The sequence below is a fragment of the Sphingomonas sp. BK036 genome (assembly GCF_004216825.1).
In the GTDB taxonomy this organism is placed as follows: domain Bacteria; phylum Pseudomonadota; class Alphaproteobacteria; order Sphingomonadales; family Sphingomonadaceae; genus Sphingomonas.
Window position 1 is genome coordinate 622,641 of record NZ_SGXR01000004.1, and the last position, 57,671, is coordinate 680,311.

48 protein-coding genes (2 of these 48 cut by a window edge) are annotated in these 57,671 nt (G+C 67.1%); 24 read left to right on the plus strand and 24 right to left on the minus strand.

Features of this window, described 5'->3' with window-relative positions:
• Positions 1–334, plus strand: partial view of a DUF2336 domain-containing protein gene (locus EV283_RS10015; protein ID WP_130324858.1) — the final stretch only. 761 nt of this gene lie to the left of the window's left edge; the window shows 334 of its 1,095 coding nt (coding positions 762–1,095); the start codon falls outside the window, past its left edge; the stop codon is at positions 332–334.
• The gene (locus EV283_RS10020) at positions 331–1,722 is read left to right on the plus strand and encodes a HAMP domain-containing sensor histidine kinase (RefSeq protein WP_130324860.1); all 1,392 of its coding nucleotides are present in this window, start codon (positions 331–333) and stop codon (positions 1,720–1,722) included. The genes EV283_RS10015 and EV283_RS10020 overlap by 4 nt, the downstream gene beginning before the upstream one ends.
• On the opposite strand, the gene EV283_RS10025 is transcribed toward EV283_RS10020, so the two are convergent.
• The 3 genes from EV283_RS10025 to gltX are packed head-to-tail and all read right to left on the minus strand — an operon-like array spanning position 1,684 to position 4,581.
• Positions 1,684–1,887: a hypothetical protein gene (locus tag EV283_RS10025; protein WP_130324862.1), complete on the minus strand. Its 204-nt coding sequence runs from the start codon at positions 1,885–1,887 to the stop codon at positions 1,684–1,686. The genes EV283_RS10020 and EV283_RS10025 overlap by 39 nt on opposite strands.
• Positions 1,887–3,170 carry a citrate synthase gene (locus EV283_RS10030; protein ID WP_056418127.1) on the minus strand — a complete coding sequence of 428 codons (1,284 nt, stop codon included), beginning with the start codon at positions 3,168–3,170 and terminating at the stop codon, positions 1,887–1,889. Before EV283_RS10030 ends, EV283_RS10025 begins: the two co-directional genes overlap by 1 nt.
• Before the next feature lie 25 nt (positions 3,171–3,195).
• Entirely contained in the window at positions 3,196–4,581 is a 1,386-nt protein-coding gene (gene gltX, locus EV283_RS10035) for a glutamate--tRNA ligase (protein ID WP_242615888.1), read from the minus strand.
• A gap of 142 nt (positions 4,582–4,723) precedes the next feature.
• Here gltX and EV283_RS10040 point away from each other — a divergent pair, with 142 nt between their 5' ends.
• Complete coding sequence (locus tag EV283_RS10040; RefSeq protein WP_207223076.1) at positions 4,724–6,865, plus strand: ComEC/Rec2 family competence protein; 2,142 nt, start codon at positions 4,724–4,726, stop codon at positions 6,863–6,865.
• Here EV283_RS10040 and lexA read toward each other — a convergent pair.
• A complete protein-coding gene (lexA, locus tag EV283_RS10045; RefSeq protein ID WP_056418284.1) occupies positions 6,856–7,539 on the minus strand; it encodes a transcriptional repressor LexA in 684 nt (227 codons plus the stop codon). The two genes, EV283_RS10040 and lexA, sit on opposite strands and share 10 nt — an antisense overlap.
• A 68-nt stretch (positions 7,540–7,607) precedes the next feature.
• Positions 7,608–8,789: a molybdopterin molybdotransferase MoeA gene (locus tag EV283_RS10050; RefSeq protein WP_130324866.1), complete on the minus strand. Its 1,182-nt coding sequence runs from the start codon at positions 8,787–8,789 to the stop codon at positions 7,608–7,610.
• A 419-nt stretch (positions 8,790–9,208) separates the two neighbouring features.
• Here EV283_RS10050 and EV283_RS10055 point away from each other — a divergent pair, with 419 nt between their 5' ends.
• A complete protein-coding gene (locus EV283_RS10055; protein WP_130324867.1) occupies positions 9,209–9,943 on the plus strand; it encodes an energy transducer TonB in 735 nt (244 codons plus the stop codon).
• 76 nt (positions 9,944–10,019) lie between these two features.
• Here the strand turns inward: EV283_RS10055 and moaC are convergent, their stop codons facing one another.
• The 4 genes from moaC to EV283_RS10075 are packed head-to-tail and all read right to left on the minus strand — an operon-like array spanning position 10,020 to position 12,847.
• Entirely contained in the window at positions 10,020–10,487 is a 468-nt protein-coding gene (moaC, locus tag EV283_RS10060; RefSeq protein ID WP_130324869.1) for a cyclic pyranopterin monophosphate synthase MoaC, read from the minus strand.
• A complete protein-coding gene (gene trpC, locus EV283_RS10065; RefSeq protein ID WP_130324871.1) occupies positions 10,484–11,260 on the minus strand; it encodes an indole-3-glycerol phosphate synthase TrpC in 777 nt (258 codons plus the stop codon). Before trpC ends, moaC begins: the two co-directional genes overlap by 4 nt.
• A gap of 1 nt (position 11,261) precedes the next feature.
• Entirely contained in the window at positions 11,262–12,254 is a 993-nt protein-coding gene (trpD, locus tag EV283_RS10070; protein ID WP_130324873.1) for an anthranilate phosphoribosyltransferase, read from the minus strand.
• A complete protein-coding gene (locus EV283_RS10075) occupies positions 12,251–12,847 on the minus strand; it encodes an aminodeoxychorismate/anthranilate synthase component II (RefSeq protein WP_130325116.1) in 597 nt (198 codons plus the stop codon). Before EV283_RS10075 ends, trpD begins: the two co-directional genes overlap by 4 nt.
• 180 nt (positions 12,848–13,027) lie before the next feature.
• Here EV283_RS10075 and EV283_RS10080 point away from each other — a divergent pair, with 180 nt between their 5' ends.
• The gene (locus tag EV283_RS10080; RefSeq protein ID WP_056418303.1) at positions 13,028–13,432 is read left to right on the plus strand and encodes a hypothetical protein; all 405 of its coding nucleotides are present in this window, start codon (positions 13,028–13,030) and stop codon (positions 13,430–13,432) included.
• A gap of 106 nt (positions 13,433–13,538) precedes the next feature.
• Here the strand turns inward: EV283_RS10080 and trpE are convergent, their stop codons facing one another.
• Positions 13,539–15,029 carry an anthranilate synthase component I gene (trpE, locus tag EV283_RS10085; RefSeq protein ID WP_130324875.1) on the minus strand — a complete coding sequence of 497 codons (1,491 nt, stop codon included), beginning with the start codon at positions 15,027–15,029 and terminating at the stop codon, positions 13,539–13,541.
• Positions 15,030–15,036: 7 nt separating this feature from the next.
• Positions 15,037–16,992, minus strand: a complete 1,956-nt coding sequence (locus EV283_RS10090) for a peptidylprolyl isomerase (RefSeq protein ID WP_130324877.1) — start codon at positions 16,990–16,992, stop codon at positions 15,037–15,039.
• A 159-nt stretch (positions 16,993–17,151) separates the two neighbouring features.
• Here EV283_RS10090 and tpiA point away from each other — a divergent pair, with 159 nt between their 5' ends.
• Both tpiA and EV283_RS10100 read left to right on the plus strand, forming a co-directional pair.
• Complete coding sequence (gene tpiA, locus EV283_RS10095) at positions 17,152–17,898, plus strand: triose-phosphate isomerase (protein ID WP_130324880.1); 747 nt, start codon at positions 17,152–17,154, stop codon at positions 17,896–17,898.
• 103 nt (positions 17,899–18,001) lie between these two features.
• Positions 18,002–18,700: a hypothetical protein gene (locus EV283_RS10100; protein ID WP_130324882.1), complete on the plus strand. Its 699-nt coding sequence runs from the start codon at positions 18,002–18,004 to the stop codon at positions 18,698–18,700.
• 119 nt (positions 18,701–18,819) lie between these two features.
• Here EV283_RS10100 and EV283_RS10105 read toward each other — a convergent pair whose 3' ends face one another.
• On the minus strand, positions 18,820–20,202 hold the full coding sequence (locus EV283_RS10105) for a leucyl aminopeptidase family protein (RefSeq protein ID WP_130324884.1): 1,383 nt from the start codon (positions 20,200–20,202) through the stop codon (positions 18,820–18,822).
• Positions 20,199–21,590 carry a serine hydrolase domain-containing protein gene (locus tag EV283_RS10110; RefSeq protein ID WP_130324886.1) on the minus strand — a complete coding sequence of 464 codons (1,392 nt, stop codon included), beginning with the start codon at positions 21,588–21,590 and terminating at the stop codon, positions 20,199–20,201. The genes EV283_RS10105 and EV283_RS10110 overlap by 4 nt, the downstream gene beginning before the upstream one ends.
• A gap of 164 nt (positions 21,591–21,754) precedes the next feature.
• Here EV283_RS10110 and EV283_RS10115 point away from each other — a divergent pair, with 164 nt between their 5' ends.
• Positions 21,755–21,901: a lmo0937 family membrane protein gene (locus EV283_RS10115; protein WP_107957518.1), complete on the plus strand. Its 147-nt coding sequence runs from the start codon at positions 21,755–21,757 to the stop codon at positions 21,899–21,901.
• Between the two features lie 236 nt (positions 21,902–22,137).
• Complete coding sequence (locus tag EV283_RS10120; RefSeq protein ID WP_056418322.1) at positions 22,138–22,422, plus strand: hypothetical protein; 285 nt, start codon at positions 22,138–22,140, stop codon at positions 22,420–22,422.
• Positions 22,423–22,482: 60 nt separating this feature from the next.
• On the opposite strand, the gene rimO is transcribed toward EV283_RS10120, so the two are convergent.
• A complete protein-coding gene (gene rimO, locus EV283_RS10125; protein WP_130324888.1) occupies positions 22,483–23,835 on the minus strand; it encodes a 30S ribosomal protein S12 methylthiotransferase RimO in 1,353 nt (450 codons plus the stop codon).
• Positions 23,836–23,941: 106 nt separating this feature from the next.
• Between rimO and EV283_RS10130 the strand changes: the two genes are divergently transcribed.
• On the plus strand, positions 23,942–25,030 hold the full coding sequence (locus tag EV283_RS10130; protein ID WP_207223078.1) for an anhydro-N-acetylmuramic acid kinase: 1,089 nt from the start codon (positions 23,942–23,944) through the stop codon (positions 25,028–25,030).
• A gap of 302 nt (positions 25,031–25,332) precedes the next feature.
• Here the strand turns inward: EV283_RS10130 and EV283_RS10135 are convergent, their stop codons facing one another.
• The 6 genes from EV283_RS10135 to EV283_RS10160 form a co-directional block, all read right to left on the minus strand.
• Positions 25,333–25,659 carry a hypothetical protein gene (locus tag EV283_RS10135; protein ID WP_130324890.1) on the minus strand — a complete coding sequence of 109 codons (327 nt, stop codon included), beginning with the start codon at positions 25,657–25,659 and terminating at the stop codon, positions 25,333–25,335.
• A 74-nt stretch (positions 25,660–25,733) separates the two neighbouring features.
• Positions 25,734–26,912, minus strand: a complete 1,179-nt coding sequence (locus EV283_RS10140) for a VWA domain-containing protein (protein WP_130324892.1) — start codon at positions 26,910–26,912, stop codon at positions 25,734–25,736.
• 12 nt (positions 26,913–26,924) lie between these two features.
• Complete coding sequence (locus EV283_RS10145) at positions 26,925–28,838, minus strand: CocE/NonD family hydrolase (protein WP_130324894.1); 1,914 nt, start codon at positions 28,836–28,838, stop codon at positions 26,925–26,927.
• Between the two features lie 201 nt (positions 28,839–29,039).
• Entirely contained in the window at positions 29,040–29,606 is a 567-nt protein-coding gene (locus EV283_RS10150) for a CHAP domain-containing protein (protein ID WP_130324896.1), read from the minus strand.
• A 134-nt stretch (positions 29,607–29,740) separates the two neighbouring features.
• Positions 29,741–30,595 carry a MoxR family ATPase gene (locus tag EV283_RS10155; RefSeq protein WP_056418338.1) on the minus strand — a complete coding sequence of 285 codons (855 nt, stop codon included), beginning with the start codon at positions 30,593–30,595 and terminating at the stop codon, positions 29,741–29,743.
• 67 nt (positions 30,596–30,662) lie between these two features.
• Positions 30,663–31,343 (minus strand): hypothetical protein, encoded by a 681-nt coding sequence (locus EV283_RS10160; RefSeq protein ID WP_242615889.1) that lies wholly within the window; start codon positions 31,341–31,343, stop codon positions 30,663–30,665.
• A 237-nt stretch (positions 31,344–31,580) separates the two neighbouring features.
• Here EV283_RS10160 and EV283_RS10165 point away from each other — a divergent pair, with 237 nt between their 5' ends.
• The 6 genes from EV283_RS10165 to EV283_RS10190 all read left to right on the plus strand — a co-directional run bounded on the left by EV283_RS10165 (position 31,581) and on the right by EV283_RS10190 (position 42,724).
• Positions 31,581–33,905 carry a DPP IV N-terminal domain-containing protein gene (locus tag EV283_RS10165; RefSeq protein ID WP_130324898.1) on the plus strand — a complete coding sequence of 775 codons (2,325 nt, stop codon included), beginning with the start codon at positions 31,581–31,583 and terminating at the stop codon, positions 33,903–33,905.
• A gap of 6 nt (positions 33,906–33,911) precedes the next feature.
• Entirely contained in the window at positions 33,912–34,628 is a 717-nt protein-coding gene (locus EV283_RS10170; RefSeq protein WP_130324900.1) for an MgtC/SapB family protein, read from the plus strand.
• Between the two features lie 205 nt (positions 34,629–34,833).
• The gene (locus EV283_RS10175; protein ID WP_056418346.1) at positions 34,834–35,859 is read left to right on the plus strand and encodes an aspartate-semialdehyde dehydrogenase; all 1,026 of its coding nucleotides are present in this window, start codon (positions 34,834–34,836) and stop codon (positions 35,857–35,859) included.
• A 463-nt stretch (positions 35,860–36,322) separates the two neighbouring features.
• A complete protein-coding gene (locus EV283_RS10180; RefSeq protein WP_130324902.1) occupies positions 36,323–39,778 on the plus strand; it encodes a YadA-like family protein in 3,456 nt (1,151 codons plus the stop codon).
• Positions 39,779–39,946: 168 nt separating this feature from the next.
• A complete protein-coding gene (locus EV283_RS10185) occupies positions 39,947–40,654 on the plus strand; it encodes an alpha/beta fold hydrolase (protein WP_242615902.1) in 708 nt (235 codons plus the stop codon).
• A 222-nt stretch (positions 40,655–40,876) separates the two neighbouring features.
• Positions 40,877–42,724, plus strand: a complete 1,848-nt coding sequence (locus EV283_RS10190) for a M2 family metallopeptidase (RefSeq protein WP_130324906.1) — start codon at positions 40,877–40,879, stop codon at positions 42,722–42,724.
• 253 nt (positions 42,725–42,977) lie between these two features.
• Here the strand turns inward: EV283_RS10190 and EV283_RS10195 are convergent, their stop codons facing one another.
• The 3 genes from EV283_RS10195 to EV283_RS10205 form a co-directional block, all read right to left on the minus strand.
• Positions 42,978–43,493, minus strand: coding sequence for a hypothetical protein (locus tag EV283_RS10195; RefSeq protein ID WP_130324908.1), 516 nt, complete (start codon positions 43,491–43,493; stop codon positions 42,978–42,980).
• Between the two features lie 71 nt (positions 43,494–43,564).
• Positions 43,565–45,001: an AMP nucleosidase gene (locus EV283_RS10200; RefSeq protein ID WP_130324910.1), complete on the minus strand. Its 1,437-nt coding sequence runs from the start codon at positions 44,999–45,001 to the stop codon at positions 43,565–43,567.
• Positions 45,002–45,192: 191 nt separating this feature from the next.
• On the minus strand, positions 45,193–45,672 hold the full coding sequence (locus EV283_RS10205) for a peroxiredoxin (RefSeq protein WP_130324912.1): 480 nt from the start codon (positions 45,670–45,672) through the stop codon (positions 45,193–45,195).
• A gap of 109 nt (positions 45,673–45,781) precedes the next feature.
• Here EV283_RS10205 and EV283_RS10210 point away from each other — a divergent pair, with 109 nt between their 5' ends.
• From EV283_RS10210 to EV283_RS10220, 3 genes are all read left to right on the plus strand, one after another.
• The gene (locus tag EV283_RS10210; protein ID WP_130324915.1) at positions 45,782–46,342 is read left to right on the plus strand and encodes a YqgE/AlgH family protein; all 561 of its coding nucleotides are present in this window, start codon (positions 45,782–45,784) and stop codon (positions 46,340–46,342) included.
• Positions 46,343–46,562: 220 nt separating this feature from the next.
• Positions 46,563–47,984 carry an adenosylhomocysteinase gene (ahcY, locus tag EV283_RS10215; RefSeq protein WP_055877589.1) on the plus strand — a complete coding sequence of 474 codons (1,422 nt, stop codon included), beginning with the start codon at positions 46,563–46,565 and terminating at the stop codon, positions 47,982–47,984.
• Between the two features lie 400 nt (positions 47,985–48,384).
• Positions 48,385–48,888, plus strand: a complete 504-nt coding sequence (locus tag EV283_RS10220; RefSeq protein ID WP_130324917.1) for an SRPBCC domain-containing protein — start codon at positions 48,385–48,387, stop codon at positions 48,886–48,888.
• Positions 48,889–48,927: 39 nt separating this feature from the next.
• On the opposite strand, the gene EV283_RS10225 is transcribed toward EV283_RS10220, so the two are convergent.
• Positions 48,928–49,602 carry an acyloxyacyl hydrolase gene (locus tag EV283_RS10225; protein WP_130324919.1) on the minus strand — a complete coding sequence of 225 codons (675 nt, stop codon included), beginning with the start codon at positions 49,600–49,602 and terminating at the stop codon, positions 48,928–48,930.
• Between the two features lie 446 nt (positions 49,603–50,048).
• Between EV283_RS10225 and EV283_RS10230 the strand changes: the two genes are divergently transcribed.
• The 5 genes from EV283_RS10230 to EV283_RS10250 form a co-directional block, all read left to right on the plus strand.
• Positions 50,049–53,174: a TonB-dependent receptor gene (locus EV283_RS10230; RefSeq protein WP_242615890.1), complete on the plus strand. Its 3,126-nt coding sequence runs from the start codon at positions 50,049–50,051 to the stop codon at positions 53,172–53,174.
• Positions 53,175–53,315: 141 nt separating this feature from the next.
• Positions 53,316–55,691, plus strand: coding sequence for a PAS domain-containing sensor histidine kinase (locus tag EV283_RS10235; protein ID WP_130324923.1), 2,376 nt, complete (start codon positions 53,316–53,318; stop codon positions 55,689–55,691).
• Positions 55,692–55,815: 124 nt separating this feature from the next.
• Positions 55,816–56,259: a tRNA (adenosine(37)-N6)-threonylcarbamoyltransferase complex ATPase subunit type 1 TsaE gene (tsaE, locus tag EV283_RS10240; RefSeq protein WP_130324925.1), complete on the plus strand. Its 444-nt coding sequence runs from the start codon at positions 55,816–55,818 to the stop codon at positions 56,257–56,259.
• Complete coding sequence (locus EV283_RS10245) at positions 56,256–57,224, plus strand: phosphotransferase (RefSeq protein WP_207223097.1); 969 nt, start codon at positions 56,256–56,258, stop codon at positions 57,222–57,224. The genes tsaE and EV283_RS10245 overlap by 4 nt, the downstream gene beginning before the upstream one ends.
• Positions 57,221–57,671 carry the 5' portion of a nucleotidyltransferase family protein gene (locus tag EV283_RS10250; protein WP_130324929.1) on the plus strand. The gene runs 305 nt beyond the window's last position, so 451 of the gene's 756 nt are visible here — the first part of the coding sequence; it begins with the start codon at positions 57,221–57,223; its stop codon lies off the right edge, out of view. Before EV283_RS10245 ends, EV283_RS10250 begins: the two co-directional genes overlap by 4 nt.

Here is a 57,671-nt window from a genome sequence, read left to right on the forward strand (position 1 = left end):
GATCGGCGATCGGCGGCTCTCGTTGTTCGTCGCGGTGCTGGCGCATGCGCTGGGCATCGGGTTCGATCAGGCGCGCGCGATCACGCTCGATCCCGAGGGCGACCGGCTCTGGCTCGCGCTGCGCGCGCTCGACATGGATCGACCGACCATCGCCAGGATCGGGCTCGCGCTGTCGGAAGCCGATCCGCGTCGCGATATCGAGGCGTTTGCGGACGCGCTGGACGCGATCGTTTCGATCGGCGTCGAGGACGCGCGGGCGTCCATCGCGCCGCTGGCACTGAACCGCGATTTTCGCATGGCGTTGCGCGCGCTGTCGCGTACGGAACGACGATGAGCGCGTTCGACCCTTCGACCGAAAGCCCGATCGCCCACGCCATCGTCGCGCCCGACGGTTCGCTGTCGTTCGCGGACTCGGCATTGATCGCGTTGAACCAGCGCGCGGGCGGGATGCGCGGGGCGCCGCTGGCGGTGCCGCAACTCGCGACGATCGCGCGGCTCGCGCGGCGGCTCGGCATCGTCGTGTCGCGCGGCGTGGTGGTCGCGGACGACGAAACCGATGTCGATCTTTGGGTGCGTGCGCAACCCGATGGCGAGAATGTCCGGCTGACAGTGAGCGGCTGGCGCGAGATCGCGGCGTGGCGGCCGGTACGCGCCTCGCCCGATACGCAGGACGCGTTTCTCGGCAGCGACACCGACTGGCGGTGGGAAACCGATGCGGCGCTGCGGCTGACGTTCGTCACGCTGGATGCAGGGCCCAAGCATGGCTTCGACGCGTTCGCGCTGCTCGGCCAACCGCTGACGGCGATGTTTTCGCTCGATACCGGATCCGACGGGACGTTGCCGATCCTCGATTCACTGGCAAGGCGCCGGCCGTTGATCGCGCAGCCCGCGCGGCTGCGGAGTTCGGGGCGTGCCGTGACGCTCACGGCGAGCGTCCGCCACGATGCCTCGGGCGATTTCGCCGGGTTCGTCGGCGCGGCGCGGATGGTGGTCGACGATGTCGCACCGCCGGCTGGGACGGAAACGCTGTCGCCGACCTTTACCAGCGGACTCGACAAGGCGTTGCGGATACCACTCGCGCGGATCGTCGCCAATGCCGACAGCATCAACGCGCAGGCCGATGGGCCGGTGCAGGGTGATTACGCCGACTATGCCGCCGATATCGCCAGTGCCGGGCGCCATCTGCTCGAACTGGTCGATGACCTGGTCGATCTCCAGGCGGTCGAGCGGTCCGATTTTACGCTCGTGCCCGAGCCGATCGATCTGGCCGATGTCGCCCGCCGCGCGGCGGGGCTGTTGTCGGTGCGTGCCGCCAATGCCGATGTCACGATCACGCGGCCCGCGGTCGAGGTGCGCGTCGCGGCGCTCGGCGATTTCCGGCGCGTGTTGCAGATCCTCGTCAACCTTGTCGGCAATGCGGTGCGCTATTCACCGCGTGGGGCGCAGGTCGTCGTCACCGCGACGCAGATCGACGGTCACGCAGCCGTCGTGGTCGCGGACACCGGCAAGGGCGTCGCACCCGAGGACCAGGTGCGGATTTTCGAGAAGTTCGAGCGGGTCGATCCATCGGAGGCCGGCGGCAACGGGCTCGGCCTGTACATCGCGCGGCGTCTGGCGCGGGCGATGCGGGGGGATCTCACAATCGAGAGCGCACCCGGTCAAGGCGCGCGATTCGTGTTGACGTTACCGGCGGATCCGGCGCGCCACCAGGATCAGCGCTAAACCGAACGCGGCGAGGAATGCGCCGCGATCCGCCCATGGCCGCTGGTCGAGCATGAAGCTCGATTGCGGCCAATGGACGTATCCGAGCCCCTGGCCGATCCAGAGTAGACCCATCAGTGCGCTAAGCACACCGACGATCATCAGGATCGGCCGGAGCGTCGTCATCAGCGTGCGTCCATCGGGACGTAGTCACGCGCCGTCGGGCCGCTGTAGAGCTGGCGCGGACGGCCGATCTTCTGGTCGGGATCGGTGATCATCTCGTTCCACTGCGCGACCCAGCCGACGGTGCGGGCGAGCGCGAAGAGCACGGTGAACATCGAGGTCGGGAAGCCGATCGCCGACAGGATCACGCCCGAATAGAAGTCGACGTTCGGGAAGAGCTTCTTCTCGATGAAGTACGGATCGTTGAGCGCAAGACGCTCGAGCTCGATCGCGACGTCGAACACCGGATCGGTCACGCCCAGCTCGCCGAGCACTTCCTTGACAGTCGTCTGCATGACGGCCGCGCGCGGATCGTAGTTCTTGTAGACGCGGTGGCCGAAGCCCATCAGGCGGAACGGATCGTTCTTGTCCTTTGCGCGGGCGATGAACTCGGGGATCCGGTCGACCGTGCCGATCTCGTGCAGCATGTTGAGCGCGGCTTCGTTCGCGCCGCCATGCGCGGGGCCCCACAGGCAGGCAATGCCGGCCGCGATGCACGCGAACGGGTTGGCGCCCGACGACCCGGCGAGACGGACGGTCGAGGTCGACGCGTTCTGCTCGTGATCGGCGTGGAGGATGAAGATGCGGTCCATCGCCTTTTCGACGATCGGGTTAACGACATACTTCTCGGCGGGCACGCCGAACGTCATCTTCAGGAAGTTGCCGGTGTAGCTCAGCGTGTTGTCCGGATAGACGAACGGCTGGCCGACGCTGTACTTGTACGCCATCGCGGCGATCGTCGGCATCTTGGCGATCAGGCGGTGCGACGCGATGACGCGCTGTGCCGGATCGTGGATGTCGGTCGAGTCGTGATAGAAGGCCGACAGAGCGCCGACGACGCCGCACAGGATCGCCATCGGATGCGCGTCGCGACGGAAGCCGCGGAAGAACTGCGCGAGCTGCTCGTGCACCATCGTGTGGCGCGTGATCGTGTTCGAGAAGTTGGCCAGCTCGTCCTTGCTCGGCAGTTCCCCGTTGAGCAGCAGATAGGCGACTTCCATGAAGTTCGACTGCTCGGCCAGCTCGCCGATCGTGTAGCCGCGGTGCAGCAGCGTGCCCGCGTCACCGTCGATATAGGTCAGCTTCGACTGGCATGACGCCGTCGAGGTGAAGCCCGGATCATAGGTGAAATTGTCCGTCTGCGCGTACAGCTTGCGGATATCGATGACATCGGGGCCGACCGTTCCGGACATCACCGGATAATCGAATTCCTTGCCGTCGACCTTGAGGTTTGCGGTCTCGCTCATGCTTGTATCCTTCCTCGAAATCTTATCAGCTCGCCATCCGGTCGGCGATCCGTCCCAGGCTCTCGTCGCGCCCGAGCAGGTCGAGCACATCGAAGATCCCCGGCGACGTCTTGCGTCCCGTCAACGCGGCGCGAAGCGGCTGTGCGACCTGGCCGAGCTTTACGCCCCGGGCTTCGGCCACGCGCCGTACCGCGCCTTCGAGCGCCTCCGTATCCCACTTGTCGAGCGCGTCAAGTTCGGCATGGGCATTGACCAAAATTGCGCTCGCTTCGCCCTGTAAAAGGCTCGCCGCAGCGTCATCCATCGCCAATGGGCGCTGACTGAACAGAAAATTCGAACCCTCGGCCAGCTCGTTCAGGTTCGCTGCACGCGGCTTCAGGACCGGCATTGCGCGAGTCAGAAGATCGAGTCCGCCGGTCGGGAGGTCGTGGCCGAGACGTGCGGCAGCTAGTTCCGCCAGCCGTGCATCGTCGGCTTCGCGAATGTAATGACCGTTGAGGTTTTCGAGCTTCTTGAGATCGAAGCGCGAGGGCGACTTGCCGACGCCCGACAGGTCGAACCATTCGACGGCCTGCTTGCGGCTGATGATCTCGTCATCGCCGTGGCCCCAGCCGAGCCGGAGCAGATAGTTGTCGAACGCCTCGGGCAGGATTCCCATCTCGTCGCGATACGCTTCGATACCGACCGCGCCGTGGCGCTTCGACAGCTTGGCGCCGTCGGGGCCGTGGATCAGCGGAATGTGCGCGTAGATCGGCTCGGGCCAGCCCATTGCGCGATAGATCGGCAACTGGCGGAACGCGTTGTTGAGGTGATCGTCGCCGCGGATGACGTGCGTGACGCCCATGTCGTGATCGTCGACGACGACCGCGAGCATATAGGTCGGGGTGCCGTCCGAGCGGAGCAGGACGAGATCGTCGATCTCTTCGTTGCGGACTGTGACGGACCCCTGGACGCGGTCCTCGATCGTGACCGAGCCTTCCTGCGGCGCGCGGAGGCGGACGACGTGGGGAAGGTCGGGCGCTTCGCTTGCCGGGCGATCGCGCCACGGGCTGCGGATGCGCAGCGGCTTCTTCGCTGCCTGCGCCTCGGCGCGCATCGCGGCGATCTCGTCGTTGGTCATGTAGCAGCGATAGGCATGGCCGTTCGCGACCATCTCGTGCGCGACCTGCGCGTGGCGCTCGGCGCCGGCAAACTGCATCACCGCGTCGCCGTCCCAGTCGAGCCCGAGCCAGCGCATCCCGTCGAGAATCGCGTCGATCGCCGGCTGGGTCGAGCGGACCCGGTCGGTATCCTCGATCCGGAGCAGGAATTTGCCGCCATTCGCCTTGGCGAACAGCCAATTGAACAGCGCGGTGCGCGCGCCGCCAAGATGCAGGAACCCCGTCGGCGACGGAGCGAAACGGGTAACCACGGGTGCGGCCGAATTGGCGGTCCCCGTATCAGATATTGCGCCCAACCGCGGGTGCTCCCAGACTGTAGAAACGATGGCCGGATCAGCCGTCGCCGGCCCTAGCATGCGTCCTTGGCGGCGACAAATAGGCGTGCCGCCCTGGATGGCGGGAACGGGCCGCGCCATCGAGTGCTGGCTGGAGGCGGAGCGCGACCAACTCGTATTGTGGCTGCCGGTGATGCTGGGCGGCGGCATCGCGCTCTGGTTCGCGCTGCCCGATGCGGCGGCATGGCGCTCGGCAATCCTGGGGATGCTCGCGATCGGGCTCGCTTGTATTGCGACCGGGCGCGGTAGTCGCGCGGCGCGGGTTGTTGCCCTCGGCATGGCGGCGGGGGCGCTGGGGCTGGGGCTGATCTGGTTTCGCGCAGAAACGGTTGCGGCGCCCGTACTTGGTGGCCCTACGATCGCCAGCTTTTCCGCCAAGGTCGAGGTGATCGAACCCTTGGTGGCGCGCAAGCTCGTGCGGCTGACGCTGTTGCCGGTCGGGGAGGGGGCGGACAGCGCGGGGCAAGCCGTCGTCTTGCCGCACCGGATCCGCGTCAATCTGGCGGAGCGGGATGCGCCGGGCGGGCTTGGGACGGGCGCGATCGTCCGGCTGCGCGCGCGGCTCATGCCGCCGCCCCTGCCGGCGGTGCCCGGCGCCTATGATTTCGCGCGCGTCGCGTGGTTCAGCGGGATCGGCGCGACGGGGCGGGGGTTTGCCCCGGTCGTCGTGACGGTAGCGAGCGGATCGGGCGCGGGTATCCGAGTCGCGCTTTCGCGGCATATCGTCAGCCGGCTGGAGGGTAGCGCCGGCGGTATCGCCGCAGCGCTCGCGACGGGTGACGTCGGCGCGATCAGCGAGGACGATTCGGAGGCGATGCGGCGGGCGGGGCTGGCGCATCTGCTGTCGGTCAGCGGGTTGCACATCACCGCGGCGGTGGCGGCGACGATGCTGATCGTGATGCGGCTGTTCGCGCTCAGTCCGTGGCTGGCGCTGCATGCTCGGTTGCCGGTGATCGCGGCGCTGGCGGGGGCGGCGGCGGCGATCGGCTATACCTTGCTGACCGGAAGTCAGGTGCCGACGATCCGCTCGTGCGTCGCCGCGCTGCTGGTGTTGGTGGCGTTGGCGATGGGGCGGGAGGCGATGACGTTGCGGCTCGTGGCGACGGGCGCGATGTGCGTCATGCTCGTGCTGCCCGAATCCGCGGCTGGGCCGAGTTTCCAGCTTTCGTTTGCTGCGATCACGGCGATCATGGCGTTTCACGAACATCCGGCGATCCGGACCTTTTTCGGCGCGCATGACGAGGGGCGCGTCCGGAAGCTGGGGCGCGGGGTGGCGTCGCTGCTGCTGACCGGGCTGTTGGTGGAGGTCGCGCTGATGCCGATCGCGGTCTTTCATTTTCACAAATCGGGTTTGTACGGTGCGTTCGCCAACATCGTGGCGATCCCGCTGACGACGTTCGTCGTCATGCCGCTCGAGGCGCTGGCGTTGCTGCTCGATGCCGGGGGGATGGGCGCACCGGTCTGGTGGATGGTGCAGACGTCGCTCGATGCGCTGTTGTGGCTTGCGCACCGCGTGGCCGATGCGCCGGGGTCGGTGCGGGCCTTGCCGGCGATGCCAGTTGCGACGTTTGCGTTGATGGTCGTTGGTGGGATCTGGATTGCGCTGTGGCGGACGCGGTGGCGGCGGCTAGGCGGCGTGCCGTTGGCGGTGGGGGCGATCTGGGCGCTGACGACACCGCCGCCGGACATTCTGGTGACGGGAGACGGGCGGCATGTCGCGGTGCGGACGGCGGCGGGACTGGCGATGCTGCGGGACCGGGCGGGGGACTATACGCGCGCCACGCTGGCGGAAAATGGCGGGGTCGACGGCGAACCGTTGTTCCTGGCCGACCAGCCCGACGCGCGGTGCAGCCGGGATCTTTGCGTGACCGATATCGCCGGGGGCGGGCGGACGTGGCGGGTTCTTGCGACGCGGAGTGCGTATATGGTGCCGATCGACCAGCTGCTCGCCGCGTGCCGGATCGCCGATATCGTCGTCAGCGAGCGGAACCTGCCGAGGCGCTGCACGCCGCGATGGTTGCGGCTCGACCGAAATATCCTGCGGCGGACCGGGGGGGTGGCGGTGACGTTGGGATCTGGCCGGGTGGAGACCATCCTGTCGCCGGGTGACCGTCATCCGTGGCGCGATCCGCCGACGCTAGGCGCCGGACCTGGGCAGGCCCGGCGCTTCACCCCGGTGGCGCGTCGGTTTCAGTCGTAGCGGCGGAGGATGCCCGACAGCTTGCCCTGGACGCGGACTTGCGCCGGCGCATAGCGCTGGGGGTCGTAGGCGCGGTTGGCCGGGTCGAGGCGGACCATGGCGCCTTCGCGGCGGAAGAACTTGAGCGTGGCTTCGCTGTCCTCGATCAACGCCACGACGATCTCGCCATCGCGGGCGATATCGGTGCGGCGGATGAGCGCATAGTCGCCGTCGAGGATACCTGCCTCGACCATCGAATCGCCCGACACCTCGAGCGCGTAATGCTCGCCGGTGCCCAGCAACGCGGCGGGGACGGCGAGCATCGTGCTGCCTTCGAACGCCTCGATCGGGACACCGGCGGCGATGCGACCGTGAAGCGGGATCTCGATGACGTCGTTGGCGGGCTGTGGCGTGGCGGCAGCAGGCGCCGCCTTCACGTTCGACGACTTCGCCGCGACCTTCTTCTCGGGCTTTTCCGGACGTTCCGGCATCCGCAGCACTTCGAGCGCGCGCGCGCGGTTCGGCAGGCGGCGGATGAAGTTGCGCTCCTCGAGCGCGCTGATCAGACGGTGGACGCCCGACTTGGATTTCAGGTCGAGCGCGTCCTTCATTTCCTCGAACGACGGTGACACACCGGTATCGTTGAGGCGATCGTTGATGAAGCAGACGAGTTCGTGCTGCTTGCGCGTGAGCATGGCGGTTCTCCGTCCGGAACAGACGAGGAACTTCTATGGAACATAAATGGTGACGTCAAGCGCCGCCATTACGCAATGACGAGGATTTCCGCCGATTCGCCTGTGTTTGCCACCGGTGCGCTGCCGGGACGTACTATCAGGCAGGTCGAGCGGGCAAGCGTCAGGAGCATCGAGCTGTCCTGCATCGTCGAGGCATAGGCCTTGCCGTCACGCAGTTCGGCGCGGAGATAATCGGTCCGCGCGTTGTTCGCGGGCAGGTCTTCGCCGAGCAGCGCATGCGTCGCCTGCGGTAGCGGATCGCTTGCGCCCGCCATGTGCGCGACGACGGGTTTGACGAACAGGATCGCGGTGACGAATGCGGAGACCGGATTGCCGGGAAGCCCGAGCACCATCATGTCGCAGATCCTGCCGGCCATCATCGGCTTGCCGGGGCGCAGCGCGATCCGCCAGAAATCAATCGTTCCGCCCGCCGCCTCGATCGCCGGGCGGACGAGGTCGTGGTCGCCGACCGAAGCGCCACCGGTGGTGACGAGCAGGTCGGCCTCGACGCTTGCGAAAGCGTCGCGCAGGACGTCGAGATTGTCGGGGAGGATGCCGAGGTCGATGACGTCGACCGGCATGTCGGCGAGCATCGCGGCGAGCATGATGCCGTTCGATTCGGGGAGCGCGACGCCATCGGTGGTCGAGCCCGGCGGGACGAGTTCGTCACCGGTGGCGGCAACCGCGACGCGGACTCGGCGGTTGACGGTGAGGCTGCCATGGCCGCCGGTCGCGGCGACGGCGATGCGCGCGGGGCTGAGACGCTGGCCGGCCGCGATCAGACGCGTCCCGGTCGAGAAGTCGAGCCCCTTGCGGCGGGTGTTGCGGCCCAGCGTCGGCGGACCTTCGCCGGCGAGGATCAGCGTGGCGCCGTCGCGCTCGGCTTCTTCCTGGACCATGACGGTGTCGGCGCCCTCGGGGATTGCGGCGCCGGTGAAGATGCGGGTGGCCTCACCTGCGCCGACCGCGCCGGTGAAGGGCCGGCCGGCGGCGCTTTCGCCGATGACCGACCAAGGGCCGGGGAGGTCGACGAAACGGATCGCGTAGCCGTCCATTGCCGACAGGTCGGCGGCGGGTTGGGTGCGGCGGGCGAGGATATCCTCGGCGGCCCAGCGGCCGGCGGCGTCGCGCAGGGGAACGGTCTCATGACCGACGCGGGGGGCCATGGCGAAGAGGCGGGTCTGAGCTTCGGCGACGGGGACTAGGGTCATGCGTAAGTCTCTGTTTTCGGGCGGTTCTGAAAAGTGAAGTATAGGAAGTATAGACGCTGGGAGGTGTTTGGCGGGTCGCCGTTTGGGGCGGTGTCGTAGGGGAAGCGCGGGGGTGGGGCGGTATGTTCCGTGCTGTGCCATCGGTTTGGTGTGTAGGACAGGTGTTGTTGGGGTGGGGGGGTGTTCCGGTCTATTCGAGGTCAGCTCCTGCTTCCTTGTTCTCCCGCGAAGGCGGGAGCCCAGTCTGGGTCCCCGCCTTCGCGGGGAAACAGGGTGGGGCGGAGGGCGCTCGTTAGTATTTGGGCCTTCCCAATTGGGCCCCGGCCTTCGCCGGGGTGGAGGTAGTGGGGGCGTTGGCCAGCTTGCGTTCATGCGGTGAGGGGCTTTTCTGGTGCGCAATGACGCACCAGATCAATAGGATGAGTGCAACGCAGCCACGGACGAGAGACAGGATCGGCGCAGCGATCGGGGCGGTCGTGTTGCCGGGGATGCTTGGCTATGCGCTCCTCAACGGGCTGGTCGTGCCGATGCCGGCGGCGGTCGGGGAGGCGTTGAAGGTGTTTGGGGTGGCGCCGCCACCGCCGCCGCCGCCGGTCGAAAAGGTCAAGCCGCGGCCGTCGCCGAGCCGCAAGCCAGAGGGGGCTGCATCGCCGCCCAATCTCAAGTCTAAGGCGACCGAACTCGTGGCGCCGCCGCCGGTCGTGCCGATCGTGGTGCCGCCGCCGGTGGTGGTGGCGGAGAAGGCCGGGCTGGGCGCGCAGGCGACGGCCGGGGCTTCGGACGTGCGTGGGCCGGGGACCGGGAGCGGGGGGATCGGCAATGGCACCGGGAGCGGTGGGTCTGGCGATGGCGACGGTGGAGGTGGCGAGGAGACGCCGCCGCAGTGGCGCAAGGGGCGGCTAAAGGACTCCGACTATCCGCGCGAGGCGGCGGAGACGGGGATCCGGGGGCGGGTGTCGGTGCGGTATGTGGTCGGGATCGATGGTCGCGTGACGCGGTGTCGGGTGACCGGGTCCAGCGGGAGCCGGGAACTCGATGACCTGACGTGTCGGCTGATCGAGCAGCGGTTTCGGTACGACCCTTCGCTCGATGCGGCGGGGCGGCCGGTGGAGTCGACGATCGTCGAGGATCACGAATGGGCTATGGGTGATTGAGGTCACTGCGCTTGGCGTGCCCTCACCCTCGACGCCTTTGGCGTCTTTCCCTCTCCCCTTTGGGGAGAGGGGGTTGTCAGGCGGTCCAGTTGCCGGATTTGCCGCCTGATTTGGCGCGGACGCGGATGTCGGAGAGGACCATCGTCTTGTCGATCGCTTTGGCCATGTCGTAGATCGTCAACAGCGTGACCGTCGCGGCGGTGAGCGCTTCCATTTCAACACCGGTCTTGCCTTCGGTCGAGGCGGTGGCGGTGGCGGTGACGCCGGTTGCGTCGACGGTCAGGTCGATCTCGACCTTGGTCAGCGGGAGCGGGTGACAGAGCGGGATCAGGTCGCTGGTGCGCTTGGCCGCCATGATCCCGGCGACGCGCGCGACCGCGAGGACGTCGCCCTTCTTGGCCGTGCCCGCGCCGATCGCGGCGGCGGCTTCGGCGGACATGGTGATCCGGCCCGAGGCGACGGCTTCGCGCGCGGTGACCGCCTTGCCGCCGACGTCGACCATCCGTGCCGCGCCGGCTTCGTCGATGTGCGTGAGGCCGGTCATCCTACCAGCGCCCGCGTCGCGGCCTCGACATCGTCCTGGCGCATGAGCGCTTCGCCGATCAGGAAGCAGCGGATGTCGTGCTCGGCCATCGCGTCGAGCTCTGCGCGCGTGGTGAGGCCGCTTTCGGCAACGAAGGTGCATTCCTTGGGCGCGCGGCTGACCAGCTCGTAGGTGCGGTTGAAGTCGACGGTGAAGTCGCGCAGGTCGCGATTGTTGACGCCGATCAGCCGCGACTCGAGCATGAGCGCGCGCTCCATTTCGTGCGCGTCATGGACCTCGACGAGGACGTCCATGCCGCATTCGAGCGCGGACGCCTCGATCTCCGCCATCTGCACGTCGTCGAGCGCGGCGACGATGATGAGGATGCAGTCGGCGCCGATCGCGCGCGCTTCCGTCGACTGCCATGGGTCGACCATGAAGTCCTTGCGCAGGACGGGGATGGAGACGGCGTCGCGCGCGGCGGTCAGGTAGGCGTCGGCGCCCTGGAACCATTTTTCGTCGGTCAGCACCGACAGGCACGCGGCACCGCCGGCTTCATAGGCGCGGGCGTGCGCGACCGGATCGAAGTCGGCGCGGATCAGGCCCTTCGAGGGGCTCGCCTTCTTGACCTCGGCGACCAGCGCATAGCCGGGCTTCGCATCAAGCGCGGCGCGGAAGCCGCGTGGTTTCGACATGCGCGCGATCCCGGCGTCGATATCGGCGAGCGAGGTGGTGGCCTTGCGTGCGGCGACTTCGGCGCGCTTGGTCTCGAGGATACGGTCGAGCATGGTCATGTCAGTAGGCGATCCAGCGGGCGAGCAGCGCGTCGGCGCTGCCGGTGTCGAGGGCGGTGGCGGCTTTCGCGACGCCGTCCTCAAGGGTGGGGATGGTGCCGGCGACCATCAAGGCAGCGGCGGCGTTGAGCAGGACGGCGTCGCGGTACGCGCCCGTCTCGCCCTTGAGCAGGCGGCGCAGAGCATCGGCATTGTGATGCGCGTCGCCGCCGCGGATGTCGGTGATGGCGTGGGCGGTGAGGCCGGCGTCCTCGGGGGCGATGCGCGCGGGGAGCGAGACGCTGCCGACCGAGGCGACGATGCTGGGGCCGGCGCCCGACAGTTCGTCGAGGCCTTCTTCGCCCGAGACGACCAGCGCCGCCTGCGTGCCGAGCTGTTCGAGCGCATCGGCGTAGAGCGTCACGTAGTCGGGTCGCGCGATGCCGATCAGCTGGCGGGTGGTGCCGGCCGGGTTGGCGAGCGGGCCCATCAGGTTGAAGATCGTGCGCTTGCCGATGCGCTGGCGGATCGGGGTGATGCGCTTCATCGCCGGGTGGTGGTTGGCGGCGAACAGGAAGGCGATGCCGATGTCGTTGAGGCTCGCCTCGGCGGTCGCGCCGGCGCGGTCCATGTCTAGGCCGAGCACTTCGAGCGTGTCGGCGGCGCCGGCCTTGCTCGAGGCGGCGCGGTTGCCGTGCTTGGCGACGGGGACGCCGCAGGCTGCGACGACGAGCGCGACTGCGGTCGAGACGTTGAGCGTGTGGTGGCCATCGCCGCCGGTGCCGCAGACGTCGATCGCGCCGGCGGGGGCGTCGATCGGGATCATGCGGGTGCGCAGCGCGCGCGCGGCTTCGGCGATCTCTATGCTGGTTTCGCCGCGTGCCGACAGATCGATCAGGAAGGTCGCGATCGCATCCTCGCCGGCGCGCCCGTCGAGGATGTCGGCGAAGGCTTCGCGGGCGGATTCGCGCGAGAGGGGGGAGGAGGGATCGGGGAGGAGCGTGGTGGTGCTCACAGCTGCAACCCGTCGCGCGGCTTTACCGGGATGTCGGCCATTTTCAGGAAGTTCGCCAGCATCGCATGGCCGTGTTCGGTGGCGATGCTTTCGGGGTGGAACTGGACGCCGTGGATCGGCAGCGTGGCGTGGCGGAAGCCCATGACGGTGCCGTCCTGCGCGGTCGCGTTGACCACGAGCGTGTCGGGCACGTCGTTGACGATCAGCGAGTGGTAGCGCGTGGCGATGAACGGCGAGGGGAGTCCGGCGTAGAGCCCGGTATCGTCGTGGAGGACCGGCGAGGTCTTGCCGTGCATCAGCCCGCCGCGCTCGACCTTGCCGCCGAAATGCTGGCCGATCGCCTGATGGCCGAGGCACACGCCGAGCAGCGGCTTGCCCGCGTCTGCGCAGGCGGCGACGAGATCGAGGCTGACGCCCGCCTCGGTCGGCGTGCAGGGGCCGGGGGAGATGAGGAACGCGTCCGCGCCCGACGACAAGGCTTGCCCGGCGGAGATCGCGTCGTTGCGGACGACTTCCACTTCGACGCCCAGCTCCATCAGATAATGGACGAGGTTCCAAGTGAAGCTGTCGTAATTGTCGACGACGAGGATCATTGCGCCGCCATAGCCGAAGCGCGGGGCCATGCAAGGCGCGCGGCGGCGGCGTGCCGCAAAGTGCCGCGGGGCGGTCGCGGATGACGATGGTCGTCCCTATATGAGGGGCGCGGGCGACCTTCATTCAGTGCGGAGCAATGCTGTGTGACGGACGTTATCCCTTCAAAGGAGCCTACCCCCATGTTTCGTACCGTCGTCCTCGCCGCACTGATCGCGCTTCCCGCCATGGCGTCCGCGCAGGATGCACAGGTCGCCTCGCCGCCGCAGCGGATCCGCAGCGTCACGCTCACCGGGGACCAGAAGTGCCCGCCGTCGACGAACGGCGAAGTCGTGGTGTGCTCGACGCTCGACCAGCCGTACCGGATCCCCAAGGCGCTGCGCGAGGACAAGCCGATCGCCGCGCAGAACCAGAGCTGGGTCAACCGCGCGGCGTCGATGGACCAGATCGGGCGAGTTGCGGGCGGGTTGCCGGATACGTGTTCGGCGGTTGGCACGGGTGGCCAGTCGGGTTGTTTCCTGGCGCGTAACAACGCGTATGCGGCTGAGCGTCGGGCGCCGAGCAGCGAGACGACGACTACGCCGTGATCCAACGTCTCGTGTCATCCTGACGAAAGTCAGGATCCAGAGCCAGCAAGGGCGGTCCTCGTGACCCTGAATCCTGACTTTCGTCAGGATGACGGGGTGGTTTAGTTTACTGACCGAAGCTTGGCGCTTTTGCTCGGCCGACCGCTTCGCGGGCTGCCGCTAGGATCGCGCCAGCCTTCGCCTCGCATTCGCGCTGTTCGTATTCGGGGATGCTGTCGGCGACGATGCCGGCGCCGGCCTGGACGTGGATCGTGCCGTCCTTGACCACCGCGGTGCGTAGAACGATGCACGAGTCCATCGATCCGTCGGGCGAGAAATAGCCGACGCCACCCGCATAGGCGCCGCGGCGCTCGGGTTCGAGTTCGGCGATGACCTGGCACGCGCGGACCTTCGGTGCGCCGCTGACAGTGCCTGCGGGAAACCCAGCGAACAGGGCGTCTAGCGCGTCCTTGGCGGGCGAGAGCGTGCCGACGACGTTCGACACGATGTGCATCACGTGGCTGTAGAATTCGACGCCGTAGCTGGCCGTCACGCGCACCGACCCCGGCGACGCGGCGCGGCCCACGTCGTTGCGGCCGAGATCGAGCAGCATCAGATGTTCCGCGCGCTCCTTGGGATCGGCGAGCAGGCTGATGCGGTTCGCCTCGTCCTCGGCAGCGGTCTTGCCGCGCGGGCGCGTGCCCGCGATCGGGCGGATCGTGACTTCGTCGTCGCGGACGCGGACGAGGATCTCGGGGCTCGAGCCGATCAGCGCGAAGCCGGGGAGGTCGAGATGATACAGGAACGGCGACGGATTGATGCGGCGTAGCGAGCGGTACAGCTCGAACGGCGGGAGCGCGAACGGCGTGCTGAAGCGCTGGGCGAGCACGACCTGGAAGATGTCGCCAGCGAGGATATAGTCCTTCGCGGTGGCGACCATCTCGCCGTAGCGGCCCTCGGGCAGCGCGGGCGTGTACGCGGGCTCGGCGACGTTGGCGCGGACCGGGGCTGGGACGGGCGTGCTCGCGAGCTTTGCCGCGACCGCGTCGAGCCGATCTTCGGCCTCGGTGACGATCGCATCCGCATTGCGCGCGGGATCGGGCCAGGCGGGCGCGACCAGATAGAGCGCGTCGGTCAGGCGATCGAAGACGAGCACGACGGTCGGTCGCACGAAGATCATGTCAGGCAGGCCGAGCGGATCGACCGGCGGTTGCGGCAGAGTCTCGACGAGGCCGATCGTCTCATAGCCGAAATAGCCGACGAGGCAGGCGAGCGCGCGGGGGAGTTCGGCGGGGACGTCCGCCCGGCATTCGGCGACGAGCGCGCGCAATGCGTCGAGCGTCGGCACGTCGCAGGGTTCGAACGTCTCGCGATCGGTCGCCCAATGGCGGTTGATCTCGGCGCTCTGGCCGTGCGCGCGGAACAGGAGGTCGGGCGCGAGGCCGATCAGGCTGTGGCGGCCGCGCGTCTCGCCGCCCTCGACCGATTCGAGGAGGAAGTCGCCACGCCCCGGCTCGATAAGCTTGAGCGCGGCGGCGACCGGCGTTTCGGTGTCGGCGACCTGACGACGCCAGACGAGCGCGGGGCGCCCGTCGGCCAAGGCTTCACGGGGCGTCATGCGAGGATCAGTTCGCCGTGCCGGCCTGGCCGAGCAACTCGGCGCGGGTGCGGGCGAGCGCGGTCGCGTTGGTCTTCACGCCTACGTCAGCGCGGACCGCCTTGGCGAACTGCTCGACATATTCGCGACCGACCGACCGGCCGATGTTTGCGCGCGCGGCCTTGATCGCGGCATCGTTGCCGGCGGCATTGCCGCTGGCGATGCTGTCGAGCTTGATGATGAACCAGCCGCTGTCGTCGGGCGCGGCGAGCGTCTTGGCGGTGTTCGGCGCCATGCTGAACATCAGCGCGAGTGCGGGCGGCGCGCCACGCGGATCGGCAGCGATCTGCGCGCGCGACGCGGTCAGCGGGCGGGCGGCGGGGATCGGCAGCTTGGTCTGCGCGAGCGACTGCTGGATCGTCATGCCCTTGTTGATGCGCGCGAGCACGTCGGCGGCGACTTTCCGTGCGGCCTGACGCGAGCGCTCGGCGGTCACGTCCTGCAGCACGGCGGCGCGGACCTGTGCCAGCGGACGCGGCGTGGCGCGGACGACACGGCCGAGCGCGACGACCGCGAAGCCGCCATCGGTGCCGAGCTGGACCAACTGCGGGCCATCGCCATCGGCGGCCTGGAAGGCGGCGGCGACGAGCGGCGCGATCGCGGGATCGGGCTTGCTGGTCGCGTCGTCGGGATTGATGCCGCTGGCGATCAGCGCGGGCGTGGTGACGGGCTTGAGCTTCTGGTCCGCGATCACTTCGTCGAACGTCGCGTTCTTCGAGAGCGAGTCGTCGATCTTGTCGTGGATGTCGGACAGCGCGGCGGCTGCCTTCTGGATCCCGAGCGCAGCGGCGATCTCGCCGCGGACCTGGTCGAGCGAGCGACCGGCGACGTTCTCGATCTTGTCGACCTTGGCGACGGTCCAGCCGAGCTGCGTGCGGACCGGGCCGATCACCGTGCCGCTCGCGGCGGCGAACACGGCATCGGCGACCTGCGCGGATGCGGTGCCGGCATAGGCGGCCTTTTCGACGCCAGCCTGGGTCGAGGCTTCAAGGCCTGCGGCGCGTGCGGCATCGGCGAGGCTGGTGCCCGCCTTCACCTTGGCGGCGAGCGCGGTGGCGCCCGCCTGATCGGCGACGACGACCTGCGTGATCGTCCGCTTCTCGGTGGCCGCATAGCGGGCGCGGTCCTGCTGATAGGCCTTGGCGATCTCGGCGTCGGTCGCGGCGGCCTGAGTCTTGACCTGATCGGGCGAGACGACCGCGTAGCGGACGATGCGGCGCTCGGGCACGGTGTAGCGCGCGATGTTGCGCGTGTAGAAGGTGTTGAGATCGGCATCGCTCGGCGCGGCACCGGCGGGGACGACGGCGGCGGGGATGAAGCCGATCGTGCCGGTGCGCTTCTCGAGCAGGAGCGAGGCATAGGGGAGCGCGAGCTGGCTCGAGACCTGCGTGGCGCCGGTGCTCGGGATCGTCAGCTGCTGCGCGAAGGTATCGCGGACGATGTCGCTGCGGATCTGCGCGTCGGTCAGCTTGCGCTGCGCGAGCACCTGCCGATAGAGATTCTCGTCGAACTTGCCGGTCGGGCCCTGCAACGCGGGGATGCTGGCGATCTGGCCGTCGACCGAGCGCTTGCTGACGACCATGCCCTGCGCACGGCCGAACTGTTCGAGCGCCATGCTGGAGATGATCCGGTCGAGCGTGCCCTCGAAGCCGCCCTGGTTGACGAAGGTCGCCATGTCGAGCGTCGGCTGCTGCTGGCGGAAGCCTTCGAGCTGGGTCTGCGCCTGCGTCTTGAGCTCGTTCGCGCTGACCTTGGCCTTGCCGACCGTGGCCACGTCGCCGCCGGTGATCCCTGCGCCACCGGTCATCGAGCTAAGCCCCGTGACGTCACCCGCCGCGAAGGCGAGCGCGATCACGCCGAGTACGAGGAAGGTGATGATCACGCCGACCTTCGAATGGGTAAGGCGGCGGAAGAAAGCGAGCATGGACAGCCGATCGACAGGGATGGGAACGGCGTTGCTTTACGGGCGCGCGGGCAGCTCTTCAAGTCAGGCGCTGCAAAGGGCGTGCGGACGTATAGGGGACGTTGCGGACTTGTGCGGGGCGGGTGCGGCGCTATCGCTGGGCGAAATATCCGGGAGATAGTGATGCGTCGCAAGCTGGTAGCAGGAAACTGGAAGATGAACGGGTCGCGGGCGATGCTCGTCGAACTCGATGCGATCGCCGCGGCGGCGGGCGCTGCGCCCGGGATCGACGTGTCGGTCGCGGTGCCGTTCACGCTGATCGCGGCGGCGTCCGAGCGGGTGCCGACCCTCGCAATCGGCGCCGAGGACGTTCACGAGGCGGAGTCGGGCGCGCATACCGGGTGCGTATCGGCATCCATGGTCAAGGAAGTCGGCGCGTCGTTCACGATCGTCGGGCATTCGGAACGGCGGTCGGACCAGCACGAGACCAGCCACGACGCCTGGGCGAAGGCGGCGGCGGCGCACAAGCAGGGGCTGAACGTCATCCTGTGCTGCGGCGAGACCGAGGCCGAGCGCGATGCGGATCGTGCCGAGCGCGTCGTGCAGGCGCAGATCGAGAAGTCGGTACCGGACAATGCGGACGGCAGCTGGTTTACGCTCGCCTATGAGCCCCGCTGGGCGATCGGCACGGGGCGCACGCCGACGCTGGAGGAGATCGCTGCGATCCACGCGATCGCGCGCGCGAAGTTGCGGATGCTGATCGGCGACAAGGCTGCCGGGGTGCGGATCCTGTACGGCGGCTCGGTCACGGGGGCGAATGCGGCGTCGATCCTCGATACGCCGAACGTCGACGGGGCGCTGGTCGGTGGCGCGAGCCTGACCGCGGCCAAGTTCGTGCCGATCATCGAGGCCGCGGCTTCGCTGTGAACGCTTGCGTCGAGCAGCGTTAAGTGCCGATAAACACTGTGCTCTTATGTTTAATGTGTGATTCGTTGATCGGCGTGACGCTGTAATTCGGGCGGGGATTGATATGGCCAAGTGGTTTCGCGGGTGCGTCGGCGCCTCGATCGCAGTCTGCGCGGTGGCGGCGGCGATCCCCGCCAGGGCGGAGACGCCGCGCGAATTGCTGACGCAGGCGGGGTTCGTCGATCGCGATCGCGGGATGGCGCTGGCGCGGATCGACAAGGCCGCCGCGGTCGCGGGACAGGCGCTCAGTCGCGCGCCTGGCGACCAGGAGGCGGCGATCATGCAGGCGATGGCGAACGGCTATCGCGCCAAGCTGCTGGGCAACCGCGCGCAGGCGATCGCCGCGCGGAAACAATATGAGGCGCTGGTGACGCGCTATCCGCGCAATGCCGAGGCGCAGGCGGCACTGGGTGCGTGGCATGTCGGGGTGATCGCCAAGCTCGGTCGGTTCGTCGGACGGGCGGTGGCGGGGGCGCAGAAGGCGACCGGGTTCGAGGCGCTCGACAGGTCGGTGGCGCTCGGCGGCAATCGCGCGATGTTCGCGGGGCTGGCGGGGTTGCTGCGGCTGGAGCTCGATCCGAACGATGCGCGGGGACGCGTGCTGGTCGAGACGGCGAGCAAGGCGCCGACGCCGACCGCGATCGACGGGTTCGTGCGCAAGGCGGCGGCCGCGGTGCTCGTGCCGCTGCGCGCGGGCGATGCTGATGCGACCAAGGCGCTGGCGGACAAGCTGCTGCCGTTCGGGCAGTTTGCGACGGGGTAAGGGCTGGCGACTTTGCCGGGACGATCCCTACAGTAGCGTGTTCCCCCGCGGAGGCGGGGGCCCAGGATCTCACAGGACACCGCCCGTAATCCTGGACCCCCGCCTCCGCGGGGGAACGGCTAGGCGAACCGCTTCGCGAGCATCGCGAATGTCGCGCGGAGAGCGTAAGCTTCGCCACCCTTCGGTCGACCGGGTTTTGCCGATGGTCTCCACGCGAACACATCGAGATGCGCCCAGGCCGTCCCCTTGGGCACGAACCGGCGCAGGAACAGCGCGGCCGTGACCGCGCCGGCAAAGCCGCCATCGGGGGCGTTGACCATGTCCGCCACGTCCGATCGCAGCATGTCGTCATACGCGTTCCAGAGCGGCAGGCGCCACATCGGGTCGGTCTGGTCGATCCCGGCCGCGAGCAGGTCGGCGGCGAGCGTCTCGTCGTCTGTGAACAGCGGCGGCAGGTCGGGGCCGAGCGCGACGCGCGCCGCGCCGGTGAGCGTCGCGAAATCGAGGATCAGTGTCGGGTTGCTTTCGCCTGCCTTGGTGAGGGCATCGCCGAGGACGAGACGGCCCTCCGCATCGGTGTTGGTGTTCTCGACCGTCAGGCCTTTGCGCGTGGCGAGCACGTCGCCGGGGCGGAAGGCGTTGCCGGCGATCGCGTTCTCGACTGCGGGGATGAGCAGATGCAGGCGGACGGGGAGCTTGGCGGCCATCACGAGGCTCGCCAGCGCGAGCGCATGCGCGGCGCCGCCCATGTCCTTCTTCATCAGCCGCATGCCCGCGGACGGTTTGATGTCGAGCCCGCCGGTGTCGAAGGTGACGCCCTTGCCGACCAGCGCGATGCGCGGGTGCGCGGGGTCGCCCCATTCGAGCTCGATCAGGCGCGGGGCGCGGTCCTTGGCGGCGGCCTGGCCGACAGCGTGGATCATCGGGTAGCCGGTCGCGAGTGCGTCGCCGTGCGTGGTCGTGACCGTCGCGCCGTGACGCTTGGCGAGTGTCTCGGCGGCGGCTTCGAGGTCGGCGGGGCCCATGTCGGAGGCGCCGGTGTTGACGAGGTCGCGGACCATCGCGGTGGCTTCGGCGAGGCGCACGGTCTCGTCGATCGACGCGGCGTCGGCGGTCAGCAGGATGCGTGCGCCGATCGGATCGGGCTTCACGTAGCGCGTGAACTGGTGCTGGGCGAGCATCCAGCCTAGCCCGGCGGCGCCCACAGGGCCTTCCGCGAGGCGGTAGGTTCCGGCTGGCAGCGAGGCGCCGAGCGAGGCGATCCGCCACGGCGACGTCACCGCCTCGTTGCAGACGAGCAGCATCGACCAGTCGTCGGCGCTCTCGCCGGGGAGGACGGCGCGGTCGCCAGGCTTGCCGGTCAGGCGGTGGGCGGCGACCGTCGTGTGGACGCGCTGCGGCTGCGTGCCAAGCCAGCTTTCGTACGCGTCGGGATGGACGAGGTGGATCGTCCGCGCGGGCTGGCCGCGGTCGGGCAGGAGCATCGAAGCGAAATCGGTCATGAAGCGGGTGCCACCAAAAGTTGTTCGTAGCGGCCGTTCGATCCCGGCTCGGCATAGGTGCTGAGCGAGAGCGTTCGGTCGGGGTAGGTTATCCGATAGGTGCGGTTGACGAAGCCGCCGCGCAAGCGCGTCTTGCCGGTTTGGGCGAACGCGGTGGGTTCGCCCAGCGCGCCGAGGCTCGATTTGTAGTCGGCGAGCGCGACGGGCTTGAAGTAATAGTTCGCGTCTTCGGTGAGACCCTTGCGGTCGAGCGTGCCAGTGCGGAGCTGGTCGTAGACGGCGCGGGCGCGGGGCAGCGCGGCGGTGTCCTCGGCGTTTGCGACGGGGGTGGGCAGGACGATCTTCGCGACGCCCTTCGAAATGCGGCCGACCGCGTCGCTGAACCAGCTGTTGGTGAGGACGACGATCGCGGCCTTGTCGTCGGGGTAGACGATGTTCTCGGACAGGAAGCCGACCGCCTCGCCGCTATGCTCGACATAACGACGGCCGTCCGCGCTGCCGGTGAAGACGCCGAGGCCGTAGCCGTTGCTCGATCCGTCGGCGAGCTTCACCGGGGTTTCCTGCGTGGCCCAGTCGTCGGCGGGGAGCGTGGTGCGGGTGAGGCGGGCGACGTCCCATTTGGCGAGATCCTGCGCGCTCATCGAGAGTTCGCCGGCGGCATAGAGCCAGCCGTCCGCGCTGGGCGTCTCGGCGCGGACGGGGCCGAGCGCAAAGCGGCCATAGCCTTGCGGGAACGGCTTGCCGATCGCCTTGTCCTGATCGAGCGCGCGGATGTCGAGCGGCTTGAAGATGCGCTGTTGCAGGAACGACAGGAGTGGTTGGCCGGAGACCTTCTCGACGATCATCCCGGCGACGACGTAACCCGTGTTCGAATATTGCCACTGCGTGCCGGGTGCGAAATCAAGCGGCTTCTTGGCCCAGCGATCGACGATCTGCTGCGGCGTGACGGGCTTGGCCATCGCGGCGAAGCTGTAATCCTGCGGCCAGTAATCCTGCAGACCCGAGGTGTGGCTGAGCAACTGGCGGATCGTGATGCGGTCGCCGCCGGTGACGCCTGAGACGTATTTCGACACGGTGTCGTCGAGCGACAGCTTGCCCTCGTCCTCGAGCAGCAGGACCGCGGCGGCGGTGAACTGCTTGGAGATCGAGGCGATCTGATAGGGGAGTTTCGGATCGGCCGTCGCGATCGCCTCGGAGGGCTTGCCGTACGCCTTGGCGAACACGATCCGCCCGCCGCGCACCACCGCGATCGAGGCGGAGGGCACGCCGGTGTCACCGAGCGCGCCGGCGACGAGCGTGTCGATCTGCGCAGTCTCGGCTGGGGTGAGCGATTGGGCGATGGCGGGAGCCGGCAGCAGCGCGGCGACGGCGAGAAGGCGGGTCAACATCGCCGCAACGAAGCAGAACCGGGTCGTCGGTGCAACGCCGTGATTTTAATACCGCGTCGGTAGAGGGGGTTAGGCTATGACAGAAATGTTGACGGAACATGGATCAATATAGCGACGTTTTATGGCGGGGCCGGGAGCCCGTCACTTCCGAGGGGACTAGAACCATGCTGTATACCATCGCCATCATCCTGCTTATTCTCTGGCTGGCCGGGTTCGCCTTCCATGTCGCGGGCGGGCTAATTCATATCCTGCTGGTGATCGCCGTCATCGTCGTGCTGGTGAAGCTGTTTACTGGGCGCAACGTCGTCTGACCGGCAACAAGGTACTATTGCCAGTCTGCTTACAAGATTAAGTACATGCCCAAATAGAGTCGCCGATGCCATAAAATTGGTCGGTGGGTTGTACTAGAAATTATCGAGATCGGCGGTGTTTGCAAAGACACCGCCAAATCGAACCCATTACATGTTGCAAGCCTCGCGTGAGATGCAAAGATTGCCATTGAGCCGTTACAGCCACTTTGCAGGCTCTTCGGTTCGAAGGAGGTTGTATGCTATACGCCTATCTTGCGATGATCGGCTGGTGTGGAACGAAATGGCCGGGCTGGTGGCGCTGGCCGCATCCAGGCCCTGGTCCGGATCCCGAGCCCTGGTGGGACCTCGCCATCGGGGTGATCGGCAGCATTGGCGGCATCATCGCCGTCGGTCTCTTCCGAACCCTGCTGCCCGAAGGGTTGACCGCCGTCACGACGACCGCGTTCTTCGGCGGTGCATTCGCCGCCACGGCGGTCGGGTCGCTCGCCGCGCTGCGCGGGACAGCGGGTCGGAAGGTCTAGGGCGATCGGGCCTGGTACGTCGATCCAGCATAGCATCCCGATGACCCCACCCCGGCAGACTTATACGGGGACACCGTAGAGATCGTGGTCGTCGGCGTCCTCGATCGTGACCGGTACGATATCGCCGACCGTTAGATGGCCGGCGTCGCGCAGGAAGACTTCGCCGTCGATCTCGGGCGCGTCGGCCTTCGAACGGCCGGTCGCGCCTTCCTCGTCGACCGCGTCGATGATCACGTCGAGCGTGCGGCCGATCTTCGCCTGCAGCTTGGCCGCGGAGATCGCCGCGGTCTTTTCCATGATGCGGGCGTAGCGCTCTTCCTTGAGCTCTTCCGGCACATGGTCGGGCAGCAGGTTCGCCGCGGCACCTTCGACGGGTTCGAACCGGAACGCGCCGACGCGGTCGAGCTGCGCCTCGTCGAGCCAGTCGAGCAGATACTGGAAATCCTCCTCGGTCTCGCCGGGGAAGCCGACGACGAAGGTCGAGCGGATCGTGATGTCGGGCGCGATCGTCCGCCAGTTGTGGATGCGCTGGAGCACCTTGGCATCATTGCCGGGGCGCTTCATCCGGCGCAGCACCGACGGCGCGGCATGCTGGAACGGGATGTCGAGATAGGGCAGCACGAGACCCTCCGCCATCAGCGGGATGACGTGATCGACATGCGGATAGGGGTAGACGTAGTGCAGGCGCACCCAGGGGGCGATCTTGCCAAGTTCGCGCGACAGATCGGTCATGTGCGCGCGGACCTCGCGCGATTCGCCGCGCGACATCGGGCCGCCCGTCTTCACCGGCCAGCTGGCGTGGCGCAGGTCGACGCCATAGGCCGAGGTGTCCTGGCTGATGACCAGCAGTTCTTTCGTGCCCGCTTCGACGAGCTTCTCGGCCTCGCGCAGGATCGCGTCGGGGCGGCGGCTGACGAGGTCGCCGCGCAAGCTCGGGATGATGCAGAACGAGCAGCGGTGGTTGCAGCCTTCCGAGATCTTCAAATAGCTGTAGTGGCGCGGCGTCAGCTTCAGCCCGGCGTCGGGGATGAGGTTCAGGAACGCCGATGGCGGCATCGGCGCGGCGTCGTGGACCGCGCCGACGACCTGCTCATATTCGTGCGCGCCCGTGATCGCGAGCACCTGCGGGAAGCGCGCGCGGATCGCGTCGGCTTCCTTGCCCATGCAGCCGGTGACGATGACGCGGCCATTCTCGGCGATAGCTTCGCCGATCGCCTCGAGGCTTTCTTCCTTTGCCGAATCGAGGAAGCCGCAGGTGTTGACGAGCACGATGTCCGCGCCGGCATAATCGGGCGACATCTGATAGCCGTCGCCGCGCAGCTGCGTGAGGATCCGTTCGCTATCGACCAGGTTCTTCGGACAGCCGAGCGAGACCATGCCGATTTTCGGCGGGGAGGGGAGTGTTGTTGCCATGAAGCCCGCGCACATAGGCGCAAAGTTCGGTTTTTTCTAGGCGGTGCGAGGGGCATCATCCATGGGGAGGCCGATTGCGAGACGCGGTGCCCGGGAAGGATTTTAAATGCTGGCCATTGGACTGATGTCGGGAACGTCGCTCGACGGGATCGATGCCGCGCTGATCGAAACCGACGGCGAGGCGTTCGTGCGAGCGATCGCGTTCCGCGGCGAACCCTATTCGGATGCCGCGCGGGCGCAGCTCGCCGAGGCGACGCGGATGGCGCTGACGTTCGAACGGCCACGCGCGAGCCCGCCGGTCGTCGCGGCGGGCGAGCTCATCACGCGCGCGCACGTGTTCGCGGTGCACAAGCTGCTCGCCGATGCGGGCGTGGCGGCGGCGGATATCGACGTGATCGGCTTTCACGGGCAGACGATCGCGCATCGGCCCGACCGGCGCTGGACGTGGCAGATCGGCGACGGCGCCGCGGTCGCGCGCGCGACGGGGATCACGACGGTGTCGGATTTTCGGTCTGCGGATGTCGCGGCGGGCGGGCAGGGCGCGCCGTTGCTGCCGGTCTATCATGCGGCGCTGGCGGCGGGGCTCGAGGGGCCGGTCGCGGTGCTCAACCTTGGCGGGGTGGGGAACATCACCTTCATTCCCGGCGGCGCGGAGGCGCTGGTCGCGTTCGATACCGGGCCGGCGAACGGGTTGATCGACAGCTGGGTCGAGGCGGAGACAGGCGCGCGTTACGATGCGGGGGGTGCGCTGGCGGCGTCGGGGCGGGTCGACGAGAGCGTGCTGACCGCGATGCTCGACCATCCGTTTTTCGATGCACCGCCGCCGAAGTCGCTCGACCGCAACGACTTTACGATCCAGCCGGCGCGGGGGTTGTCGGCCGCGGACGGCGCGGCGACGCTGACCGCGTTCACGGCTGCGACGGTGGCGGAGGCGGTGCGGCATCTGCCGGCGCGGCCGGTGCGGCTGCTGGTGGCGGGGGGCGGTCGGCACAATCCGACGATGCTGGCGATGATTGCGGCGCGGACCGGGCTGGTGGTCGAGCCGACGGATGCGCTCGGGTGGAACGGCGATGCGCTGGAGGCGGAGGGGTTCGCCTATATGGCGGTCCGGACGCTCAAGGGGCTGCCGATTAGTTTTCCGGGGACGACTGGCGTGCCGGTGGCGATGGCTGGCGGGGTTGTGGACCGGGTTTGAGTCGGGGGGGGCGTGCCCTGCGAAGACAGTGTGTTCTCCCGCGAAGGCGGGAGCCCAGACTGGGCTCCCGCCTTCGCGGGAGAGCAAGAAGGCGGGGGTGCCCGTTTTGGCTACCGCCTGCCCTTAACGAAGTGATCCTTAGTCCACCCCGGCGGAGGCCGGGGCCCAATTGGGGGACGCTGCTAGGTGAGCGCGCGCCTTGTTAGTACGACCTTTCCAATTGGGCCCCGGCCTTCGCCGGGGTGGTGCAGGGGGGCAGGGGCATCGCCCTTGTCGCCCCCGCAATGTTCGCAAGCGGCGGATCAGTGCGGCTTCTTCGCCTTGGCCGGCTTCTTCGGCTCGGGCTTCTTCGGATCGGGCTTCTTCTCGGCCGAGTCCTTGGCGCGCAGTGCAGGCGCTGCGATCGCCGCTGCGATCCCTGCGATGACCGTCGCGCCGACCGCGATCGCGGTCTTCGGGTGCGACTTTACCGCGTCCGTCGCGGTCGCCAGCCCGGCCTTTGCCGCGTCGGTCGCGTCCTCGACCCAGTCGCTCGCGGCGGCCTTGGGGGGCTTTGGCGGCTTCGGCTTGTGATCGTCGTCGTGATGGACCTTGGCATGCGGCATGGCGGAGTTGGGGATCGACGACATCAGGCGTTCCTTGGGTTGGAAATGATGCACGTTAAACCGACCGCCACCATGACGGTTCCGTTACGGTCGCCAGCCTAGCGTTTGCGAGTCAGTTCGCGCATCGCGTCGTCGAGCCCGGCAAGACTCAGCGGGTACATCCGGTCGGTCATCAGCTCGCGGATGATGCGGACCGACTGCGAATAGCCCCATTGCGCTTCGGGCACCGGGTTGAGCCACGCCGCCGCCGGATAGGTATTGGTCAGCCGCTGCATCCAGACCGCGCCCGGCTCCTCGTTGAAATGCTCGACCGAGCCGCCGGGATGCGTGATCTCGTAGGGGCTCATCGACGCGTCGCCGACGAAGATCAGTTTGTAATCATGCCCGAACTTGTGGAGCACGTCCCACAGCGGCGTGCGTTCGGCGAAGCGGCGCGTGTTGTCCTTCCACACGCCCTCGTACGGACAGTTGTGGAAATAGAAGAATTCGAGGTTCTTGAACTCGGTCGTCGCGGCCGAGAAGAGTTCCTCGCACAGCTTGACGAACGGGTCCATCGAGCCGCCGACGTCGAGGAACAGCAGCAGCTTGACCGCATTGCGGCGCTCGGCGCGCATGACGATGTCGAGATAGCCCTGGCGCGCGGTGCCGGCGATCGTGCCGTCGATGTCGAGTTCGTCGGCGGCGCCGTCGCGCGCGAAGCGGCGCAGGCGGCGCAGCGCCACCTTGATGTTGCGCGTGCCGAGTTCGCGCGTGTTGTCGAGGTTGCGGAATTCGCGCTGGTCCCAGACTTTCAGCGCGCGCTTGTGCGTGCTTTCGCCGCCGATGCGGACGCCTTCGGGGTTGTAGCCGCCATTGCCGTACGGGCTCGTGCCGCCGGTCCCGACCCATTTGTTGCCGCCCTGATGGCGTTCCTTCTGCTCCTCGAGGCGCTTCTTGAGCGTCTCCATGATCTCGTCCCACGAGCCGAGCGACTTGATCGCGGCCATTTCCTCAGGCGTCAGGAATTTCTCGGCGACCGCCTTCAGCCAGTCCTCGGGCACGTCGCCGGGGGCAGTACCGTAGGTGGTGGCGAGGCCGCGGAAGACCTTGGCGAAGACCTGGTCGAACTTGTCGAGCAACCCCTCATCCTTCACGTACACCGCTCGGGAGAGGTAATAGAAATCCTCGGGCGTCCGCTCGATCACCTCGGCGTCGAGCGCCTCGAGCAGGATCAGATGCTCCTTGAGACTGGCGGGGATGCCGGCGCTGCGCAGTTCGTCGAGGAAGTTCAGGAACATGGGGTCATTTCCTCACTTCGCCGCGGCGATCGGCAGTTCGATCGCGCTGGCCTGTGCAGCCGAGTGGAAGACGCTGATCGTGGCCTTGCGATAGTCGGCGGGCTTGGCGTCGAAGATGTTGGGGACATAGGTCTGCGGGTTGCGATCGTAGAGTGGGAACCAGCTCGACTGGACCTGCACCATGATGCGGTGACCAGGCAGGAAGACGTGGCTCGCATTGGGCAGGACGATGCGGAAGTGCGTCGGCTGGCCGGCGACGATCGGGGTCGGCGTCTCGAAGCTATCGCGGTAGCGGCCTCGCAGGATGTCCATCGAGACCGCGAGTTGGTAGCCGCCCATCTCGGGCTTGTCGGAATATTCCGCCGGGTAGACGTCGATCAGCTTCACGACGAAATCGCCATCGGTGCCGGTGGTGCTGGCGATCAGGTCCGCAACGGGTGCGCCGGCGATCGCGACCGCGCTGGTCAGCGGCGGAGTCTGGTAGGTCAGGACGTCGGTGCGGTCGGAGAAGGGACGCTGGTCGTCGACGAGCCATTGCCGCCAGGTCGAGCCGCTCGCATAGGTCGGGCGGATCGGACGGAGGCGGTAGGGGATCGGCTTGGCGGGGTCGGAGACATAGTCGTCATGGCCGTCCTGCGCGGGTGCGGTCGGGGCGAGGCCGCTGGCGGGCTGGAAGTAGAGTTTCTGCGTGGCGGTCGAACTCGGCCAGCCGGTGAGCGTCTGCCACTGGTTGGTGCCGGTCTGGAACGCGGTGACGGGGGCGAGCGGCGCGGGTGTTGCGCCGGTCTTCAGCGCGCCGTCGAGGAAGGGGAGGAGGACGTTCTTGCGGAACCAGAGCGCTGTATCGGCATCGAAGCGGATCGCGCCGAGCGTAGAGCCGTCACCGTTCGCGCCGCCATGCGCCCAGGGACCGAGTGCTAAGTGGTTGACGTGGTTGGGATCGACCTTCGACACCGCCTCATACGCCGCGACCGCGCCGTAAATGTCCTCCTGGTCCCATTGGCTGGCGACCCAGAGCGTCTGCACCGTCTGCGGCTGCTTGGGGAGGATCGTCTCGAGCGCCTGGCCCTGCCAGAACGCGTCGTAGGTCGGGTGATCGTGCATTCGGTTGACAAACGGGAGTTGGCCAAGGCCGCGGCTCTTGACGAAATCGCTGGCGGACCCGGCGCGCAGGAACGTGTCGTAATCGTCGTACGCGTCGCGCCACAGGTCGCCGGCCTCGCCCTTCGCCGCGTCCTGGCTGTAGTAATAATCGTAGCCGATCTGGCGGAACGCGCCGCCGTGGAAGTCGTCGTCGCCCTTCCACGTGTTGATGACCGGGTTGATCGGGACGGAGGCTTTGAGCGCGGGATGCGGGTTCACCAGCGCCATCGCCGCCATCATGCCGTCATAGCTGCCGCCGATGATGCCGACGCGGCCGTTGCTGTTCTTGAGGTTCTTCACCAGCCAGTCGATCGTGTCGTAGGCGTCGGTCGAGTGATCGACCTTGGTCTTGTTGAGCGGGCCGATCAGCGGGCGTTCGTTGATATAGGCGCCGTTCGAGCCGTTCTTGCCGCGGACGTCCTCGAACACGCGGATATAGCCCGCGTCGAAGAACATCGCGTCGGACGCCCGCAGGTTCATCGCGCCGCTCGAACTCGATGAGCGGCTGGCGACGCTGTCGGCGTTGTAGGGTGTGCGCTGGAGCAGGATCGGCGCGTCGGTGAGGCCCTTGCGCTGGACGATGACCGCGTGGAGCGTGACGCCGTCGCGCATTGGGATGTCGACCTCGCGGCGGTCGAAATCGAAGCTTGCGTTGGCGGGGACGAACTTGGCGGGGATATCACCGCCGGGGGGCGGGGCCTTTTCCTTTTGCGCCCCGACGATCGAGGGCGCGGACGTCGCGAGCAGGGCCAGCGTGATCGTCGTGAAAGCCTTGAACCGCATCGTCATCCTCACCGTCTTTTCGGGGACGGTGGTGGCACGGTTTGGCGGGTGGCGGCAACACCGCTCGCGCCGTCATCCTGACGAAAGTCGGGAGCCAGGGTTACGGGCGGCGCGGTTCTTGGCTCTGGGTCCTGACTTTCGTCAGGATGACGGTAGGGGGGGCAGAATGACGGTAGGAGGGCAGGATGACGGTAGGAGCGCTTACCGCGCGATCGGTTCTCCGCTGCCGGGGACGTAGGCGTCGATCAGCGCGCCGACATAATCGGGGTTGCGGCTCGTCAGTTCGGCGGCGGCGTGCGCATGGCCGTAGATGAAGCCGTAGACCGGGTAGATCCCGCCGCCGAGGCCGTCGACGTCCTTGTACCAGACCTTCACGTCGCTCCAGTCGTTGCGCGGCGAGACGTCGAACAGCGTCACGTCCTGCTCGGCATGGCCACGCTCGCCGTTCTGGCGCGACCAGTTGGCGTGGGTGAGCATCACGACCCGCTTCTCGACGACGCGGCTGACGACCGCGACATGCCCCATCGGCAGCCGCGCGGTCTTGGCGAAGACGATGACCGCGCCTTCCTTCGGTTTGTGCGTCCGCTCGTATTTGCCGTCGGCCTGGCTCCACCAGGTCCAGGCGTTGCCGTAGATCTGGATCCCCGACGCGGCGCGCGCGAACGGCACGCACTCGCCGACATAGTTGAGCAGCGAACCGGCAGTGGCACTCGTCGCGGTGAGCGCGGCGAGAGTGAGGCAGAGTAGCGTTCGGGGGATTCGCTTCATACCCCAGACTTACCCAGATCAAGGTGACTGGCCGGTTTCGGGCTATAGTTAACGCACACGTCGACCGTATTTTTCGGGCAGGTCGGCGTTTGCGGTGCCCCGGACGGACCGTTCTCGCGATCGGTCCGGCGTCCTTACCCCTGGTTCTTCTGTCGCTTCGCCATGAAGGCGAGGCGTTCGAAGAGCATCACGTCTTGCTCGTTTTTGAGCAGCGCGCCGTGGAGCGGGGGGATCGCCTTGGTGGGGTCGCGGTTCTGGAGGATGTCGAGCGGCATGTCCTCGTGGAGGAGCAGTTTCAGCCAGTCGAGCAGCTCGCTTGTGCTCGGCTTCTTCTTGAGGCCGGGTACGTCGCGGACGTCGTAGAAGAGGTCCATCGCCTTGCTCACCAGGATTTTCTGGATGCCGGGGAAATGGACGTCGACGATCGCCTGCATCGTGCTGCGATCGGGGAACTTGATATAGTGGAAGAAACAGCGGCGGAGGAACGCGTCGGGCAGTTCCTTCTCGTTGTTGCTGGTGATGATGACGATCGGGCGCTCCACCGCGCGAACGGTTTCCTTGGTCTCGTAGACGTGGAACTCCATCCGATCGAGTTCCTGCAACAGGTCGTTCGGGAACTCGATATCGGCCTTGTCGATCTCGTCGATCAGCAGGACGGGCGGGGCGGGCTGCGTGAACGCCTCCCAGAGCTTGCCCTTGCGGATATAGTTGCCGATGTCGTGGACGCGTTCGTCGCCGAGCTGGCCGTCGCGCAGGCGGGCAACCGCGTCATATTCGTACAGGCCCTGCTGCGCCTTGGTGGTCGACTTGATGTTCCACTCGATCAGCGGCGCGCCGAGCGCTTTCGCGATCTCATAGGCCAGCACGGTCTTGCCGGTGCCGGGTTCGCCCTTGATGAGCAGCGGACGGCGCAGCGTGACCGCGGCGTTGACCGCGACCTTCAGATCGTCGGTCGCGACGTAGCTCTGGGTTCCCTCGAAGCGCTTCATGCGATATCCCGTCCGGTTCTGAATACCGGGTATGGATAGAGGGGAAGCGTCGTCCAGCGCAAGCGCGTTACAGATCGCCGCGTGCGCTCGCCCTGGCTTCGAGCAGCGCCCACAGGCCGCGATGTTGCGCGAAGAGCTGTTGCGCGCCGAACAGGATCGCGCGCTGCGGGCCGGGTGCGCTGCCGAGATCGGTGATGGCGGCGGCGGTATCGGCCGTGCTGGGGAGCGTCGGCGCAGGCACGGCAAGCCCGAAATAGTCGGCGGCGACATCGAGCATCGCGCGGATCGCGGCCCAATCGCGCAACAACGCGGCGACCGCGCCCGTCGCGCAGCCACGTCGCTCGGACCGGGCGAGCATTTCGAGCGCGTGACGCTCGCCGACGAGCGCCGACTCGGTTTCCGCCTGGCCGGGCGTCGACGGCAGCGGGCCGACCGCGGCGGTGAGCTGCGCGAGATAGGTCCGCTCGTCGACGAACCCGGCGGCGGCGGCGGCGAGCCATTCCTGCGCCTCGGGCTGGACCGCGCGTGCCATCACGTCGGCGATCAGGCCGGGATGGTCGCCATGCACCGCACATAGCGCGTGGACCGCGTCGGACAGGTTGCGCTGCCCCTGCTCGCCGCCCACCAGCCGGCGATAATGCGGGTGCGCGGCGCTGCCATCGGCCTCGCCCAGCCGGACGAGCGCCTGCCATGCGCTGGGTACGCCCGCGGCGTCGCTGCCCTGTGGTATCGCGGTCGAGACCATCATAGTTCGCTCGTGCTGCACCGCGGACCGATCGTCCACGGCATGGTGCCTGCCGGTGGTCTACACGATGCGCGTAAAGACACGGTTTACGCGGTGACGAATATTGCCGCGGTCCCCCGCGCCGAAATCGACGCTGCGATGTGCCCTTTACGTCCCGGCATGCCGTCGCGATAACGCGCCACCGAATATCTTCGGGCCGTCGGGGGGTATCCGGCGGGATGATCCCACGGAGTCTACAGGATGCGAACATGGTTGCTCGGACTTGCGCTTGCCTCGGTCGGAACCGCCGCGATGGCTGCTGATCAGGTGACGCCGGCCCAAAAGCCGGCGGCGGCGACGCCTGTGGCCGAGCCTGCGCCGGTGCGGCCGGTCGAGGCGGCGGCTCCCGGCGACCTGACGATGGCGCGCGTGTTCGGCAATCCGGACCTGTCGGGATCGCAGCCGCGCGCGGTGCGGCTGTCGCCCGACGGCACGCTGCTGACGTCGCTGCGCAACCGCGACGACGAGAAGGAGCGGTTCGATCTGTGGGCGGTCGATACCGCCACCGGTCAGGCGCGGATGCTGGTCGATTCGAAGACCGTCGGCAGCGGCGCGGAACTCACCGAGGCCGAGAAGATGCAGCGCGAGCGCGCGCGGATCGGCGGGCAGAAGGGGATCGTCGCCTATGACTGGGCGCCCGACGGCAAGTCGATCCTCGTGCCGCTCGACGGCGACCTGTATCTCGCCGGGCTCGACGGGAAGGTCACAAGGCTGACCAACACGCCCGGCGGCGAGCTGAACCCGGTGGTCAGCCCCAAGGGCGGCTTCGTATCGTTCGTCCGCGACCAGAACGTGTTCGTCCAGCCGCTGGCCGGTGGCGCCGCGCAGGCCGTCACCAAGGGCGGCGGCGGCACGGTGCATTTCGGCGAGGCGGAGTTCGTCGCGCAGGAGGAGATGGATCGCCGCACCGGCTATTGGTGGTCGCCCGACGAGCGTTATGTCGCGGTCGAGCGGTTCGACGAGGCGCCGGTGCATACCGCCACGCGTGCGTCGATCGGCGCGACGGGGACCAAGGTGTACGAGCAGCGCTATCCCGCCGCGGGCACGCCCAACGTGCTGGTCGAGCTGTATATCATGAAGCCGGACGGTTCGGGGCAGGTGAAGGTCGATCTCGGCACCAACCCCGACATCTATCTGGCGCGCGTCGACTGGACGCCCGATGGCCGGATGCTGCTGGTCCAGCGCCAGAGCCGCGACCAGAAGCTGCTCGAGATGCTCCGCGTCGATCCGGCGACGGGCAAGTCGACCGTGCTGTTCACCGAGAAATCGGGGGTGAAGAGCTGGCTCAACCTGTCCGACGCCTATCATGTGCTCAAGGACGGCAGCCTGATCTGGCGGTCCGAGCGGAGCGGCTATGGGCATCTCTACCGGTTCGCGTCGGGCAAGTGGACGCAGATGACCAAGGGCGACTGGGTCGTCACCGATCTGGTCGGGGTCGACGAGGCGAAAGGACGGCTGTTCTTCCTTGGCAACAAGGACGACGTGCTCGAACAGCAGCTCTATTCGGTCGATGTCGCGAAGCCGAACGTGATCACCAAGCTGACCGAGGCGGGCTGGTGGAACAGCGCGACGATGGATGCGGCCGCGAGCCGGTTCATCATCTCGCGCTCGAACCCGAAACAGCCGACGCAGGTCTATCTGGCGGACGCGACGGGCAAGCGGCTGTCGTGGATCAACGAGAATGCGGTGGTCGAGGGGCATCCCTATTACCCGTATCTACAGAGCCATCAGGAGACCAAGTTCGGGACGCTGAAGGCCAAGAACGGGATGACGCTCTATTACGAGATGATCACCCCGCCGCTCGAGCCCGGTAAGAAATACCCGGTGTTCTTCGAACATTATGGCGGCCCCGGCACGGGTCAGCAGGTGACGCGCGGCTGGCAGGGCGGATTGCCGCAATATCTGGTCGATCGCGGCTGGATCTATTTCAAGATCGACAATCGCGGTTCGTATAATCGCGGCAAGGCGTTCGAGGACCAGATCTATCACGCGATGGGCACGGTCGAGGTCGAGGACCAGTTGTCGGGCGCGAATTACCTGAAGTCGCTGCCGTTCGTCGAACCTAGCAAGATCGCGACTTATGGCTGGTCCTATGGCGGCTATATGTCGCTCAAGATGCTGGAGAAGACGCCGGGCGTCTATGCGGCGGCGGTGTCGGGCGCGCCGGTGACCGACTGGCAGCTGTACGACACGCATTATACCGAGCGGTATCTGGGCGATCCGGCTAAGGATCCGGCGAGCTATTCGACGTCCGCGGCGGTCGAGGACGCGAACAGGATCGTCGATCCGCTGCTGCTGATCCACGGCATGGCGGACGACAATGTGTTCCTCGACAATTCGACCAAGGTGGCCGCACGGATGCAGGCGACCGCGACTCCGTTCGAGATGATGTTCTACCCCGGCTATACGCACCGCGTGGCGGGGCCGGGAATCAGCGAGCATGTCTGGGGGACGATCCTGAACTTCCTCGACCGGACGGTGAAGGACAAGCCGGTTCCCGAGGCAGCGCCAGCACCGGTGAAGTAAGCGCCGGTGCGGTTCGTCGAGACGTTTCATTTGTGGCCGTTCCTCGACACGGTGGTGAGCTATGCCGCCGCGTTCGTGTTCGGGACGCTGATCGGGGCGGAGCGGCAATATCGCCAGCGGACCGCGGGGCTCAGGACCAACACGCTGGTCGCGCTCGGATCGGCGGCGTTCGTCGATCTCGGGCAGCGGCTGGGCGGGGATGTCGAGTCGATCCGGATCATCGCCTATGTCGTGTCGGGAATCGGCTTTCTCGGCGCGGGCGTGATCATGAAGGAGGGGATGAACGTCCGCGGCCTGAATACCGCGGCGACCTTGTGGTGCTCGGCGGCGGTGGGGTCTTGCGCGGGGAGCGACATGATCGCGGAGGCGGGGTTGCTGACCTTCGTCGTGCTGCTGGCGAACACTGCGCTGCGGCCGCTGGTCGACGGGATCAACCGGATCCCGACCGAGGGGCGGACGATCGAGGCGACCTACAGCGTGATGGTGACCGCGGCGGCGGCGGATGCCGGGCCGATCGGCGACCTGGTGGTGGAGCATCTCGAGGCGGTGCAGTTGCAGGTGGCGGAACTCGACGTGACCGAGCGGGGGGAGGACCGGGTGGAGATCGCGGTGACTCTGGTGGCGACGAACGTGCCGTCGGAGGAGCTGGACGCGATTACGGATCACCTCGCCAAGGTCCACCGGATCGAGCATGCGACGTGGCAGGCGCGGACGCATGATTGATAGTCCGTCATCCTGACGAAAGTCAGGATCCAGAGCCACGAGCGAAATCTCTTGTGGCTCTGGATCCTGGGTCGAGCCCAGGATGACGGGATTGTAGGATGCGAACGCCCTCCAAACCCCGTCTATCCGCGCAACAAGTCGAAAGCCGTTGGACCTGCCCGCGCAACGTCGGTACTGCGCGGCCAAGTCCAATCGGAGTTATGACATGGGTTATCGGGTGGTGGTCGCAGGGGCGACCGGCAATGTCGGGCGCGAGATGCTCAATATCCTGGCGGAGCGCGAGTTTCCGGCGGACGAGATTGCCTGCGTCGCATCGTCGCGCAGCCAGGGGTTGATGGTCGACTACGGCGACACCGGCCGCCAAATCAAATGCCAGAATATCGAGCATTTCGACTGGAATGGCTGGGACATGGCGCTGTTCGCGATCGGCTCCGAGGGCACGGCCGTCTATGCGCCGATCGCGGCCGCTGCGGGCTGCGTCGTGATCGACAATTCGTCGCTGTACCGCATGGACCCCGACGTGCCGCTGATCGTCCCCGAGGTGAACCCCGAGGCGATCGACGGCTACCGGGCACGCAACATCATCGCCAACCCGAACTGCTCGACCGCGCAGATGGTCGTTGCGTTGAAGCCGCTGCACGACGCGGCGAAGATCCTGCGCGTCGTCGTCTCGACCTACCAGTCGGTGTCGGGCGCGGGCAAGGCGGGGATGGATGAGCTGTTCGAGCAGAGCCGCAACATCTTCGTCGGCGATCCGGCCGAGCCCAAGAAGTTCACCAAGCAGATCGCGTTCAACGTGATCCCGCACATCGACAGCTTCCTCGACGACGGCTCGACCAAGGAAGAGTGGAAGATGGTGGTCGAGACCAAGAAGATCCTCGACAAGAAGATCAAGGTCACCGCGACCTGCGTCCGCGTGCCAGTGTTCGTCGGCCATTCGGAAGCGATCAACATCGAGTTCGAGAACGAGATTTCGGCCGAGGAGGCGCAGACCATCCTGCGCGAGGCGCCCGGCATCATGCTGGTCGATAAGCGCGAGGACGGTGGCTACATCACGCCGATCGAATGCGTTGGCGACTTCGCGACCTATATCAGCCGCGTGCGCGAGGATCCGACCGTCGAGAACGGGCTGAACCTGTGGTGCGTCAGCGACAATCTCCGCAAGGGTGCGGCGCTGAACGCGGTCCAGATCGCCGAATTGCTCGGGCGCAGGCATCTGCAAAAGGCGTAACCGCCGGGGGGGCGGGCCCCCGTTTCCTTCGAAAGCGACCTCGACACCGCGTCCTCACCCAGGGTGAAGGCGCGGTGTTTTTGCGAGTCGTCGACGGCCGTACCGATTCGATGAAACGACGAGGATCCAACCACTTACGCCAGCATAAAAACCGGATGCGGCGATATCTGCCACTTCGACCTGATCAGCGAACGGCGTTGCAAGACGAGATGCCGGCATTGCTGATGAATTGAACCCTATAAAACCTAAAACGGTTTCGGTTTAAATTCATTTTGAATAGTATTGAGTGTCAAATAACATAGTGAGAACTATAGAGTTCCTCAATTTTGCTTATTTATTATAGTAACTTACTGTTAGTATTGTTGGATCGAACATTGCCCTGTTCCGGTAGTCGGACCCGAAGACGGTCGGCCATCCGGAAGTGTTCGCGCTGCCTGTGCAGCCGCCAGTGGAGGATTGTTCGATGTACCAAGCGTTTGTTCGCCCGCATGTCGCCGCTACCGAGTCCCGCGCCGTCGCGACGATGCCTTCCGCCAGCGCCGTGGCGGGGGCTGGCAGGAGCAGCCGCGCGCTGCGCCGGCTGCGCGCCGGGGTGTCGCTGATCGGGGTGGCGGCAACCACGCTGTTCGCCGCGCAGACCGCCTCGGCGCAGACGGTAACGCCCAACATCGTCAGCGCGTGCTCGGGCGTCAGCTTGCCGCGGTCGGTGGTGACAGACATCCTGCGGCCGGTGATCAACGGCGTCGTCGATCCGATCCAGTCGACGGTCAACCCGATCCTGGGAAGCGTCAACGCGGTCATCTCCGTGCCGCTCGTCTCGGCGCTCGTGCCGCCGCTGACGGTGTCCAACCTCAACATCAACGCGACCGGCCTGCTGGACAATGCGGCGAACGGCAGTCCGATCACGCTGCAGGTCCTGAACGCCAACGGCACGGTCGTCGGGCCCGCGGATCGCTGCGACACGCAGGCGGACAGTTTCTCGCTGCGGACGCCCGCCGGGATCGCGATCGGCGGCAACCGGATCACCGGGCTCGGATCGACGGGTCTCGACGCGGTGGCGGGCGAGGCGAACTCGGTGGCGTTCGGCAATTCGGCGGCGACCGCGGCGACCGCGGCGGGATCGATCGCGTTCGGGACTCGCGCGGTGGTCGGCGGGGGCGCGACCGGGGCCATCGCGCTTGGCACCGATGCCAGCGCGACCGGCGTCAACGGCGTCGCGCTCGGCGCTGGCAGCGTCGCCACGCGTGCGCCGCAAGCCGGCTACACCGCGATCGGGCTCGCGGGCGTGCAGAATTCGGCCGGCGAGGTGTCGGTCGGTTCGGCAGGGCTCGAACGCCAGATCACCAATGTCGCCGCCGGAACCGCGGCGACCGATGCGGTCAATGTCGGGCAGCTGGCGGGCGTGCAGGCGCAGATCGGCACGCTCGCAACCGGTGCCGTGCAATATAACAGCGCCGCGCAGGACCGCGTGACGCTGGCAGGAGCCGCGGGCACCACGATCGACAACCTTGCACCCGGAACGCTCGGGGCGGCATCGACCGAAGCAGTGAATGGCAGCCAGCTGTTCGCGACCAACACCAATGTCACGAACCTGACGACGAGCATCGCCAATGGCGGGATCGGCGCGGTGCAATATACGAATGCGGCCACGCCGACTGTGCCGAACGGTGGCGTGCCGAGCAACGACGTCGCGCTGGTCGGCGCGGCGGCGGGGCCGGTCGGGCTGCACAACGTGGCCGATGGCGTGGTCGCGGCCGGCTCGACCGATGCGGTGAATGGCGGCCAGCTGGCGACCGTGTCGGGGCAGGTCGGCGGGCTGTCGGCGCTGGCGGTTCAGTATGACGATACGACACGGGCGCGCGTGACGCTGGGCGGCGTCGGCACGGGGGCGGCCCCCGTCGCGCTTGGCAACGTCGCAGCGGGCGCTCTTGGCGCTGCCTCGACCGATGCGGTCAACGGCAGCCAGTTGTTCGCGACCAACACCAATGTCACGAACCTGACGACGAACATCGCGAACGGTGCGATTGGTGCGCTGCAATATTCGAGTGCGGGCGCGCCGACGACGCCGAACGGGGGCGTGCCGTCGAACGACGTGACTTTGGTCGGCGGTGCCGCGGGTACGGTCGCGTTGCACAATGTCGGCGACGGCGTGGTCGCGGCGGGATCGACCGATGCGGTTAATGGCGGCCAGCTGGCGAGCGTGTCGGGGCAGCTCGGCAACCTGGCCGCGCTCGCGGTGCAATATGACGATCCGAGCCGGTCGCGCGTGACTTTTGGTGGGGCAGGTGCCGCACCGGTGGTGCTGGGCAACGTGGCGGCGGGAACGCTCGCCGCGGGATCGACCGAGGCGGTCAATGGCGGGCAGCTCGCCGGGCTGGGCACGTCGGTCGCGGCGAGCCTTGGCGGGGCGTCGACCTATGACGCGGCGACCAACAGCGTGCTGGCGTCGATCGGGTTTGGCGGCGTGCGCTATGGCAGCGTGCAGTCGGTGTTCGACGCGGTCGACGGTGCGGTCAATGGCGGGGCGGGGATCCGGTATTTCCGGGTGCTCTCGACGCGTGGCGACGGCAGCGTGACGGGCGTCGACAGCCTTGCGATCGGCCCGGAGGCGACTGCGAGCGCGGCGAACAGCGTTGCGATCGGCACCGGCGCCTCGGCATTGCGCGGCGGGACGCTCGGCTATGCGGCGCTGGGGCTGGGCGGGGTGCAGAACTCGGTCGGCGAAGTGTCGGTCGGGTCCGCGGGTGCCGAGCGGCAGATCACCAACGTCGCGGCAGGCACCGCGGCGACCGATGCCGCCAATGTCGGGCAGGTCGCCGGTGTCGCAGCGCAGGTCGCGGCGCTCGGCACCAGCGCGGTGCAGTATGACGATGGCGCCAAGACCAGCATCACGCTGGGCGGCGCCGGGGGCACGACGATCACCAATGTCGCGGCGGGCAGCCTCGCCGCGGGATCAACCGATGCGGTCAACGGATCGCAGCTGAACGCGACCAACGTCCAGGTCGCGAACAACACGACCGCGATCACCAACCTGGGCAACCAGATCAGCAATGGCGGCACCGGTCCGGTCCAATATTCGAACCCCGGCAGCGCGACCACGCCGAACGGCGGCACGAGGACCAACGACCTGACGCTGGTCGGCGCGGCGGCAGGGCCGGTGGGGCTGCACAACGTCGCCGGCGGAGCGATCGCCGCGGGATCGACCGACGCGGTCAATGGCGGGCAAGTGTATGCGCTGGCGCTGACCACCGCGAATGCCGTGTCGTACAACACCGATGCGACGGGTGCGCGGACCAACACCGTGACGCTGGCCGGGGGTAATGCGGCGGCACCGGTGACCGTGGCGAACGTCGCGGCGGGTACGCTGGCGGCCGGCTCTGCCGAGGCGGTGAATGGCGGGCAGCTCTACACGACCAACCAGGCGGTCGCGGCTGCGCAGGGGACGGCGGACAATGCCTTGGCGCTGGGCGGCAACTCGGTGCAATATGGTCCGTCGCGGACCAACGTGACGTTCAATGCGGGTGGTCAGGCGACCGTGCTGAGCAACGTCGCGGCGGGCGTGTCGACCACCGACGCGGTCAATGTCGGGCAGCTCAACTCGGGCATCAACTCGGCGGTGACTCAGGCCAACGCCTATACCGACGGGCGGATCGCGGCGCTCGACTTCGACCTCCGATCGGTCCGCCGCGACAGCTATGCGGGGACGTCGGGCGCGCTGGCCGCCGCCGGGCTTCCGCAGGCGTACGAGGCTGGCAAGGGCATGCTCGCGATCGGCGGCGGCACCTATGCCGGGCAATCGGCGGTCGCGGTCGGCATGTCGAAGGCGTTCCATGACGGCCATACCGTGGTGAAGCTAAGCGGGACTTATGACTCGCAAGGCAAGGCCGGGGCGTCTGGGGGGATCGGCTATCAGTTCTGACACCCCCTAAGATAGACGTGAGCGGGCGGCCTTCGGGTCGCCCGTTTCGTTCGCGGGCGTTGACAGACGGCGCGTCCCCTACGAACTGGCGGCAAACCATAGCAGGATGAGACCGTGGCCAGCACCCCGAGCGAGACGCAGTATTTCGACAGCTTCGACGGCACGCGGCTGGCGTGGCGCGAGCTTGGCGAGGGCCGGCCGGTGGTGCTGATCCACGGCTATTTCTCCGACGCGAAGACCAACTGGATCCGCTACGGCCATGCCGCGAAGATCGCCGCCAAGGGCTTTCGCGTGATCATGCCGGACCTGCGCGCGCATGGCGAGAGCGGCAAGCCGCATGGGCTGGAGGCGTATCCGGCGGATGCGCTGACGCAGGACGGGCACGCGCTGGTCGCGCATCTCGGGCTGACGGACTATGATCTGGGCGGCTATTCGCTGGGCGCGCGGACGACGTCGCGGATGCTCGCGACGGGGGCGACGCCGCGGCGGGTGATCTTCTCGGGGATGGGGCTTGCGGGGCTGACGCAGACGTCGCGACGCGCAGGCCATTTCCGCAACATCCTGACCAAGCTCGGCGAGCATGTGCAGGGGACGCCCGAGTGGCTGGCCGAGGCGTTCCTGAAGACCACCGGCGGCGATCCGGTGGCGCTGCTCGGGATCCTCGAGACGTTCGTCGACACGCCGATCGAGTCCGTCAAGGCGATCCAGCAGCCGACGCTGGTCGTGTGCGGGGCGGAGGACCAGGATAACGGGTCGGCACCGGATCTGGCCGCGGTGCTGCCGCATGGCGAGTATGTCGAGACGCCCGGCGGCCATATGAGCGCGGTGGTAAAGCCCGAGCTGGGGCAGGCGATCGCCGATTTCCTGGTGCGGTGACGCGCACGGGCACGGGCACGCTTTCCGCCACCTCTTCCGTCATCCTGACGAAAGTCAGGACCCAAGATCACGGGCGCTGCCGTGCTTGGCTCTGGGTCCTGACTTTCGTCAGGATGACGGGGGGCGGGCGGGCGGAGCGGGGATGGGGCTGACACTGCCGATCGCGGGTTGACCACGGCGCGGTCGAGCCGCCATCAGTGCCCCGCATAAAAGGGGATGATGATGGTTCGGTTCAGTGTTTCGATGTTCGCTCTGGCTGGGGCACTGTGCGCAGTGCCGTCCGTCGCCGGCGCGCAGGCTGCCGTTGCAGCGACCCCCGCTCCAGCGGGCAAGCCGACCGTCGCGCAGGCGGATACGTTCGTCGCGGAGGCGGAGCGCGTGATGGCGGCCGCCTCGATCGACGCGAGCCGCGTGGCGTGGGTCAATGCGACCTACATCACCGACGACACCGATGCGCTGGCGGCGAAGTCGGGCGCGGAGATGACCGATCTCGGGGTGAAGTACGCGCTGGGCGCCGCGCGCTATGCGTCGCTGCCGGGGCTGTCGTTCGATACCAAGCGCAAGCTCGATCTGCTGCGCGGCGGGCTGACGCTGCCCGCGCCGACGCGGACGGGCGCGTCGGAGGAGCTGTCGACGCTCACCACCAAGATGTCGTCGTCCTACGGCAAGGGCATGGGCACGCTCGACGGCAAGCCGATCAACGGGTCGGACATCGAGGCGGCGATGGGCTCGGTGCGCGATCCGGCCAAGCTGACCGAGATGTGGACGAGCTGGAACGACAAGGTCGGCGCACCGATGCGCGGCGACTATGCCAAGATGACCGCCATTTCGAACGAAGGCGCGCGCGAGCTCGGCTACAAGGACGTCGGTTCGCTGTGGCGCTCGGGCTACGACATGACCCCCGAACAGTTCGCGGCGCTGACCGATAAGATCTGGAAAGAGGTCGAGCCGCTCTACATGGCGCTCCACACCTACACGCGGTGGAAGCTGAACGAGAAGTACGGCGACGCGGTGCAGGCGAAGACCGGGCCGATCCGCAGCGACCTGCTCGGCAACATGTGGGCGCAGGAATGGGGCAATATCTACGACATCGTCGCACCCAAGGGGGCAGGCGACGTCGGCTATGATACCGGCGACCTGCTCAAGGCGAAGGGCTATGATCCGCTCAAGATGGTGAAGCAGGGCGAGGGGTTCTATTCGTCGCTGGGCTTCGCAGCGCTGCCGGAGACGTTCTGGAAGCGGTCGCAGATCACCAAGCCTGCCGACCGCGACGTGATCTGCCATGCCTCGGCCTGGGATCTCGACAACCAGGACGATATCCGGATCAAGATGTGCACGAAGGTGAACGCGGACGATTTCGTCACGATCCACCACGAGCTTGGCCACAATTACTATCAGCGCGCGTACAAGGCGCAGCCCTTCCTCTACAAGAACGGCGCGAACGACGGCTTCCACGAGGCGATCGGCGATACCGTCGCCTTGTCGATCACACCCGATTACCTGGTCAAGATCGGGCTGCTCGATGCGGCGAAGGTGCCGAGCGCGGACAAGGACATCGGCCTGCTGCTGCGTCAGGCGATGGACAAGGTCGCGTTCCTGCCGTTCGGGCTGCTGATCGACAAATGGCGCTGGGGCGTGTTCTCCGGGCAGATCCCGGCAACCGGCTATCAGGCGGCGTGGGATCAGCTGCGGCTGCAATATCAGGGGATCAAGCCGCCGGTCGCGCGTGACGAGACCAAGTTCGATGCGGGCGCGAAATACCATATCCCGGCGGCGGTGCCGTACACGCGCTACTTCTTGGCGCGCGTGTTGCAGTTCCAGTTCTACAAGGCGGCGTGCGACCAGTCGGGCTGGAAGGGGCCGCTGCATCGCTGCTCGTTCTACGACGACAAGGCGGTCGGCACGAAGCTGAACGCGATGCTGAGCATGGGGCAGTCGAAGCCGTGGCCGGATGCGCTGCAGGTGTTCACGGGTAGCCGGCAGATGTCGGGCGCGGCGCTGGTGGCGTATTTCGCGCCGTTGAAGGCGTGGCTTGATGTACAGAACAAGGGCAAGCCGACTGGGTGGTGAGTGGGGGGTGCCGTCTCTAGTTCCCCCGCGGAGGCGGGGGCCCAGGCCGCGATTGCGGTGCTTGGTTTTAGCTGGGCCCCCGCCTCCGCGGGGGAACATGCGAAATGCTTGGTCGCCTACCACCACCCCGGCGAAGGCCGGGGCCCAATTGGGACGTCCTGAGTAACGGCGAACATCGCTCCTTACCCTCGTCCCCCAATTGGGCCCCGGCCTTCGCCGGGGGGGAGGGAACAGGCCAATTAGCAGATGGCAGTTATTCCGGGACCGAACCCGGATCGGCGATGCCGGCGGCGAACGATTTTGACGAGTCGGTTCCGTCGGGCTGATGGGCGTGCTCGGGCGCCGGGGCGGGCTTTGGTAGTCGTGGGAGCTTTGGCGTGCTGCCGCGCAGCGTGAGCAGCGCGCCGATCGCGGCGCCGGCGACGGCGACACCGCTGAAGATCGCCGCAGCACCCCATTTGCCGCGCGCCTTGTCCGCGGACTTTACGACCGGAGCGAGCGGCACGATCGGGCGTGCCGAGGCTGGCCGCGGTGTGCTGCGCTTGGTCGAGCGTGGTTTCGGGACCGGTTTCGGCACGGCCTTTCGCGGGGTCGATTCCGCGGACGACTTTGCCTCGGATGTGGGCTTTATCGAAGCCGGTTTCGACGGCGCGACCGGCTTGGCGGTCGAGGTCGCGGCGACCGACTTGGGCGCGCTGGTCTTGCGAGGGGCACGGCGCCGGGTGACGGGCTTCTTGCTGTCCGTCTCTGGTGGGTCGGTGTCGGCCACGGCAATGCTCCCTCAGAAATGATTGCGGATGCGTAACGCATTGGTACGCGATCCGCTCCGTATGTGCGCGCTTAGCGGAAGGGCGGCTCGTCGAACGCGCGCAGCTTGCGGCTGTGCAGCTTGGCGCCCTCGAGCCGCAACTGCTCGCACGTCTCGATGCCGATCCGCAGATGCTCGCTGATCGCGCGTTCGTAGAAGCGGTTGGCCTGGCCCGGCAGCTTCAGCTCGCCGTGGAGTGGCTTGTCCGAGACGCACAGCAACGTGCCGTAGGGCACGCGGAAGCGATAGCCCTGCGCGGCGATCGTCGCGGACTCCATGTCGATGCCGACCGCACGCGACAGCGAGAAGCGCAGCGCGGACTTCGAATAGCGCAGCTCCCAGTTGCGATCGTCGGTGGTGACGATCGTGCCGGTGCGCAGGCGGCGCTTGAGCTCCTCGCCCGACTGGCCGGAGACGATCTCGGCCGCCTTGGCCATCGCGACCTGGACTTCGGCGATCGCGGGGACCGGGATTTCGGGCGGCAGCACGTCGTCGAGGACATGGTCGTCGCGCAGATAGGCGTGGGCGAGGACATAGTCGCCGATCCGCTGGCTGGGGCGCAGGCCGCCGCAATGCCCGATCATCAGCCACGCCTCGGGGCGGAGCACCGCGAGATGATCGCAGATCGTCTTCGCGTTCGACGGGCCGACGCCGATGTTAACGAGCGTAATGCCGGTGCGATCGTCCGCCATCAGGTGATAGGCGGGCATCTGGTGGCGCCGCCATGCGCTGTCGGAGATGATCTTGTCGATGTCGTCGCCCGACGAGATGGTGATCCCGCCCGCGCCCGACAGGCTGGTGAAGCGGCTGCCTTCCCCCAGCTGCGTGCCGGCCCAGCGGACGAACTCGTCGACATAGCGGTGATAGTTGGTGAACAGCACGAAGCGCTGCGCGTGCTCGGCGGGCGTGCCCATGTAATGGCGCAGGCGCGCGAGGCTGAAATCGGTGCGCAGGCCGTCGAACAGCGCCAGCGGGCGCGTATCGTCCTGCGCGACCCAGATACCGTCGGCGATCTCGTCGCCGATATGCGCGAGGTCGGTGGCGGGGAAGTGGCGCGACAATTCGGTGGCGGACACCTCGTCGAGGCTCAGCGCGTGGCCGGGCTCGATGACGTAGGGGAACGGGATCTCCTGGCGGCCTTCGACCGCTTCGACGGTGACGTCGTAATCCTCGATCAGCAAGGTGAGCTGTTCGATCAGATATTCGGCGAAGATCGCGGGCTTGGTGACGCTGATCTTGTACTCGCCGGGCGTGACCATGCGGCCGAACGAGCGCAGCGGGGTGGGACGGTCGACGCCGCCCTTATAGGTCAGCCGGATCTCGGGATAGGCGAACGAACCATCGGTGCGGCTGGCGGGATCGGGGACGGTGCCGTCCGCGATATAGGCGCTCATGGCCTGTTGGAGGCGGCCGACGGAGGCGCGGTAGAGGCGGTCGAGGTCGGCGACGAGGTCGGATGCGAGTGTCATCGCGCAGTGTTACGCGGGCGAGGTTACCGTGGCAAGACCATCCAAATCCTCCCCGTGTCGCGTCCGTCATTCCCGCGAAGGCGGGAATCCATATTGGCTGGCGTCACGGTTTACTTACCGAGATTCGCCAATCTGGATCCCCGCCTGCGCGGGGATGACGGAGCTGGATAGCAGCCCGTATCCCGCCGGGATCAGATCTCGCTGAGGAGATGCTGGGCCGAGCTGACCTTGAACTCGCCGGGGGCCTCGACGTTGAGCTGCTCGACCACGCCGTCGTTGACGAGCATCGAGTAACGCTGGCTGCGCGTGCCCATGCCGAAGCCCGAGCCATCCATCGTCAGCCCGATCGCCTTGGCGAAATCGGCATTGCCGTCCGCGAGCAGCGTGATGTCGCCGGCGCCCGCCGACTTGCCCCACGCGCCCATCACGAACGCGTCGTTGACCGACACGCAGGCGATCTCGTCGACGCCCTTGGCCTTCAGCTCGGCCTCCTTCTCGACGAAGCCGGGGAGGTGCTTGGCCGAGCAGGTCGGGGTGAACGCGCCGGGAACCGCGAACAGCGCGACCTTGCGGCCCTTGAAGAAGCTGTCGGTATCGACCTGGTCGGGGCCGTCTGCCGTTGCCTTGACGAGGTTGGTGGTGGGAAGCCGGTCGCCGACGCTGATCGTCATCTGAAATCTCCTGTCGCCGCGAGGTGGTCGCGCGCGAGCCGTACCTTGGACTCAGGCGTACGTATTTCAAGCGTGGCGGGCGCCGGTCTGCGCCGCTATGTTCCAACGCATGGACAAGACGGCCTTTCTTTCCGGACAATTCCTGCTCGCGATGCCGGGGATGAGCGACCCGCGCTTTGCTCGCGCGGTGATCGCGATGTGCAGCCATGACGAGAATGGCGCGATCGGCATCGGGCTGGGCGCGACGATCGACGGGCTGGGCTTTCACGACCTGCTCGAACAGTTCGGGATCGAGCCCGGCGATGCACCCAACGCGCCGGTGCATTTCGGCGGCCCGGTCGAGCCGCGGCGCGGGTTCGTCGTGCACTCGTCCGACTGGGGCGGGCAGGATAGCGTCGACGTCGCGGGGCGGTGGAAGTTGTCGAGCACGGTCGACGTGCTGCGCGCGATCGCCGAAGGGCGCGGGCCGTCGCAGTGGGTGGTGGCGCTGGGCTATGCCGGCTGGGACGGCGGGCAGCTCGAGGGTGAGCTGTCGCGGCCGGGGTGGTTCAACGTGGCGGGGGATACCGCACTGCTGTTCGATACAGGGGCGGAGGATCGCTGGACGCACGCGTTCGCGCAGGCCGGGGTGGACCCGCGGTTGCTGGTGGCGGAGACGGGGCGGGCGTGACCCTGTTCTCCTGCGAACGCAGGAGCCTAGGGTAACGAACGGCGTCCTTCGCGACCCTGGGCTCCTGCGTTCGCAGGAGAACGAGATGGCCGCATCTCATCCCAGGCCGTCATATAAAGATATCTTTATATTTGATCTGGCGCCGCCGACCGCCTAAGATGCGGTATCCGGCACGGGCATGAGGCTCGCCGATCAAAGATTATTCCCAGGAGATATCCTCGTGGCCACCACCCTAGCGCCCGCGAAGACGGATTACGTCGTCGCCGACATCAGCCTTGCCGATTTCGGCCGCGCCGAGATCAACATCGCCGAGACCGAGATGCCCGGCCTGATGTCGCTGCGCACCGAATTCGGCGCAGCGCAGCCTCTGAAGGGCGCGCGCATCACGGGCTCGCTGCACATGACGATCCAGACCGCGGTGCTGATCGAGACGCTGACCGCGCTCGGCGCCGACGTCCGCTGGGCGACGTGCAACATCTTCTCGACGCAGGACCATGCCGCCGCCGCGATCGCCGCATCGGGCGTGCCGGTGTTCGCGATCAAGGGCGAGAGCCTCGCGGATTATTGGAACTATGTCGGCGACATCTTCTCGTGGGATCGCGACGTCGAGGGCCAGACCGCCAACATCATCCTCGATGACGGCGGCGACGCGACGATGTTCGCGCTCTGGGGCGCCAAGCTCGAAGCCGGCCACACGATGCCCGAGCCCGAGAACGAGGAAGAGGTCGAGATGCAGCGTGCGCTGAAAGCGTATGTCGCAAAGAACCCCGGCTATCTGACCGAGACCGTCAAGAACCTGAAGGGCGTCTCGGAAGAGACCACCACGGGCGTGCACCGCCTGTACGAGATCGCCAAGAAGGGCGAGCTGCCGTTCCCCGCGATCAACGTCAACGACTCGGTCACCAAGTCGAAGTTCGACAACCTCTACGGCTGCAAGGAATCGCTGGTCGACGCGATCCGTCGCGCGACCGACGTCATGCTCGCCGGCAAGGTCGCCTGCGTCGCCGGTTTCGGTGACGTCGGCAAGGGCTCGGCGCAGTCGCTCCGCAACGGCGGCGCGCGCGTGATGGTCACCGAAGTCGATCCGATCTGCGCACTGCAGGCGGCGATGGAGGGCTTCGAAGTCGTGACGATGGAAGAGGCCGTGACCCGCGCCGACATCTTCTGCACCGCGACCGGCAACGCCGACGTCATCACCGCCGATCACATGAAGGCGATGAAGCCGATGTCGATCGTCTGCAACATCGGTCACTTCGACTCGGAGATCCAGATCGCCGCGCTGTCGAACTATGACTGGACCGAAGTGAAGCCGGGCACCGACCTGGTGAAGTTCCCGGACGGCAAGCAGATCATCATCCTGGCGAAGGGTCGCCTGGTGAACCTGGGTTGCGCCACCGGTCACCCGTCGTTCGTGATGTCGGCCTCGTTCACCAACCAGACGCTCGCGCAGATCGAGCTCTGGACCAAGGGCGAGAACTACAAGAACGAAGTGTACGTCCTGCCGAAGCACCTCGACGAGAAGGTCGCGATGCTGCATCTCGAGAAGCTCGGCGTGAAGCTGTCGAAGCTCTCCGACAAGCAGGCCGGTTACATCGGCGTGCCGGTCGAAGGCCCGTTCAAGCCGGACCATTACCGCTACTGATCCTTGGGATCCCGTAGCGTTTTGAAAGCCGCGTCCGCCACCAGGCGGGCGCGGCTTTTTCGTTGCGCCTTGTTCGGGGTTGGCTCCCGACGTCCGCGCAAGTCCCGCGCGGCGCAAGGGATCGGGCGACCGCCGCGGGATCGGGTCACGTGCGCCGCGTGGACGTGCGGCACCAGTCTTGCCGACACGGTCCTGATGGCGCAGACTGACCTCGACCAGCGCATGCAAGTCCTCGAGCGGGCGACGCACTTCGCCCTGCAGACCGTCGGACGTCCGGGGGTAGCGAAGCCCGGCGGTAGGGCCGCGGCGCGCAGGGGAGGGGATCGACGCGGACCGAACGCTCTTCGAAGATCAGCTCACAGCATTGGACGACATCAGCGGTTGGATGAAGGACAAGCCGATGGATACGCGCGTTGACCATCCCGGGTCTGGCACGATCGCCGCGACGGTCGAGCGCAGGGGTGACCGGGCGCTCGTCGTCACGCGGCGGTTCAGCGCTGCACCCGCCACGGTGTACAGGGCGTGGCGCGAGCCCGCGCTGTTCCGGCGCTGGTGGGTACCGGACTCGATGCCCGGCGTGGCGCTGATGGCGTGTGATCTCGACGTCCGAACCGGCGGCACATACCGCCTGGAATTCGGCGCCGGGGGGACGGACACCATGGCGTTCCACGGCAAATATCTGGACGTGGTGCCAAACGCGCTGATCGTCTGGACCAACGACGAGGGGGAGGCGGGTGCCGTCACCACCGTGATCTTCGAGGATGAAGGCGGGGCGACGCGACTGACGCTGCGCGAGGTCTATCCTTCCGAGGCGGCGCGTGAGGACGCCCTACAGGGCTCGGCCGCCGCACTGCCGGAGCAGCTGGAGCAGCTCGGCGCGCTGTTGCTCAGCATAAGCGAGTAACCAGGGACTGACGGACGGCTTTGTCGATCGCTCGGCGCTTCATCGCCCCAGCGTTCGCACGAGTCGAAGGCCGATATTGTCGATGCCGGGATTCCGTTTCGAGAACAGACCGGCATGGCTGAAATGCTCCCAGCTTGCCTCGACCGCCCAGCGCTCGCTGACGCGGACGCCGATCGAAGCGTTGGGGTTGAACAGCACGGGCGATCCGAACGACGTGCGGCGCGAGGAGATCTGGCGTCTGCGATGGACCTCGCTGGCCGTCAGGTCGTTCGCGTACGGATCGGGGGTGAAGCTATAACCGTCATGAACGGCGATCCCGATGCCGGCCTGACCATAGAGCCAGCCATGCAGGGTGTCCTGCCGCCACTCCTGGCCAAAGCTGGCAAAGTTGGTGCGGCCGCCGGTGCTGACCTGGATCTTGGCGGTAAGCCGCGGCTTCAAGAAGAAATGCAGCGGCGGGCTCCGGTACGTGAACTGGACGTCGGCCGTGCAGTTTTCCTTCTTGGCCCCATAGATGCGGCCGATCCTGCGCGTGGGCATGTCGAGCGTCATCCTGCCCGACAGCGGATGGAAGTTGGCGGCATGCTCGAGCACCCCGACGGCGATCTCGGACCCCGCCAAAAAGGCGGGAACGTCCGAATAATCCTGTGCCGTCGCCGAAGTGGAGGCGAGCGCCATCGCTGCGCCCAACGCGCCTTTTTTCAATCGGTTCATGTGAGATCCCTTGCCAATTGGCTGGCTTGAAATCTTTATAGGCGCGACGTGGCGCCCAGCTTCGGTCCGGCAAAAAGAATATCATTTTGGATGGAGTTTGCGCTTTCCCGGAGGCGGGAGTGGGTCGGTAGGAAGCGGCAAGCCGCCGAGGACGGGGGGCGCGTGATCCCGCGCGGCGCCCATGCCTCCCGCCTCCCGGACGCCCATGCCGGATCTTTTATCGCCAATGAATTTAGGGATTCCGTAGGGTTTTCGAGCCCCGCCTCCCGCGTCACGCCATTGCGTCGCTTTCGTTGCGCAACCGTGTTGCGGCGATGTCACACTTTCGTAATGTTTCGTCGCACGGATTGAAAAATAGACAGGAAGCGTGTCCTTCCGCCCCCAGTACAAGCGTTGGTTCAGAGGGTTTGTTTCATATGGTTGGCATCTCGGTCCGGAAGTCCGGATTGTTCGTTACTGCGTCCACGGTCGCGTTCGTATTGGCCTCGGCGATCCCGGCAGCAGCGCAGACCGCGACGCCCGTCGATGCCCAGACCCAGGCCCCCGGCGTCGATCCGGCCGCCCCGATCGGTTCGGACACCACGACCGGTGCCGTCGCGCAGACCGAGGCGCCCGAGGCCAATGCCGGCAGCGACATCGTCGTCACCGGTTCGCGCATCGCGCGCCCGACGCTGGACTCGGCGGCCCCCGTCACGACGCTGACGATTGCCGATCTGACGCGCACCGGTGGGATCACCGTCGGCGACGTCCTGAACGACCTCCCGTCGCTGCGCTCGACCTACAGCCAGGCGAGCTCGACGCAGTTCATCGGCACGTCGGGCCTGAACTTCTTGGATATGCGCGGGCTTGGCGTCACGCGCACGTTGGTGCTGGTCAACGGCCGCCGTCACATCACCTCGTCCGAGGGTGATTTCCTGGTGGATACCAACACGATCCCGACCGATCTTATCGAGCGCGTCGACGCGGTCACCGGCGGCCAGTCCGCGGTCTACGGGTCGGACGCGATGTCGGGCGTCGTCAATTTCGTGCTGAAGCGCAACTTTGAAGGCCTGACGCTCAACGCGCAGAGTGGCCTGAGCGACAAGGGCGATAATGGCACGTATCGCCTCAGCGGCACCTACGGGCAGAACTTTGCCGATGGCCGCGGAAACATCGCGCTCAACCTCGAATATAACCAGTCCGATCTGGTCACCTATGCCGATCGTCCGGGCCTGACCGGAGCGTATACCGGACGTCGTCAGTTCCAGCTGGTGGACAGCCCCGCGCTCGACAACACGGTTCCAAACCGCACGTTCCTCAAGAACGTTCACAGCTTCGGCTATGACAATGGCGGCAATTTCATCGCCTATAACGGCGCCGGGATCGGTGCATGCTCCAACGGCACCGTGGCGGCAGGATGCCTCGCCAACGGGTATCCGCGCGTGTTCGGCTTCAACTCGGCCGGATCGCTGTACGAGTATAATTACGGTACCGACTTCCGTCCGGCCGGTTCGAACAACAACAATGGCGGCGACGGCGGCATTCTCAACGATCGCGGGACGCTCCAGCCCTCGCTCAAGCGCTACGTCGCCAACGTGCTCGGCCACTTCGACGTGTCCGAGGGCTTCAAGCCGTTCATCGAGGCAAAGTTCGTTCGGGTCGAAAGCTTCAACCAGGGTACGCCGACCTTCGCCCAGGGCGGCGAGCAGGGCACGGTCGCGGACGAGGATGCCAACGGCAATCCCTTCACGCGCGCCGCGAACGGCGGGTTCAGCCGCCAGACGATCGGTATTCCGATCTCGTTCGACAACCCGTACCTCCAGCCTGGCGATGCCGCGACCATTCGCTCGCTGCTGCCGGCCGGGGCGCAGTTTTTCCGCCTGAACCGCAACAACAACGATTTCGGTACGCGCGACGAAGCCGACCGTCGTGACACCTATCGGATCGTTGGCGGTGCCGAGGGCACGTTCAACACCGACTGGAAGTATGATTTCTCCGTCAACTACGGCGAATTCCGGACGCGTTCCTCGTTCTTCAACAACCGCATCAACCAGAATTTCTACAACGCCGTGGATACGGTACGGAACGGCGCGGGTACCATCGTCTGCCGGATCAACCAGACCACGGTCACCGATCCGAACTGCGTACCGTTGAACGTGCTTGGTAATGGCGCGCCAAGCCAGGCGGCGTTGAACTACATCAACACGACGTCGCGCCGGACCGGCAAGGCAACCGAGTTCGACGTTACGGCCAATATCGTCGGCGATAGCTCGCAGCTCTTCGAACTGCCCGGTGGCCCGGTGCAGTTCGCGCTCGGCGGTGAATATCGGCGGGAGACCGCGTCCTATTCGTACGATGATCAGGTGAAGTCGGGTGCGACCTTCCTGAATGCCATTCCGGATTTCGCACCGCCTTCGTTTGCGGTGAAGGAAGCCTATGGCGAGGTCAACCTGCCGCTGCTCAAGGGCACGCGGTTCGCCGAGGAACTGACGGCCAATGCCGCAGTGCGTGTCGCGGACTATAAGGGATCGGCAGGTACCGTGTGGACGTGGAATGCGGGCGCGTTGTACGCGCCAGTCCGCGACATCAAGTTCCGCGTCAGCTACGCCAAGGCCGTCCGCGCGCCGACCTTGAGCGACCTCTATTCGTCGCCATCGCAGAACTTCGACCTTCTCAACGATCCGTGCGACGTCAACTTCATCAAGACCGGCCGTTCGACGCGAGCTGCAAACTGCGCCGCGGCCGGCGTTCCCGTCAACTTCATCAACAATGCAGCGCGGGGCGGCAGCACCGAATTCCTGTCCGGCGGCAATCCGAACCTCGAGGCGGAGACGTCGCGGAGCTGGACCTATGGCGTGGTCCTTCAGCCGTCGTTTATTCCCGGCCTCGTGGTCACGGCTGATTATTACGACATCAAGATCAGCAACGTCATCGCTGCAGTCGGCGCACAGACCATCCTCGATGCCTGCTATGACGCAGCGTCGCTGGACAACCAGTTCTGTGGCCTGATCAATCCGCGCCAGTCGAGCGGCGAGTTCGCACAGACCGCGCTGCTCCAGAGCACGGTCAACTTCGCCGCGTTGCGGGCGAAGGGCATCGATGTCGACGTGGCGTATAACCGCCGCATCTTCGCTAACGACAAGATCGCACTGCGATTCGTGGGCACCTGGGTCCGCGATCGCACCGACTATCCCTACCTTGATAACCCTTCGCAGAAGGAGCGCATCAAGGGCGAACTGGGCGATCCGGTGTACAACTTCAACGTTTCGGCCGACTATACGCATGGTCCCGTCACGCTCGGCTATCAGCTCCGTTATATCGGTCGCCAGTCGATCACCGATTGGGAGGCACAGCACGACACCAATGGCGTCGCTGCGCTCGACCCCTATTACGCGGACCGGGTCTATTACCCATCGGTCGTCTATCACGCGCTTCGTGCGTCGGTGGACGTCGACCAGCGGTTCACCATGTACGGCGGTGTCGACAACCTGACCGACAAGAAGCCGCCTTATGGTCTGCTGGGCAACGGTAACGACGCGATCTTCAATAATGTCGGCCGGTCGATGTATGTCGGCGCCCGCGTGAAGCTCTAAGCCTCACACTCTTTTCTGCCGGTTGCCGGTAGACAGCGAAGGGCGGGCCGCATGTCGGGCTCGCCCTTTTCGTTTCTCTTGGCTTTCCCCTGAGGGGCGGTTTGGCCTACATGGTCACATGAGATCGCTACAGGCATCCCGATGATGGTCCTCGGGACCGGTGTGGCCGTGACGGTAGGGGCCGTGCTGCTTCTGGCGATCCTTGCCGGATTGGCGCTGCTGTACGTGGGGCTGCGCGCGCGCGGCGCGGCGGCGGAGGCGGTCGAGGCCAATGCGCATCTGCGCGCGGTGCTCGACGGGTCGCCGGCGATCGTGACGGTGATCCGTTCGGGCGGGCGGATCGAGATGACGCAGCGGATGGCGGACTGGCTCGGGCTTGATGCGCCGCCGCGGTCGATCGGCGAGCTTGCCACCGGCGGGACGGGGCTTTCGCCCGAGGATGCCGCGCGACTGATCGCCGACATCACCGCGGCGCAGCGGTCGGGGCGGGCGTTCGTGCGCTCGGTGCGGCTGGTCGGCTCGACACGGGCGATCACGTTTCGCGGCGCGCGCGCGGCGGGCGAGATGGGCGCGAGCGGCGCGGTGCTGCTCTGGGCGTTCGATGCCACCGACAGCGAGGCGGAGATCGCGCGGCTCGCCGCGGAGACCGAACGGCTGGGATCCGCCTACGACTCGCTGACCGGGCTGATCGAGGCCGCGCCGATGCCGATGTGGTACCGCGCGACCGATTTGCGGCTGGCGATGGTGAACACCGCCTATGTCGACGCGGTCGAGGGTCGCGATGCCGCCGACGTGGTCGCGCGCGGGCTCGAACTGGTCGAGGGGTCGGGGCGTGGCGGGCCGCTGGCCGGCGCCGCGGTCGCGCGCGAGCAGGGGCGGCCGCACCAGCAGGTCCTGCCCGCGACGATCGACGGCGCGCGTCGGTCGCTGCAGATCTACGACGTACCGCTGCCGAGCGGCGGGGTGGCCGGGTTCGCGATCGATATCGAGGAGCTCGAGCAGGCGCGATCGGGCGCCAAGCGGTTTGCCGAGGCGCAGCGCGCGATGCTCGATCGGCTGTCGGCAGGCGTCGCGCAGTTCGGCGGGGACCGGTCGCTGGTCTTTTGCAATCAGCCGTTCCGGCGGATGTTCGCGATGCGTAGCGAATGGCTCGCCGACCGGCCCGAGTTCGACCGCGTGTTGGAGCGGATGCGCGAGGCGAACCGCCTGCCCGAGGTGCGCGACTTCCCGAGCTGGAAGGCGGAGCGGCGCGACTGGTTCATGCAGACCGGCTCGTCGCAGGCCGGCGGGCAGAGCGGCGGCGCGATGGAGGAGAATTGGCACCTGCGCGGCGGCACGCATCTTCGCGTGGTGGCGCAGCCCTTGCCCGATGGCGGCTTGCTGCTGATCTTCGAGGATCGCACCGAGCAGGTCCAGCTCGCCAGCGCGCGCGATACGCTGCTGCGCGTGCGGACCGCGACGTTCGACAATCTGTTCGAGGCGCTCGGCGTGTTCGCGGCGGATGGGCGGTTGCAGTTGTGGAACAACCGGTTCCGGCTGTTGTGGGGGCTGGAGGAGGAGTTCCTCGCGTCGCATCCGCGCGTCGACGCGTTTGCCGAGGCGGCGGGGGGCAAGCTGCTGACCCCCAACCGGTCGGCGCTGATCCCCGATCTGGTGCGCTCGGCGACGGTCGAGCGGCAGCAGCGCGGTGGACGCGTGGCGTTTGCCGATGGCCGGCATTTTGAGTTCGCCGGCGTACCGCTGCCCGATGGCAATGCGTTGTTCACCATGCTCGATATCACCGACAGCCGGCGCGCCGAGCAGGCGTTGCGCGACCGGGCGAACGCGCTGGAGGCGGCCGACAAGGTGAAGACCGCGTTCGTCGCCAATATGAGCTACGAACTGCGCACGCCGCTGACGTCGATCAGCGGGTTCGCGGAGATGCTCCACGGTGGCTATGCGGGCGCGATGACGCCGCAGGCGGAGGGCTATGTCGGCGCGATCCTTGAATCGGTCGAGCGGCTCGGGCTGCTGGTCGACGACGTGCTCGACCTGACTCGCGCGGAGAGCGACCGCGAGGAGACCGATCGCAGCGACGTCGATCTCGCCACTACCGTCCGCGCGGCGGCGGAGACGATCCTGCCGTCCGCCAAGCGGCGCAAGCTCGACTTCGCGGTCGAGGTGGCGCGGTCGACCGGGCGGGTGAACGGCAATCCCAAGCGGTTGAAGGAGGTCGTCGAGCATCTGCTGCGGCACGCGGTCGCGGCGACGCAGGATGGCGGGCGCGTGCTGCTGCATACCGATGGCAATGCGACCTCGGCGCGGATCGTGGTGTCGGACGACGGGGTGGGGATGGATGCGGAGGCCGTTGCGCATGCGTTCGACCGCTTTGCCGAGTCCAAGCCGATGGGGGATCGGGCGCTGGGGCTGGGGCTTCCTTTGGCGAAGCAGTTCGTCGAGGCGCATGGCGGGACGATCGAGCTAGTGTCGGAGCCGGGGGCGGGCACATTGATCACAGTCGAATTGCCGCGGCGATGAGCGCACAACTTCTGCTCCCTCTCCCCTGCGGGGAGAGGGTCGGGGTGAGGGGCTGCCACGCAGCGCTTCGCCCGGAACAGCCCCTCACCCAACCCTCTCCCCGGGGGGGAGAGGGCTCGTGCACATGATCCTGCTACCCGATCCGCAGGCGACCGAGGCGTTCGGCGCTCTGCTCGCCGAGCGCGTGCGGCCCGGCGACGTCATCACGCTCCAGGGCACGCTCGGCGCGGGGAAGACCAGCGTTGCGCGCGGGCTGCTCGCCGCGCTCGGACTCGTCGGCGAGGCGCCGTCGCCCAGTTTCGCGATCGTCCAGCCCTATGAGCCGCCCGAAGTCCGCTTTCCCGTGTTGCACGTCGACCTCTACCGGATCGATGACCCGGCCGAGATCGAGGAACTGGCGCTCGACGACGCGCGCTATGATTCGCTGCTGCTGGTCGAATGGCCCGAGCGCGCAGGGCCGGACTATTGGCCCGATGCGCTTCGGCTGAGCCTGACGATCGAGCCGGACGGCACGCGCGGCTTGACTATCGGCGTGCCGGAAGCTTGGAGGTCGCGATGGCCGACATGACCCCGCCGCCCGGCGCCGCCGCTTTTCTCGACGCTCATGGCTGGGGAGGGGCGAAGATCCTTCCGGTCGCGGGCGATGCGTCGTTCCGGCGCTATTTCCGTGCGGTGCATGGCACGCGGCAGGCTATCCTGATGGATGCGCCGCCGCCGCATGAAGACCCACGGCCGTTTATCGCGGTCGCCGAATGGCTCGTCGCGCGCGATTTCGCAGCGCCGGCGATTTTGGCGTGCGATCTGGACCAGGGGCTGGTGCTGATCGAGGATTTCGGTGACGATCGGTTGCGCGAGGCAGTCGATGCGGCGCCGGATCAGGAACTGTCGCTGTACGCACCGGCGATCGACCTGCTGGTGCGGTTGCGCGCGGAGCCGGCTGGGCCGGTGCCCCCCTATGATCGCGCGGTGCTGAAGCGCGAGGCGGGGCTGTTCGTCGAATGGTATTGCCCGGCGGTCGGGATCGCGCCCGATCTCGCAGGCTGGGACGCGGCGTGGGAGGCGGTGTTCGACCATGCCATCCCCGAAACCCCGGTCACCGTGCTCCGCGATTATCATGCCGAGAATCTGATGCTGGTTGGGCCCGAGCGGTCGCTGGGGTTGCTCGATTTCCAGGACGCGCTTGCGGGGCATCCCGCCTACGACCTCGTGTCGCTGTTGCAGGATGCGCGGCGGACGGTCGATCCGACGGTCGAGGCGGCGATGCTCGAGCGGTATCGCGCCGCCACCGATGCCGACGCGGGGTTCATGGACGCGTATCACGTGCTCGGCGCGCAGCGGAATGCCAAGATTCTCGGCATCTTCACGCGACTATGGCAGCGCGATGGCAAGCCGCATTACCCGACGATGTGCCCGCGCGTCTGGGCGTATCTGGAGCGCGACCTCGCACAGCCGGTGATGGCGCCGGTCGCGGCGTGGTTCGCGGCCAACGTACCGCCCGAGATGCGCGGTGATCCGCTGGTCCTGTCGGCATGAGCCGCCAGCAGACGATCCGCCCCGTCCCGCGTGGCACCGTCCCCGAGACGGCGATGGTGATGGCGGCGGGTCTAGGCAAGCGGATGCGGCCGCTGACAGCGACGCGGCCGAAGCCCCTGGTCAAAGTGGCAGGCAAGCCGTTGATCGATCACGTCTTCGCGCGATTGCAGGCCGCCGGCATCAAGCGGGCGGTCGTCAACGTTCATTATCTCGCGGATACGCTGGAGGCGCATGTCACGGACCGGTTCGAGGGGATCGACGTCGTGATCTCCGACGAGCGCAAGATGCTGATGGAGACGGGCGGCGGGCTCGTCCAGGCGCGCGGTCTGCTCGGCGACGCGCCGGTGCTGGTGGTCAACAGCGACAATCTGTGGATCGACGGGCCGGTCGACGCGATCAAGCTGCTCGCGTCGCGCTGGGACGATGCGACGATGGACGCGCTGCTGC

Excerpts from the sequence above, each read along its gene's own strand:
- EV283_RS10020 (WP_130324860.1), top strand. The coding sequence starts at position 331 with ATGAGCGCGTTCGACCCTTCGACCGAAAGCCCGATCGCCCACGCCATC.
- EV283_RS10025 (WP_130324862.1), bottom strand. The coding sequence starts at position 1,887 with ATGACGACGCTCCGGCCGATCCTGATGATCGTCGGTGTGCTTAGCGCA.
- EV283_RS10030 (WP_056418127.1), bottom strand. The coding sequence starts at position 3,170 with ATGAGCGAGACCGCAAACCTCAAGGTCGACGGCAAGGAATTCGATTAT.
- EV283_RS10040 (WP_207223076.1), top strand. The coding sequence starts at position 4,724 with ATGGCGGGAACGGGCCGCGCCATCGAGTGCTGGCTGGAGGCGGAGCGC.
- lexA (WP_056418284.1), bottom strand. The coding sequence starts at position 7,539 with ATGCTCACGCGCAAGCAGCACGAACTCGTCTGCTTCATCAACGATCGC.
- EV283_RS10050 (WP_130324866.1), bottom strand. The coding sequence starts at position 8,789 with ATGACCCTAGTCCCCGTCGCCGAAGCTCAGACCCGCCTCTTCGCCATG.
- EV283_RS10055 (WP_130324867.1), top strand. The coding sequence starts at position 9,209 with ATGAGTGCAACGCAGCCACGGACGAGAGACAGGATCGGCGCAGCGATC.
- moaC (WP_130324869.1), bottom strand. The coding sequence starts at position 10,487 with ATGACCGGCCTCACGCACATCGACGAAGCCGGCGCGGCACGGATGGTC.
- trpC (WP_130324871.1), bottom strand. The coding sequence starts at position 11,260 with ATGACCATGCTCGACCGTATCCTCGAGACCAAGCGCGCCGAAGTCGCC.
- EV283_RS10075 (WP_130325116.1), bottom strand. The coding sequence starts at position 12,847 with ATGATCCTCGTCGTCGACAATTACGACAGCTTCACTTGGAACCTCGTC.
- EV283_RS10080 (WP_056418303.1), top strand. The coding sequence starts at position 13,028 with ATGTTTCGTACCGTCGTCCTCGCCGCACTGATCGCGCTTCCCGCCATG.
- trpE (WP_130324875.1), bottom strand. The coding sequence starts at position 15,029 with ATGACGCCCCGTGAAGCCTTGGCCGACGGGCGCCCCGCGCTCGTCTGG.
- EV283_RS10090 (WP_130324877.1), bottom strand. The coding sequence starts at position 16,992 with ATGCTCGCTTTCTTCCGCCGCCTTACCCATTCGAAGGTCGGCGTGATC.
- EV283_RS10100 (WP_130324882.1), top strand. The coding sequence starts at position 18,002 with ATGGCCAAGTGGTTTCGCGGGTGCGTCGGCGCCTCGATCGCAGTCTGC.
- EV283_RS10105 (WP_130324884.1), bottom strand. The coding sequence starts at position 20,202 with ATGACCGATTTCGCTTCGATGCTCCTGCCCGACCGCGGCCAGCCCGCG.
- EV283_RS10110 (WP_130324886.1), bottom strand. The coding sequence starts at position 21,590 with ATGTTGACCCGCCTTCTCGCCGTCGCCGCGCTGCTGCCGGCTCCCGCC.
- EV283_RS10115 (WP_107957518.1), top strand. The coding sequence starts at position 21,755 with ATGCTGTATACCATCGCCATCATCCTGCTTATTCTCTGGCTGGCCGGG.
- EV283_RS10120 (WP_056418322.1), top strand. The coding sequence starts at position 22,138 with ATGCTATACGCCTATCTTGCGATGATCGGCTGGTGTGGAACGAAATGG.
- rimO (WP_130324888.1), bottom strand. The coding sequence starts at position 23,835 with ATGGCAACAACACTCCCCTCCCCGCCGAAAATCGGCATGGTCTCGCTC.
- EV283_RS10130 (WP_207223078.1), top strand. The coding sequence starts at position 23,942 with ATGCTGGCCATTGGACTGATGTCGGGAACGTCGCTCGACGGGATCGAT.
- EV283_RS10135 (WP_130324890.1), bottom strand. The coding sequence starts at position 25,659 with ATGTCGTCGATCCCCAACTCCGCCATGCCGCATGCCAAGGTCCATCAC.
- EV283_RS10140 (WP_130324892.1), bottom strand. The coding sequence starts at position 26,912 with ATGTTCCTGAACTTCCTCGACGAACTGCGCAGCGCCGGCATCCCCGCC.
- EV283_RS10145 (WP_130324894.1), bottom strand. The coding sequence starts at position 28,838 with ATGCGGTTCAAGGCTTTCACGACGATCACGCTGGCCCTGCTCGCGACG.
- EV283_RS10150 (WP_130324896.1), bottom strand. The coding sequence starts at position 29,606 with ATGAAGCGAATCCCCCGAACGCTACTCTGCCTCACTCTCGCCGCGCTC.
- EV283_RS10155 (WP_056418338.1), bottom strand. The coding sequence starts at position 30,595 with ATGAAGCGCTTCGAGGGAACCCAGAGCTACGTCGCGACCGACGATCTG.
- EV283_RS10160 (WP_242615889.1), bottom strand. The coding sequence starts at position 31,343 with ATGATGGTCTCGACCGCGATACCACAGGGCAGCGACGCCGCGGGCGTA.
- EV283_RS10165 (WP_130324898.1), top strand. The coding sequence starts at position 31,581 with ATGCGAACATGGTTGCTCGGACTTGCGCTTGCCTCGGTCGGAACCGCC.
- EV283_RS10175 (WP_056418346.1), top strand. The coding sequence starts at position 34,834 with ATGGGTTATCGGGTGGTGGTCGCAGGGGCGACCGGCAATGTCGGGCGC.
- EV283_RS10180 (WP_130324902.1), top strand. The coding sequence starts at position 36,323 with ATGTACCAAGCGTTTGTTCGCCCGCATGTCGCCGCTACCGAGTCCCGC.
- EV283_RS10190 (WP_130324906.1), top strand. The coding sequence starts at position 40,877 with ATGGTTCGGTTCAGTGTTTCGATGTTCGCTCTGGCTGGGGCACTGTGC.
- EV283_RS10200 (WP_130324910.1), bottom strand. The coding sequence starts at position 45,001 with ATGACACTCGCATCCGACCTCGTCGCCGACCTCGACCGCCTCTACCGC.
- EV283_RS10205 (WP_130324912.1), bottom strand. The coding sequence starts at position 45,672 with ATGACGATCAGCGTCGGCGACCGGCTTCCCACCACCAACCTCGTCAAG.
- EV283_RS10210 (WP_130324915.1), top strand. The coding sequence starts at position 45,782 with ATGGACAAGACGGCCTTTCTTTCCGGACAATTCCTGCTCGCGATGCCG.
- EV283_RS10220 (WP_130324917.1), top strand. The coding sequence starts at position 48,385 with ATGGATACGCGCGTTGACCATCCCGGGTCTGGCACGATCGCCGCGACG.
- EV283_RS10225 (WP_130324919.1), bottom strand. The coding sequence starts at position 49,602 with ATGAACCGATTGAAAAAAGGCGCGTTGGGCGCAGCGATGGCGCTCGCC.
- EV283_RS10235 (WP_130324923.1), top strand. The coding sequence starts at position 53,316 with ATGATGGTCCTCGGGACCGGTGTGGCCGTGACGGTAGGGGCCGTGCTG.
- tsaE (WP_130324925.1), top strand. The coding sequence starts at position 55,816 with ATGATCCTGCTACCCGATCCGCAGGCGACCGAGGCGTTCGGCGCTCTG.
- EV283_RS10245 (WP_207223097.1), top strand. The coding sequence starts at position 56,256 with ATGACCCCGCCGCCCGGCGCCGCCGCTTTTCTCGACGCTCATGGCTGG.